Raw genomic sequence first — 44,563 nt, forward strand, 5'->3', positions numbered from 1 at the left:
CGCACCCTCCGCGAAGCCGGACTGGCGTGCGCCGAGGTCAGTATCGGCTCAACCCCCACGGCCCTCTCGGCCCTGAACCTGGACGGCGTCACCGAAGTACGGGCAGGCGTGTATGTGTTCTTTGACTTGGTGATGCGCAACATTGGCGTGTGTCAGGCCGACGAGTTGGCACTCAGCGTACTGACCACGGTGATCGGCCATCAGCCGGACAAAGGCTGGATCATCACCGACGCCGGCTGGATGGCCATGAGCCGTGACCGTGGCACACAGCGCCAGCGCCAGGACTTCGGTTATGGCCAAGTGTGTACCGAAGCCGGCGACTGGATCGACGGTGCATTGGTCACGGGCGCCAACCAGGAACATGGCATCGTCACCCTGGGCACCGCCGCCAGTGACGACCTTGTTGAGCGCTTCCCCATCGGCAGCCGGCTGCGCATCCTCCCCAACCACGCCTGCGCCACCGGCGCGCAGTTCCCGGACTATCACGCCGTGGACGCCAAAGGCGACGTACACACCTGGAGCCGCCTCCATGGCTGGTAATCAATCAGGTTCGAAAAGCCAGGTGCTGATTATCGGTGGCGGCATCATGGGCGCCTCGTCGGCGTTTTTCCTGCGGCGGCGTGGCTGCTCGGTCACGCTGCTGGAACGCGACCAGATCGGTCAGTACGCCAGCGGTGTGAACTTCGGCAACGTGCGCCGCCAGGGCCGCTATCTGGGGCAACTGGAGCTGGCCAATCGTTCTTGGGCGCTGTGGAAACGCCTGCCTGAGCTGATCGATGACGACCTGGAGTTCATCCCCAGTGGCCACCTGCGCGTGTGCTATCGCGAAGAGGAAATCGCTGAACTTGAGGCCTACGCCGCCGCGCCGGAAGCCGCGCAACTGGACCTGAAAATCTATCGCGGCGCCGAGCTGCACCGGCGCTTTGGTTTCCTCGGCCCGGAGGTGAAAGGCGGCTCCTATGCGCCTCACGATGGTCACGCCAACCCGCGCCTCGCAGCACCGGCGTTTGCCCGTGCAGCCCGGCGTCTCGGGGCACGAATCGAGGAAAAGACCGAAGTCGCCGACGTGGAAAAGGTCAATGGTTTATTCCAAGTCACCACCACCGACGGGCAGTTGTTCGTCGCCGAACAGCTGTTGATTACCGCCGGTGCCTGGGCTGCCCGCTTGTCCGAGCGCTTTGGTGAGCCGGTACCGCTGGAGCCCAACGGCCCGCAGATGTCGGTCACCGAACCGGTGCCCTACGCCTTGCCGACCGTGATCGGTGTGTTCACCAAAATCAAGGAAGAGGTGATCTACTTCCGCCAGATCCCGCGCGGCAACATCATCATCGGCGGCGGCAACCGCTGTACGCCGGACATGATCAACCGACGGGCGTTTTTCAAACCCGAAAGCCTGCTCAACCAGATGCGCCAAATGCGGCGACTGTTACCGGGGGCCGAGAAGCTGAACATCATCCGCGTGTGGAGCGGTATCGAGAGCTACACCCCGGACTCCCTGCCGGTGATGGGCCCGAGCGGCAGCGTGGACGGGTTGTTTTATGCCTTCGGCTTCTGTGGGCACGGCTTCCAGCTCGGCCCGGGGGTGGGGGATGTAATGGCCGAGCTGATCAGCACCGGCAGCACCAGCACCTTGATCAGCCCCTTCGATATCCGACGGTTTACCCAACCTTCTACGGTGCCTGCAAACGCCCCCACTACAGGAAAACTGATATGAGCCACCCCTACGTTTATCGCACAGTCACCGCCGCCGACATGCCCGCCGCCCACGCACTGTCCGTGCACCTGAAATGGCCTCACCGCGAGGAAGACTGGGCGATGGTGCAGCGCACGTCCGAAGGCTTTGTCGCCGAACATGAGGGTAGGCTGGTGGGCGTGGCGTTCGCCTGCCATCAGGGGGCTTATTCGTCCATCGGCCTGGTGATTGTGAGTGATCAACACCAAGGCAAAGGCATCGGGCGCCAGCTGATGAACCTGTGCCTGGACGCCACGGCCCCGCGTACGCCAATCCTCAACGCAACCGAGTCAGGGGCGCCGCTGTACACCAGCCTGGGCTTCGTCGACTTTGCGCACATTCAGCAACATCAGGGCGTACCGCACGCTCCGGCACCAATGCCGTTGACCCGGCATGCGCACTGTCGCGTATTGAGCCTGGCTGATTACCCCACGGTGATCGAACTGGCCAATGCCGGCAGCGGCCTGGACCGCACCCAGGTACTCAACGACCTGCTGCCCACGGCCGAGCACGTGGTCGGCATTGAGGTCGAAGGGCAACTCAATGGTTGCGCCCTGCTCCGCCGATTTGGTCGGGGCCATATCATTGGTCCCGTCGTTGCACACAATCAGGAACAGGCCCGACAGTTGATCACTCACCTGCTGCGGTTGATCCCGGGTCAGTTCGTGCGCTTCGACATTCCCACCGCCTGCGGGTTGGCCGACTGGCTGGAGAGCCTGGGGCTGCCATGCGTCGACAAAGCGCCGCGAATGGTACTCGGGCAGCCCCCGCAATCAAGCGGCGGCATCACCCAGTTTGCGCTGGTGACTCAAGCAATCGGCTAGGTCGCAAAGCCAGCCTGCCAGATTCAGCAGATTATCCCTTGCAGCGTTGAATAACGGCATCTTCGGGCTGAAACCTTTTGCTAGCTTAGCGAGACACCGGGCCTTGCTGTTCGCAGCGCCTATTGCCGCTCCAGGGAGCCAGTTGGATGACCATACACGCTTCGAACAAAACGTCTCAGCAGCTTTATATCGACGGCTGCTGGGTTTCCCCGACCATTGCCGCCAGTCTGCCGGTGATCAACCCGGCCAGTGAGGAGGTGGTTGCACAGGTCGCAAGCGGGTCTGCCGAGGATGTGGATCGTGCCGTTGCGGCAGCACGTGCGGCGTTTGCCGGTTGGTCTGCAACGCCCGCGGCATCCAGGGCGTTGGTGCTTGGGAAAATCCACGCGCTTATCCTTGAGCGCAAAGAGCAGCTCGCGCAGGCGCTCTCCCTGGAAATGGGCGCCGCCATCGGCTTCGCTCGGGCGATGCAAGTGCCGTTGGCGGCCGAACACGTTCGGGTCGCTCGTGACTTGCTGTCCAGCTATCGCTTCCAGACGGTGGAAGGCAGTACTGCCATCCAGCGCGAGCCTATAGGCGTCTGCGGTCTTATCACGCCGTGGAACTGGCCGCTGTATCAGATCACCGCCAAAGTCGCCCCGGCCATCGCCGCTGGCTGCACCGTGGTCTTGAAACCCAGCGAACTGTCGCCGCTGAGCGCCCTGCTGTTTGCACAACTGGTGCATGACGCTGGCCTGCCGCCCGGGGTGTTCAACCTGGTCAATGGAAGCGGTGCCCAGGTTGGCGCAGCCATGGCGGCACATCCGGATATCGACATGATCTCAATCACCGGCTCCAACCGCGCAGGCGCGCTGGTTGCCCAAGCGGCAGCGCCGACGGTGAAACGCGTCACCCAGGAACTGGGGGGCAAGTCGCCGAATGTGCTGCTGCCCGACGCCGACTTCGCCAAGGCTGTACCGCTGGGGGTGATGTCCGCGTTTCGCAACGTCGGGCAATCGTGCAGCGCGCCGACCCGCATGATCGTGCCAAAAAACTGCTTGGCCGAGGTCGAAGCCATGGCGGCGGCGACCGCAAATGCGCTGATCGTTGGCGACCCGCAATCGGAAGACACGCAACTGGGGCCCATCGCCAACGAAGCACAGTTCAACCGCGTCCAGACGATGATCCAGGCAGGCCTCGACGAGGGTGCGAAACTGGTGTGCGGTGGGCCTGGGCGTGTGCCGGGTTTTGACAAGGGTTTCTATACCCGCCCCACGGTTTTCTCCGACGTGAACAGCGCCATGCGCATTGCCCAGGAAGAAATCTTCGGCCCGGTGCTGTGCATCATTGCGTATGAGACGGTGGATGAAGCCGTCGCCATCGCCAACGACACGGTATACGGCCTGGGCGCCCACGTTCAGGGCCACGACTTGACGCAGGCACGTGCTGTGGCGTCGCGTATTCGTGCGGGGCAAGTGCACCTGAACTACCCCGCGTGGAATCCGATGGCGCCGTTTGGTGGCTACAAGCGCTCGGGGAATGGCCGGGAGTATGGCGTGCAGGGGTTTGAGGAGTATCTGGAAACCAAGGCTATTATTGGATTTGGTGAATGAGGCATGGGACTGTGGTGAGGGAGTAATTTTGCAGGCATGAAAAAGCCCAAGCGTTACCGCTTGGGCTAAGTCATTGAATTATATGGTCGGGACGGAGTGATTCGAACACTCGACCCCTAGCACCCCATGCTAGTGCGCTACCGGACTGCGCTACGCCCCGACTAGGCGTGTTACTGGGTTCGCTTCGCAACGAAGCGATCAGGAATATACCGCAAGCTTTTGAAATGTGGAAGTATTTTAAAAGCCGGAATTACTTCTTCAAAACCACCAGCACATCTTCGAGTTCGGAGATCATCTGGCGGATCATTTGCTTGTATTGGGTGGTGTCGTCTTTGGCTTCATCACCGGACATACGCTGGCGCGCGCCACTGATGGTGAACCCCTGGTCGTACAGCAATGCGCGGATCTGTCGGATCATCAGCACATCCTGGCGCTGATAATACCGACGGTTCCCGGTGCGTTTGACGGGGTTGAGTTGAGGAAACTCCTGCTCCCAATAGCGCAGCACGTGCGGTTTTACCGCACAGAGCTCGCTGACTTCACCAATGGTGAAGTAGCGTTTGCCTGGGATGACGGGCAGTTCGTCGTTATGACTTGGTTCCAGCATAAGCCTCAACTCGGGCCTTCAACTTCTGCCCTGGACGAAAGGTGACCACACGGCGAGCCGTGATCGGGATTTCTTCTCCCGTTTTTGGATTGCGGCCAGGCCGCTGGCGTTTGTCCCGCAGGTCAAAATTGCCGAAACCGGACAATTTGACCTGTTCGTTGTCTTCAAGAGCGTGCCTGATTTCTTCAAAAAACAGCTCGACCAATTCCTTGGCCTCGCGCTTGTTCAGGCCCAGCTCTTCATACAGACGTTCCGCCATCTCAGCTTTCGTCAAAGCCCCCATACGTCACTTCCTTAACGTGGCGTTCAACCTTTGTTCGAGCGAGGTGAGGATATTTTGCGTCGTCGTATTCACCTCATCGTCATTAAGAGTGCGCGATGGATGCTGCCAGGTCAAGCCAACTGCAAGGCTTTTTCTATGCGGATCAATGCCTTTACCCTGATAGACGTCAAATAGCCTGAGGTCTGTCAGCCATTCCCCTGCATTTTCACGGATTACGTCCAGAACAGCACTGGCCGCAACACCTTGATCGGCAATCAACGCCAGATCACGTCGTACTTCAGGGAAACGCGACAACTCGCTGAATTTAGGCATTTTGCCCGAGGCCACTTCAGCCAAGACTAGCTCAAAAACGAAGACTGGACGGTCCAGCCCCAAGGTTTTCGACAGTTCAGGGTGAATCGCGCCAACGAAGCCCACCAGGCGACCTTCACGTTCGATACGTGCAGTCTGGCCCGGGTGCAGCGCCGGGTGTTTGCCAGGGGTGAACGTGAAGGCGTCCAGCGCACCGGCAAAGCCCAGCACCGCTTCCACATCGGCCTTGACGTCAAAGAAGTCGACGGTGTCGCGGCCTTGTGCCCAGCCTTCCGGCAGTCGGCTGCCGCAGACGACGCCAGCCAGCATTGGCTCTTGCTTCAGGCCGTCCAACTGACCGACAAAACGCAGGCCGCTTTCGAACAGGCGCACACGGTCTTGTTGACGGTTCAGGTTGTGGGAAAGCGCTTTTACCAAACCAGGCCACAACGACGAGCGCATGGCAGCCATGTCGTTGGAGATCGGGTTAGCCAGCAACAGCGGCTCGACACCTGGGTTGAACAGTTCGAACTGCTTCGGATCGATGAAGCTGTAGGTCACCGCTTCCTGATAACCACGGGCAACCAGCAGGCGACGCAGTTCCGGCAGGTGTGCACGGGCTTCAGCTTTCGGCTGCGGGGCCAGGCGCGCTTGCGGGTAACGAACCGGCAGGCGGTTGTAGCCGTACAGGCGGGCCAACTCTTCGATCAGGTCGACTTCCAGGCTGATATCGAAGCGATGGCTTGGCACTTCTACGTGCCACTGCCCTGCTTCACCGGCCGAGATGCCGAGGCCGAGTGCCGACAGCAGGCGCTCGATTTCAACCGGGTCGATCACCAGGCCAAGCATTTGCTCAACGGCCTTGGCACGCAGGACGATCGGTGCAACCGACGGCAGGTGCTGCTCGCTGACGGTTTCGATGATCGGGCCGGCTTCGCCGCCGGTGATTTCCAGCAGCAGGCCAGTGGCGCGCTCCATGGCTTCACGGGCCAGTTGCCAGTCCACGCCACGCTCGTAGCGGTGCGAGGCGTCGGTGTGCAGGCCGTAGGAACGGGCCTTGCCAGCGATGGCGATCTGATCGAAGAAGGCACTTTCGAGAAAGATGTCGCGAGTGGTTGCGGACACGCCGCTGTGCTCGCCACCCATCACGCCGGCAATCGCCAGGGCGCGGGAGTGGTCAGCGATCACCAGGGTGTCGGCACGCAGGCTGACTTCCTGGCCGTCGAGCAGTACCAGCTTCTCGCCCTCTTCGGCCATGCGCACGCGGATGCCGCCATTGATTTCAGCGAGATCGAAAGCGTGCAGCGGTTGGCCCAGTTCCAGCATCACGTAGTTGGTGATGTCGACGGCAGCATCGATGCTGCGCACTTCCGAACGACGCAGGCGCTCAACCATCCACAGCGGGGTTGGCTTGGACAGGTCGACGTTGCGGATCACACGACCCAGGTAACGCGGGCAGGCGTTGGGAGCCAGCACTTCGACCGAACGCACTTCGTCGTGCACGGCAGGTACGGCGGCAACCACCGGACGGGTGACGGTCGCGGCGTACAGCGCGCCGACTTCACGGGCCAGGCCGGCCAGGGACAGGCAGTCGCCGCGGTTCGGGGTCAGGTCGACCTCGATGCTGGCGTCTTCCAGTTCCAGATAAACACGGATGTCCTGACCCACTGGCGCATCGGCCGGCAGTTCCATCAAGCCATCGTTGCCTTCACCGACCTGCAGCTCCGCCTGGGAGCACAGCATGCCGTTGGACTCAACGCCGCGCAGCTTGGCCTTCTTGATCTTGAAGTCGCCTGGCAGCTCGGCCCCGATCATGGCGAACGGGATTTTCAGGCCCGGGCGCACGTTTGGCGCTCCGCACACGACCTGGAAAGTCTCCGCGCCATTGCTGACCTGGCACACACGCAATTTGTCAGCATCCGGGTGTTGCTCGGTGCTCAGCACTTCGCCCACTACCACGCCACTGAAAACACCGGCGGCCGGCGTCACGCTATCGACCTCGAGGCCGGCCATCGACAGACGAGCAACCAGCTCGTCGCGACTTACCTGCGGGCTTACCCAGCCACGCAGCCATTGTTCACTGAATTTCATCCTGCTCTCCTAAAGATCCGTTACGACTAGCGAAATTGCGCGAGGAACCGCAAGTCGTTGTCGAAGAACAGACGCAAGTCGTTCACGCCGTAACGCAGCATGGCCAGACGCTCAACGCCCATGCCGAAGGCAAAGCCCGAGAATTCTTCCGGGTCGATCCCGGACATGCGCAGCACGTTGGGGTGAACCATGCCGCAACCCATCACTTCCAGCCACCCGGTCTGTTTGCAGACGCGGCAGCCTTTACCGCTGCACATCACGCATTCCATGTCGACTTCAGCGGATGGCTCGGTGAACGGGAAGAACGAGGGACGGAAACGCACCGCCAGCTCCTTCTCGAAGAACACCCGCAGGAACTCTTCGATGGTGCCTTTGAGGTCGGCGAAGTTGATGTCGCGATCAACCAGCAGGCCTTCGACCTGGTGGAACATCGGCGAGTGGGTGATATCGGAGTCGCTGCGGTACACACGGCCTGGGCAGACGATGCGGATCGGCGGCTTCTGCGATTCCATGGTGCGGACCTGTACCGGCGAGGTATGGGTGCGCAGCAGCATGTTCGCGTTGAAATAGAAGGTGTCATGCATCGACCGGGCCGGGTGGTGGCCTGGGATGTTGAGCGCCTCGAAGTTGTGATAGTCGTCTTCGACCTCAGGGCCTTCGGCAATGCCGTAGCCGATGTGGGTGAAGAACTGCTCGATACGTTCCAGAGTCCGGGTAATCGGATGCAGGCCGCCCGAGGTCTGGCCACGGCCAGGCAGGGTCACGTCAATGGATTCGGCGGCGAGCCTGGCCGCAAGATCGGCCTCCTCGAGCGACGCCTTGCGCGCATTGAGAACCTCTGTAACACGCTCCTTGGCCACGTTGATCAGCGCACCGACTTGCGGACGCTCTTCAGCCGGCAAATTCCCCAGGGTCTTCATCACCTGAGTCAATTCACCCTTTTTGCCAAGGTAGTGAACCCGGATTTGCTCCAGGGCATTGATATCTTCTGCGCTTTGCACAGCCTCTAGTGCTTGAGAGACCAGCGCATCCAGGTTTTCCATGTACAGACTCCAGATACAAAATAGGGGAAGAGCTTGAAGGCTCTTCCCCTATTTAAGACGTTTAACACCTTGGGCCGCGGAAGCGACCCAGGGTGACTGTCGGGGGTACTTAAGCCAAGGTGGCTTTAGCTTTCTCGACAATCGCAGCAAACGCCGCTTTTTCGTTCACTGCCAGATCAGCCAGAACCTTACGGTCGATCTCGATGGACGCTTTTTTCAGGCCAGCGATGAAACGGCTGTAGGACAGACCGTTAACACGTGCACCAGCATTGATACGAGCGATCCACAGAGCGCGGAACTGACGTTTTTTCTGACGACGGTCACGGTAGGCGTATTGGCCAGCCTTGATAACCGCTTGCTTGGCAACACGGAATACGCGTGAACGCGCGCCGTAGTAGCCTTTAGCAAGTTTCAGAATTTTCTTGTGGCGCTTACGCGCCATGACGCCACGCTTTACACGAGCCATGAGTTACTTCCTCTATTCTTGACTAAAATTAACGAAGGCGCAGCATGCGCTCGACTTTTGCAACGTCAGACGGATGCAGCAAGCTGCTACCGCGCAGTTGACGCTTACGCTTGGTCGACATTTTAGTCAGGATGTGGCTCTTGAAAGCGTGCTTGTGCTTGATACCGTTAGCAGTTTTCAGAAACCGCTTAGCAGCACCACTTTTAGTTTTCATCTTTGGCATGTTCGGTACTCCGCATTCAGTTGATAAACATAATCAGAAGGCCTGCCGTGCCCTATTGATTACTTCTTCTTTTTCGGGGCGATGACCATAATAAGCTGGCGTCCTTCCATCTTAGGATGCTGTTCGACCGAACCGTACTCGAGCAGGTCAGCTTCAACCCGCTTGAGGAGTTCCATCCCCAGCTCCTGGTGGGCCATCTCACGGCCGCGGAATCGCAAGGATACCTTGGCCCTGTCCCCATCACTCAGGAAACGTACCAGGTTGCGCAGTTTTACCTGGTAATCCCCTTCCTCCGTCCCTGGACGAAACTTGATTTCTTTTACTTGAATCTGCTTCTGGTTCTTCTTCGCCGCGGCAATCTGCTTCTTCTTCTCGAAGATCGACTTGCCGTAGTCCATCACCCGGCAAACGGGTGGGATTGCATCGGCGGAGATTTCCACCAGGTCCAATTTGGACTCTTCAGCAATACGAAGCGCTTCATCAATCGAGACGATGCCAATCTGCTCGCCGTCAGCGCCAATTAACCGAACCTCGCGTGCCGAGATATTCTCGTTGATCGGGGCTTTCGGTGCAGCTCGTTTATCTTGTCTCATTTCACGCTTAATAATAATTACTCCGAATCTGGGCGACCACGCCGGGAAACCGCTTGCGCGAGGAACTCAGCGAACTGGGCGACGGGCATCGAGCCCAGGTCAGCACCTTCACGAGTACGCACAGCGACAGTCTGCATCTCGACTTCCCGATCTCCGATAACCAAAAGATAGGGAACCTTGAGCAAAGTATGCTCGCGGATTTTAAAGCCGATCTTTTCATTTCTCAAGTCGGACTTGGCACGAAATCCGCTTTCATTGAGAGTTTTTTCAACTTCAGCGGCAAAATCTGCCTGTTTATCAGTGATATTCATGATCACTGCCTGGGTCGGAGCCAGCCACGCAGGGAACGCACCCTCGTAGTGCTCGATCAGGATCCCGACGAACCGTTCGAACGAGCCGAGGATCGCCCGGTGCAGCATAACCGGGTGTTTACGGCTGTTGTCTTCGGAGACGTATTCGGCTCCCAGACGGATCGGCAGGTTAAAATCGAGCTGCAGGGTACCACACTGCCAGACACGACCAAGGCAATCTTTCAGCGAGAACTCGATCTTCGGACCGTAGAACGCACCCTCGCCCGGCTGCAGGTCATACGCAAGCCCCGCACTGTCCAGTGCTGCGGCCAGTGCAGCTTCGGCGCGATCCCACAGCTCGTCGGAACCCACGCGTTTTTCCGGACGAGTGGACAGCTTCATTTCGACTTCGGTAAAGCCGAAATCGCGATACACGTCCATGGTCAGCTTGATGAACGCGGCGGATTCGGCCTGCATCTGCTCTTCGGTGCAGAAGATGTGGGCGTCATCCTGAGTGAAGCCACGTACACGCATGATGCCGTGCAGTGCACCCGATGGCTCGTTACGGTGGCAGGCACCGAACTCGGCCAGGCGCATCGGCAACTCGCGGTAGCTCTTCAGGCCCTGGTTGAACACCTGTACGTGGCACGGGCAGTTCATCGGCTTGATGGCGTAGTCGCGGTTTTCCGACTGAGTGGTGAACATGTTGTCGGCGTAGTTGGCCCAGTGCCCGGATTTCTCCCACAGGCTGCGGTCAACGACTTGCGGCGTCTTGATTTCAAGGTAGCCGTTGTCGCGCTGAACCTTGCGCATGTACTGCTCAAGCACCTGGTACAGGGTCCAGCCGTTCGGGTGCCAGAACACCATGCCCGGCGCTTCTTCCTGGAGGTGGAACAGGTTCAGGCGCTTGCCGATCTTGCGATGGTCGCGTTTCTCGGCTTCTTCGATGCGCTGAATGTAGGCCGCCAACTGCTTCTTGTCAGCCCAGGCAGTGCCGTAGATCCGCTGCAATTGTTCGTTCTTCGCGTCACCGCGCCAGTAGGCACCGGACAGCTTGGTCAGCTTGAACGACTTGAGGAAGCGCGTGTTCGGCACGTGCGGGCCACGGCACATGTCGACGTATTCTTCGTGGTAATACAGGCCCATGGCCTGCTCGTCCGGCATGTCTTCCACCAGACGCAGCTTGTAGTCTTCGCCGCGGGCGGTGAACACGTCGATCACTTCGGCGCGCGGAGTGACTTTCTTGATGACGTCGTAATCTTTTTCGATCAGCGCGTGCATGCGCTGCTCGATGGCCGCCAGGTCGTCCGGAGTGAAAGGACGCTCGTAGGCGATGTCGTAATAGAAGCCTTCGTCGATGACCGGGCCGATGACCATCTTCGCGGTTGGGTACAGCTGCTTGACCGCATGGCCAATCAGGTGCGCACAAGAGTGGCGAATGATCTCCAGCCCCTCTTGATCCTTGGGCGTAATGATTTGCAGGCTGGCATCGCCGGTGATCAGGTCGCTGGCGTCAACCAGCTTGCCGTCGACCTTGCCGGCCACGGTGGCCTTGGCCAGGCCAGCACCAATGGATGCGGCGACCTCGGCTACGGAAACCGAATGATCGAATGAACGTTGACTGCCGTCGGGAAGAGTAATAGTTGGCATGGCGCCTCCTCTCCTAGTGGTGACCCCTACCAAAGGTCACGTGGGTTGGGATGAGCCAGTACAAGATCCAACACCAGGCCGTTCAATGATGAACGCCTGCCTTACAGCGGCAGGAGCCTTTCGGCCAACCGGTAATCGAACCAGAGTGACTGGAGTTAAACAAAAAAGACCTTGGCAAGGCGGCATAGGCGCGCCGGAAAATAGCCAAGCGAAAGATGCTAGCACAGATGAACGATCATGGCGCCGGCGCCGCTTAACGAAACGCAAATTCCCGGCTTTTAGGGGCAAAAGTGAACTTGAACTGTACGGCGAGCCTCAAACACACCGAGAATCACCGTTCGTCCATGACTCCAGGAGCATTTCATTATGCGCTTTACCTCGACTTTCGCCCTTGCTGCATCCCTGACCCTCATGTCCCTGGGTGCGCACGCCGCAGCCCCGTCGAACTGGCCTGCCGGTGCACGGGACAGCTTCATCAAGGATTGCAGTGCAGCCGCCCAGCAAAGCGTTGATGCCAAAACCGCCAAAGACCATTGCGAATGTGGCGCGGACAAGATCAATGCCGAATTGAGCAGTGCCGAGATCAAGGAACTCATGACCAACCAGAACGCAGATCCCGCGATGAAAAACAAAGCTGTCGCGGCTATTTCGTCCTGCAAGGTCGTGAAGAAAAAGTAATTTTTACACCCTGCCAGACCGGCTAAAGGACCAAAAATCGCCCTGAAAACTGCCATTTCTCACAAATTACGCAGCTTTTACGGCTTTTTTTGCTAGCTGATATTTCGCTTAAAAGCCCCGTAGATCGGGGCTCTCAGCCAACCAAGGCATGAAACGCAACGCGATTGAATAGCAAACAATGCCTTGGGGGGGCTCCCAAGCCGAACATTTCGACTATGATAGCTCGGTGTGCCCAGTTGGCCTGAGCAGCACAGCACTACTGAAAATATATGTTTCTTGGAGATACACCATGTCTAATCGCCAAACCGGCACCGTTAAATGGTTCAACGATGAAAAAGGCTTCGGCTTCATCACTCCTCAAGGTGGCGGTGACGACCTGTTCGTACACTTCAAAGCTATCGAAAGCGACGGTTTCAAAAGCCTGAAAGAAGGCCAAACCGTTTCCTTCGTGGCTGAGAAAGGCCAAAAGGGTATGCAAGCTGCACAGGTTCGCCCAGAGTAATTCTGCGCCGAACTAAAAAAACCCCGTCCATGTGACGGGGTTTTTTATGGCCTGGAGAAAAGCGCTGAAGCCATCAGCCGCAATTGACGCGATTGATCACCAGGTTGTCATCGGTATTGAGGTTCAGGCGATCGGAGCGGTATTCCAGCGTGACCATGTCGTCTGGCTTGAGAATACGGGCGTTCTGCGCACCGGCGCGGCTACGGGCCTGTTCCAGCAGTTGTGGCGAAGCTTTCTGGCCGATTGCGAACTCGGCAGCCTTCGCCTCACAGCGGCTATGACCAGCATCGGTCACGGCAGTGTCTTTGGCTGGCTCAGAGGTACCCGGGGTGCTGCAACCCGTCAAGACAAGCGCAGCCAACAAAGTACCGAATGATGCGAGCTTCCAAGGCATGAAGCCTCCTTTGAGAAAAAATAGACAGAGATCGTGCGACCGTGGTTTGGCCGATTGGTTTCAGAATTGTCACAATTGGCTGCAGGCCAGTCTGCCTGAGTCGGCGCCTGGCGCTGGCGAATCAATCGTCACCAAATATGAACGCACTCAATAGATGTCGATGTAATCAAACGGCGGTTTTGGCCAGTTCTGCTTGAGCGCGTTGAAAATCTGCATCACCCACACTTCATCGCTGGCCGCGACGTTACCGACATAACCGGAACCCGCCGCCCAGGTCTCCAGGCGAAACAGCAGCCCGTCAATATCAACGCCGCCCACCACTCCCGAAGAGATGTAGGCAATGCCGGCCTTGGTGACGCGCAATTGGGTGTGAACGTTGTCACTGGCGCTGGCAAGTAACTGCCTCACCGCGTCCAGCGTCAGGTTCTCGGGGTTGTTCAAATCGATCTGCACGCGGTTTTCCCTGGCCATTAAACGGGCAGACAGTGTCGCACAGCCCTCACCTCATGCCTAAGTAGCAGTGCCAAACGCTGCGCAAAATGGTTAACTCCATACGCCAGATAACGCACCAACCGCCTTTCAGCCTCGCGAGACACCCATGACCATCGTCACGATCCACGCCGACATCAAAGCCAAGTGGCCCCACGGGCAAAGCTCCTACAGCCCGGGCAGCCCGGAGGAGTTGGCAATCATCGGTATCGACCTGCTGGTGAAGGAACTGGGGACTCAGGCTGCGCAGGCATTTATCGGCCAGGTATTCGAGAAATACCCGGCCGATCACATGGGGGCACCAGACCCCGAGCGCGAATAAGACCCGGCCAACGAACGTCGGCCGGTAAAGCGCTTACTTCAGACGACCAAGGCGTTCGGTCAGCAGATCGAAGAAGCCCTGGGCATCGCCGTTTTCAACCCAGAATGCGTTCTTCGGTTGTTTCAGGCCGTCGTACCAGTCGACGATGGTCTGGCCGAAGGTCGGGCCTTCACGGCTGTCCACCACCACATTGACCTCACGGCCGCTGAACAGCGAAGGCTTGAGCAGGTAGGCAATGACGGTAGCGTCATGCACCGGGCCACCCGGGATGCCGTAGTGCTCCATGTCGCCTTTGACGTATTCATTGAGAATATCGCCCACCACCTTGCTCGCGTTGTTGTTCAGCGCAGCGATTTGCTTCAGGCGTGCGTCACTGGTCAGGACCTTGTGGGTCACGTCCAACGGCAGGTAAGTCAGCTTGACGCCACTTTTGAGCACGATCTCGGCCGCGATCGGATCCGCGAACAGGTTGAACTCGGCCACCGGCGTGATATTGCCGCCGTTGAAGTGCGCGCCACCCATCACTACCACTTCCTTGATGCCTTGCGTGATCTCCGGTGCCTGGGTCAATGCCAGCGCCAGGTTGGTCTGTGGACCGAGCATGGCAATGGTGATGCTGTGGGGCTTGGCGGTGCTCAGGGTCTTGATCAGATAATCAACGGCATTGCCTTCGGCCAGGCCTTTTTTCGGCTCATGCACAGTGACACCGGAGATGCCTTCCTTGCCGTGGATGTTTTCGGCGTAGATCGGCGTGCGCAGCATCGGTTTCGGTGCACCGGCGTATACCGGGATGTCCTCGCGCCCTGCCCACTCACGAGCCAGGCGCGCATTGCGGGAGGTCTTGTCCAGGCGCACGTTACCGGCAACGGTAGTCAGCGCGCGGATGCTCAGTTCATCGGGCGAAGCCATGGCGAACAGCAAGGCCACCACATCGTCCGCGCCGGGGTCGGTATCGATGATCAGGTCGATTTTTTCCGCCCCGTGGGCGCTTGCAGCAGTCAGGAAGGACAAAAGCAGCACACTCCGGAAAAGGTGTCGCAGGGTTTGGGTACCACGTTGCATGACGCACTCCTTGTCGTTGGGAATTCTAGAACGATACGCCGGAGACCAGCGCGATATTGCAGTAAGGCTGGCACTCACCGGTGCGCACCACCGCCCTCGCCTTGCGGCTGAGCTGCTTGAACTCTTCATGGCTGAGCAGGCGGCGCTCGCCGAGGGCGGCCTGTTCGGTCAGGGTATTGAGATCCGCCAGGGCCGGCGGTTGCTTGAGCAGGATTTCTTCCGCGAGCACGTGGCTTTCCACCTGCATTTCGCTGAGAACAATGCGCAAGGTGCTGACAAAATCCGGGATACCTTTGGTCAGCGCCAGGTCGATCAGCTCAACACCCGGCGGCACCGGCAGGCCGGCATCACCGATCACCAGAATGTCGCCGTGGCCAAGGGACGCAATCACCCGCGACAGCGCGATATTAAGCAAGGGAGTCTTTTTCATGAGGGCACAAAACCTTGGACGTCATGCAATGTAGGAATGGAGGGCTGCGCACCCGCACGGGTGACCGACAGCGCAGCAGCCACCTGGCCAAAACGAATGGCCTCGGCCTCGCTTTTACCGCTGGCCAGTGCTGCCGCAAAACCACCGACGAAGGTGTCACCGGCAGCCGTGGTATCGACCGCCTTGACCTTGGGCGCCACCAGGTGTTCAAAGCCCTGGCCATCGGCAAACAATGCGCCCTCGGAGCCGAGGGTAATGATGACTTTGCCGGCACCGGCCTTGATCAGGCGCGTGGCGGCGACCTTGGCGCTGTCCAGTGAATCCACCACCACGCCGCTCAAGGCCGACGCTTCGCTTTCGTTGGGAATCAGGTAATCGATGGCGGCGTACCAATCTTCAGGCAGCGGGCCGCTGGCCGGTGCCGGGTTGAGGATCACCGTCTTGCCCAGTTCGCGACCGCGCTTGAGGGCATGGCCGACAGTGTCCATCGGCGTCTCAAGCTGGCAGACAATCACGTCGGCAGCCTGCAGTACGCTGTCGAAGGTCTGTAATTTGGCCGGGGTCAACTCGCCATTGCTACCGGCGACGATAACGATCGCATTCTGGCTGCTGTCGTCCACCACGATCAGCGCCACACCGCTGGAACCGTCGACGGTGCTGACGGCCTGGCAATCGATGCCTTCCACCAACAATGCGTCGCGTAATTGCGCGCCATAGGCATCGGTACCCACGCAGCCGACCATCGCGACTTCGGCCCCAAGACGCGCCGAAGCGACCGCCTGGTTTGCGCCCTTGCCGCCGGGGACGGTGGAAAACGATTGGCCGATCAGGGTTTCACCGGCGCGGGGCAGCCGGCTGGCCCGGGTGACCAGGTCCATGTTCAGGCTGCCTATTACCACTACTTTTGCTGGCATACATCAGTACTCATCAATTCGGTTCAGCGGTATTGGGCGAACACACCGGCCAGTGGCGCCGTTGACTCGCGCAGGACAATACTCGGCGTCACGATGCGTTGATCGATCGGCAATTGGGGTGTCGCAATTCGTCGCAGTAAAAGCTCGGCCGCCATCTCTCCCAGTTGCAGGATCGACTGGCCCACCGTGGTCAGCGCCGGGTACACGTACTGGCTCATTTGAATATCATCGAACCCGATCACCGACAGCTCGCCGGGCACGCGGATATTACGTTCGGCAGCCGCGCGCAATACGCCGAAGCCGATCATGTCGTTGCCGGCAAAAATCGCGCTGGGGGGATTATCCGCCAGCAATTGCGCTGCCGCCGCGTAACCACCGGTGCTGGTGAAGTCACTCTCCAGCACACGGCCGGCCGGCACTTCAAGCCCGGCCTCGGCCAGGGCGCGGTAATAACCCGCCATACGCATCTGCGCCACGCGGGTATGGCTCGGGCCACCAATGCAGGCAATGTCGCGGTGCCCCAAATCCAACAGGTGACGGGTCGCCAGGTAGGCGCCCTGTTCGTGGTCGATGCGCACCAGGTCCACATCGATCCCGTCCAGCGCGCGGTCGACGATGACTATCGGCGTACGCACCGCTTTCAGGCCCGTTGCCAGGCCGCTGTCGTCACCGCCCACGGAGGTCACGATCAGACCGTCAATGCGTTTCTCCAGCAGCACCCTCAGGTAGCTGCGCTGCTTTTCGGCATTATCGTCGGAGTTGCAGAGAATCACGCAATAGCCATTACGCTCGCAGTAATCCTCGATGCCTCGGGCCAGCTCCGCAAAATACGGGTTGAGGCTGTTGGGCACCAGCAGGCCGATGGTCGCGGTGGTCTTGGCTTTCAGCGACCGCGCGACCGCACTGGGCACGTAGTCGAGCTGCTTGATAGCCGCTTCGACCTTGATCCGTACCGGCTCGCTGACCGGGCGCGTCTTGTTCACCACATGGGACACCGTGGTGTAGGAAATCCCCGCAAGCGCCGCCACATCCTTGATCGTTGCCATGGCTCAGGCTCGCCGACTGGCGCGCTGGCTGCGGTAAGTATCCAGCACCACCGCGATCACGATCACGGCACCGGTGATGATACGTTTGGTCGGCTCGGTGGCGCCAATCTGCGCCAGCCCCGCCGCGAGTACCGAGATGATCAGCACGCCGAAGAAGGTACTGATCACCGAACCACGCCCGCCCATCAGGCTGGTGCCGCCGATGACTACAGCAGCGATCACTTGCAGCTCCAGGCCGGAACCGGCGTTTGGATCCGCCGCTTCCAGGCGCGAAATCTGGAACAGTGCCGCCACGCCGGCCAGCAGGCCCATCAGGCTGAACACCAGGATCTTGTAGGGTTTTGGATTGATGCCCGCCAGACGCACGGCCTCTTCGTTGGTGCCGATGCCGATCAGGTAGCGACCGAACACGGTACGCGTCAGCACAAGCTGCGCGGCGATGATCACCAGCAACGCGATGATGAACGAAGGCGAAATCCCGAAGGCCACCGGGTCCGACAGCCAGGCAAACGAATCACCAATGTATGCGGTGCGCGAGCCGGTCATCTGGTACGCCACGCCGCGGGCCATTTCCAGCACGCCCAGGGACACGATGAACGACGGGATGCGCCACGCCACGGTGATGGAGCCGGTAATGGTGCCGGCCAACGCGGCGCAGCCCATGCCCAGTATGGCTGCCGGCAACACGCTCCAGCCCCAGCCGAGAATCGCCACGCTGACGGCCGAGGCGGCCAGGGCCAACACCGACCCCACCGACAGGTCGATGCCGCCGATGATCAGCACGAAAGTCATGCCCACCGCCAATACCATCAGGTCGGGAATCTGGTTGGCCAGGGTGCTGAAGGTGTCGTACGAGAGGAAGTGATCGCTCAGGAACGAGAACAACGCGATCATCGCCAGCAAAGCACCGGCCAAGCCCAGGTAAGTGCCCAGGCCGTAGAAGTTGCCGCCATGTTTTGCGGGGGAAGAAGTGGTTTTCATGGGGTATTCCTAGGCGCTGCGTCGTTGAGCAGCGCATCACGTTTCTGATAGCCGGCAAAAGCAGCGGCAAGCAATTCGTCCTGGGTCCAGCTGTCGCGCTCGAAGGTCTCGATCAGGCGGCCGGCGGAAAGCACGCCGATGCGGTCGCAGATCAGCATCAACTCACGCAGGTCGCTGGACACCACCACCAGCGCCTTGCCCTGGCGGGTCAGGTCGCCGAGCAACGCATAAATATCGAATTTGGCGCCAACGTCGATGCCCCGGGTCGGCTCATCGAACAGCATCACCGCGCAGTCGCGCTCCAGCCAGCGGCCAATCACCACCTTCTGCTGGTTACCGCCCGAAAGCTCCGACACCAACTGCGCCGGGCTGGAACTGCGGATGCGCATGGCGTCGACCTGGCGCTTGGCCAGGGCCGTTTCGTCACGACTGTTCATCAGGCCAGCGCTGGAGACCTTCGGCATGTTGCCCAAGGCAATATTGGCGCCGATGGATTGAGTCAGCAGCAGGCCTTCGCCTTTACGGTCCTCGGTGATCAGGGCGATGCCATGACCCACCGCGTCGGCAGGCGAACGAATGCTGACGACTTGCGCGGGGGTGCCCAGGGCCACGGTGCCGCTGTCAGCGATATCGGCACCGAAGATCAGGCGCAGCAATTCTGTACGGCCAGCACCGATCAGGCCGGAGATGCCGTAGATTTCACCGGCGCGCACTTCAAAGGACACGTCGCGGACCTTGTCCGAGCGGGTCAGGCCTGTGACCGTCAACAGCGGCTGGCCGATGGTGCGCGGACCCAGGTCGATTTTCTCCCCCAGTTCACGGCCCACCATCAGGGTGACCAGTTGCTCACTGTTGTAGTTGGCCATCGGCTCGACACACACCAGCTTGCCGTCACGCAGTACCGCAATGCGCTGGGCGACACGGGCAAGCTCTTCGAGCCGGTGGGAAATATAGATAATCGCCACGCCCCGGGCCTGCAGGCGGGTGATTTGTTCAAACAGCATCTCGACTTCACGGGCGGTCAACATCGCCGTGGGTTCGTCGAGGATCAAGACGTGGCAATCGCCGATCAGGTTGCGGGCAATTTCGACCATCTGTTGGTGGCCGATGCCGAGGCTGCCGACCAGGGTGTCCGGGTCGATGGCGTCCAGGCCAACCTGGGCCATGGCTTCAATCGCGGCCTTGCGCAGTTGCTTGCGGCTGATCCAGCCACCGTGGCTGGGCAGGTTATCGAGGAACAGGTTTTCGGCGACGGTCAGGGTCGGCAGCAGGTTGAGCTCCTGCATGACCATGCGGATACCCTGCTCTTCAGCCTGGGTTCGGCTGCCCGGCGTGTAGGCCTGGCCATTGAACTGCATCTGGCCGTCGGTCGGCGTGACCAGCCCGCCGATGATTTTCGACAGGGTGCTTTTCCCCGCGCCATTTTCACCAGTAAGCGCCAACACCTCCCCACGATTGAGCGTCAGGGTGATGTCGGACAGAACCGGTTGGGCATAGGTCTTGCCGATACCGCTGACCGAGAGGACAGCGTTCGGTGCGGAAGATGACATAGGAACGTCTCCAGGCGTCCGCTCGAGTGAGCGGACGCTGTTTGGTGCTGCCGGGGAATTACTTCTTGAGGACGAGTTCGACCGGGGTTTCGATTACGCCGTCTTTGGCGTCGACTTTTTCACCCTTGACCAGCTTGAGCGCGTTCTGGATACCGAACACCGCTTGCTGGGCAGCGGCCTGGTCGGCGGTCGCCAATACGCGGCCGTCCTGCAGCATGGGTTTAATGGCTTCGATGTTGTCGTAGCCCACGACCAACACCTTGCCGGCCTTGCCTGCCGCACGTACGGCAGAGACAGCGCCCAGCGCCATGTTGTCGTTACCGGCCAACAGCGCCTTGAGGTCCGGGTATTCGCTCAGCATGGCGGATGCGACTTTCTGACCCTGGTCAATTTCCCAGTTACCCGACTGGGTGGAGACGATCTTCATGCCGGCGGCGTCCATCGCATCTTTGTAGCCTGCGGTACGCTGTTGGGCGTTGGTGGTGGTCGGCACACCTTCAATGATGCCGACCTTGTCACCCGCAGCCAACTGCTTGGCCAGATAGTCGCCCACCAGTTTGGCACCTTTGCGGTTATCCGGGCCTACAAACGGGATATCGAGTTTTTTGCTTTTGAGCACTTGCGGATCAAGGCGGTTGTCGATGTTGACGACCTTGATGCCTGCATCGGAGGCTTTCTTCAGCACAGTGACCAACGCCTTGGAATCCGCAGGCGCGATCACGATGGCGTTTACTTTGGCGAGGATCATCTGGTTGACGATATCGATCTGCGCACTGGTATCGGTTTCGTTCTTGATCCCGTTGGTGATCATGTCGAAATCGGCGGCGTGTTCTTTCTGGTAGGACTTGGCGCCGTCCTGCATGGTGACGAAGAATTCGTTGGCGAGGGATTTCATGACCAGGCCGACCTTGGGTTTGGCGGCGGTCTCGGCAGCAAATGCAGAGGAAAGAGGCAGGGCAGCGGATGCGGCAGCAAGCACAGCGACAGCAAGAAGACGTCCAGCGAATGGCAGCTTCATGGGTTCACTCCGATCTTATGATTATTGTGAGCAACGCTTGCACCGAAGTACGCTTCGGCAGCCATCCCACCCGGGCGACTGATACGAGCTTTCACGACACGCCAAGAGCAGCCCGTGAAACATCTCGCAAACGTTTGCGTTAGATCAAACTATGAGAAGCTTGTCGGGATTTGTCAACGGGAGAAAACAGCCTTTTGATGAATCCGCTCTACGCCCTGCCCTCGCAGCCATTGGCTGTCCTCCCTAAACATCGGTGCCCCCTGATCGTTCTCTGAAACGACAGGTCGCGATGTGCCTTCTGCGTTTAAAACCAAACTTTTCCGTCATCCTTTTCGGACAACCGAACATTCGCACGCCGTTTTGTTCGGAAAGCCGGACAAAAGACGAAGTCCCTTGCTTAAAAAGCAAATAAATATAGATATAAATCAATAGGTTAAATTCTATTACCAAACAAAATACCGCTGGTACAAATCCTGCTCTTACTCAGCACCTCGTGGCGCTCAGAACCGCCCGGGTGTTTCTAGATGAACCTGCATCAGCACTCATCAAAAACTAGAGAGAAGAATAATGAAATCTGCGTTGAAAACTTTCGTCCCGGGCGCGTTAGCCCTCCTGCTGTTGTTCCCTGTTGCCGCTCAGGCAAAAGAAGCTGAAACCCAGCAAAAACTGTCCAACGTGGTGATCCTTGCCACCGGCGGCACCATCGCCGGCGCTGGCGCCAGCGCGGCCAATAGCGCGACCTACCAGGCCGCCAAAGTCGGCATCGAACAACTGATCGCCGGTGTTCCTGAGCTTAGTCAGATCGCCAATGTACGCGGCGAGCAAGTGTTGCAAATTGCCTCCGAAAGCATCACCAACGAAAACCTCCTGCAACTGGGTCGCCGCGTCGCCGAGCTGGCCGACAGCAAGGACGTCGACGGCATCGTGATCACCCACGGTACCGACACCCTGGAAGAGACTGCCTACTTCCTCAACCTGGTGGAAAAAACCGACAAGCCAATCGTCGTGGTCGGCTCGATGCGCCCAGGCACCGCCATGTCGGCTGACGGCATGCTCAACCTGTACAACGCCGTTGCCGTAGCCGGCAGTAAAGACGCCCGCGGCAAAGGCGTGCTGGTCACCATGAACGACGAGATCCAGTCGGGTCGCGACGTCAGCAAAATGATCAACATCAAGACTGAAGCGTTCAAGAGCCCATGGGGCCCGCTGGGCATGGTAGTGGAAGGCAAATCCTACTGGTTCCGCTTGCCGGCCAAGCGCCACACCATGAACTCGGAATTCGACATCAAGACCATCAAAAGTCTGCCGGACGTCGAAATCGCCTATTCCTATGGCAACGTAAGCGATACCGCCTACAAAGCCCTGGCCCAGGCCGGCGCGAAAGCCATCATCCACGCCGGTACCGGCAATGGCTCGGTATCGTCCAAGGTGGTGCCAGCCCTGCAGGAACTGCGCAAGCAAGGCGTGCAGATCATTCGTTCTTCCCACGTGAATGCCGGCGGTTTCGTTCTGCGTAACGCCGAACAGCCTGACGACAAATACGACTGGGTAGTTGCCCATGATCTGAACCCGCAGAAAGCCCGCATCCTGGCCATGGTCGCCCTGACCAAGACCCAGGACAGCAAGGAACTGCAACGGATGTTCTGGGAATATTGATCGCTCCCAGGCCCGGCCGGTAACGGTTGGGCCATCCCGCTCGTGGCGCACCGCGAGCGGGCCCAAATTCCCCCGCTCTACCCCCGCGCAATAAACCCTTGAAAAACAAAGCCCTCCTACACCAAATCGGCAAAACCACTGTCAGAAGAACTTCTTGGATTTTAAGCAGTTGCGAAATTGCCCACAGTTAAATACTGTATGCACGTACAGCCTAATAAGGAATACTCCGTGGCAAATCCCTCTTCCGCAGCACCCGCAGCGCCTGACGCCTACCAACGCCTGGCCGTTCGCGTGCAAAAAATCATCAATTCCACCAACGCTCAAAAGAACAAGGCGGCGTTGATTTTTCGTTTACCCGAGGAACCGGAAGACGAATGGGCACGACTACTGGAGGAAATCGCAGAAAACGACAACGTCACCCTCGCTTATCGCGATGACGGTGGCGTGCAGATTTTCTGGGTTGTGCCAAAGGAAGATTGAGTCAATGAGTGTCCGTTTTATCAGTCTGTTGTTTGTGTTTTTTGCTGTCACCGCTCACGCCCAAGCGCCCAAGACGTTCAGCGAAGCCAAGAAAATCGCCTGGAAGCTGTATGAACCGCAATCCACGGAATTTTATTGCGGCTGCAAATACAACGGTAACCGGGTGGACCTGAAAGCCTGCGGCTATGTCCCGCGCAAGAACGCGAACCGGGCAGCACGCATTGAATGGGAACACATTGTTCCAGCCTGGCAGATCGGCCATCAGCGCCAGTGCTGGCAGGATGGCGGGCGCAAAAATTGCACCCGCAAGGATGCGGTGTACAAGCGCGCTGAGGCCGACCTGCACAACCTGGTGCCGAGTATCGGCGAGGTCAATGGCGACCGGAACAATTTCAGTTTTGGCTGGCTGCCGGTGCAAAGCGGGCAATATGGATCATGCCTGACCCAGGTGGATTTCAAGGCCAAGAAGGTCATGCCCCGCCCTTCTATTCGCGGGATGATCGCCCGTACGTACTTCTACATGAGCAAGCAGTATGGCCTGCGCCTGTCGAAGCAGGACCGCCAACTCTACGAAGCCTGGAACAAGACCTACCCGGTACAACCCTGGGAACGCCAGCGCAATCAAACCGTGGCGTGCGTGATGGGGCGCGGCAATGAGTTTGTCGGCCCGGTGAACTTGAAAGCCTGCGGCTGAACGTAAAAAGCGGGAGCGCCATGGACTCCCGCTTGCCGATCCTTTACTGCGCAACCTTGTGTTCGATGACCTCGGACACGGTGTCATTTTTCTTTGCAGTGGCGAGCTTCTCGGTCAACTGCACCTGCTTGGCCTCCGCCTCGGCCTTGGTGCTGAACGGCCCCAGCAATACCTGATCCTTACCGTCTTCCTTTGTCAGATAGAAACTGAAACCGTGTTCCAGCAACCACGCGGTCAAATCAGTTATCGCTTGCAGCTTGTGATCCGGCGGCCCCACCCATACATCCCACTCTTGAGCGGCAATTGCACCGACCGCTGGTTGGGCCTGGGCAGGCGCCTCGGCAACGGCGGGCCTGGCCTTGGGGGCATCGACACTTTTACCTTCACCGCAACCGGCCAATGCCAACACCGCAATTGCCATCGCTACTTTACGCACTACCCTGCTCCTTAGAGGATCAAAGAGGCGACTTTATCATTCACTGTCTATTCTGGCCGTCATAAACGTTGGCTTAAACAATGCGAATCATGTATCGCAGACCTGTATGATGGCGCCATGGGAATTAATGCCGCCTCTATGCGTCCTAAAAGAGGCAGCCACAGGGAAGCGCTTCGCAGTAAGCTACACACATCCGACATCTGCCCTGTCTGAAACATGTGTCCTTCAAAGCAATCAAGGAGAAGTCCATGCTGATACTCACCCGCAAAGTAGGTGAAAGCATAAACATCGGTGATGACATTACGATCACCATTCTGGGCGTTAGCGGCCAGCAAGTAAGAATCGGCATCAATGCTCCAAAGGACGTTGCCGTGCATCGCGAGGAGATCTACCAACGTATCCAGGCGGGCCTGACGGCTCCGGATAAAAACCAGACACCTTGAAGCGCCTCCAGTAGCCAGCCCTTTCGTTCACTGTAACGGCTGGCGAAAACCTCCTTTAGCCTGCTCGCGGCTTCCCGTGGCCAGCGCGCCCTATTCCCTCATTCCAGCGCCAGGCCACTGTTACCCCAGGCCTACGCCGCGTGCCATTCCCGTCGCCGCAATCATCATCAGCACCACCAGCAACGCCTGCAGGTGGCTGATGCGCGCAAAAAGACCTGCCTGGTGCAGATCGAGGTGCGTACCGCGCGCCAAGGCGATGCGCCACTTGATAAAGCGGATCATCGGCGCGAGTTCCAGTAACAGAATTAATACCAGCAGCGTCATCTTCACGTGAAACAACGGCTGGTGCAGGTAATAATCACTGCCTTTTTCATAGCCGCCAAAGGCCCGCAGGCCACCGGTTGCCAGCAACACCAAGGCGCTGATTCCCCAGATGTTGTCCGTGATCAATACGCGACGCACGGTGGAGGGTTCACTCTCCACCAGGCTGCGCAAAGCCTTGCCACGGGCCAGCACGGCCGACAACGCCATGGCAAATGCCAGTAAATGGACGGCGGCAAGAAACCACTGAACGAACATAAGGCGTACTCCCTTTGCATGACGGACGGCAGGAACCCTTCACAGTAATAGCCGCTGGGTGCCCTTTACGCATGAAACAGCTTGCATACAAATGGAACTTGTTGAATTTTCCAGAGCCGAATCTCGTGACAAATCTTTTACAGTCTGCAGCACGCCAAGGAGCATGTTGATGAGGCGTCCTGATAAACAGCCTTCTTTATCCAAGTCCTGGACGATCGCCGGGCTGATCGCCTTGGTCTTTTTCGGGCTGGAGTATGCCGTGCGGTACGAAATGGAGGGCATCTCCGATAATGCCTACTCCTGGCTGGACCTGACGCTGTTCCTGGGCGCGTACTTGTTTGTCTTCTGCCTCCAGCCCCTCCAGGCTGCCATTCATCGAAAATTGTGTCGGCGCCCCCCTCGCGGCGACCGCCGGAAAGCCTCGTCCTGAGCGTCTGTAAACCGTCCGCTTACAAAGAAGGCCGATCCGGTTAACCGGGATCGGCCTTTTTCACATCAGGCGTTGAAGGTGCAACAGCCCGGCCTCATCTTGCTGGACCAGCAGATGCTCATAGCCGGCAATCGAGGGGTGTTCCGTGACCATGGGCGCAAGGTGTGTCGCCGTCACCACCATCACATCGGCCCCCGCCGCCTCGCCGGCACGAATCCCGACGCTGGCATCTTCAAACACCAGGCAGTCCTGCACCGGTACTCCCAACCGTTGGGCACCCAGCACATAACAGGCCGGATCCGGCTTGCCGCTGGCGACATCCTCCGCGGTGACCAACACCGCCGGTGGGTTGATTCCGGCCGCCTGCATGCGGCGCAGCGCCAGTGCCTTGGGTGCGGACGTGACCAGCGCCCATTGATCGCCGGGCAGTGTGTTGAGAAATTCCACCGCGCCGGCAATCGCCACCACCCCTTCTACATCCTCGAGTTCAGCCTCGGTGATCCATTGCGCCTCCACCTGCGCGTCAACCCCGGGCAATGCCTGACGGGTGATGGTATCGATAGCCCGGGCGCCATGAATGGTCTTCAGAAAGGCCGCGACATCCAGCCCATGGCGTTCAGCCCAGGTCGCCCATACCCGTTCGGCGGCGGCAATGGAGTTCAGGAGCGTGCCATCCATATCGAACAGGAAGGCGCGGTAACGGTTGGCGAATACAGCTGAATCGCGGGTGGACACTGCTCGGCTTCCTCATGTTTTCGTCACCCGGTCTTGGGTGCTGACGAACCACTTGCCCGATGCAATCTACGGATCGCCCCAAACGCTGTAAACCTTCCCGTGGTTTGTATCGGACTGTATGGGAACCCTGCCTGGATACGCGAACCCGCATTTCGCCACGCCTGGGCACACATGGCAGATACACCCCGGCGATTCACTACGACCACCAGCCAATCCGGCTGACTCACGCGTAGGAGCCTCATCATGTTCAATCTCTTGAAAGCATCATCCCTGGTATTCGGCCTCGCTGTCGTCGCGGGCCTCGGGCTGTCATCCATGGCGTCGGCCAACACCCACGCCGCCACGGTCAAAGACCAGCCATCCCACCTGCTCGCCGAGGGTGGCGCCGATCGGCTGCACGAACGCGGCATGGCGGAAGGTGGCGCTGAACGCCTGCAGGCGGCCCGTACGGTCTGATGGGCCGCAGCCCAACAAGGGCAGCTCCCAGGCTGCCCATTGCATTACAAACTTGTCATTAAGCTGTCAGTGTTGCCAGCCCCCTCACTTCATACAGTGAAGTCGTCAGTCACCCACCGCGGGTGACCCAACTTCCCACTGATAAAGAAGCGAGCCCGCCCGATGAAACCTGCAAGCAAACTCTGCCTGATCGCCGCCAGCCTGTTGATGCTGGGTACCGGCGCTGCCGTCGCAGGCCCGATTGCACCAGTGAAAGCCAATAACGTAGTGCTGGTACACGGCTCCTGGGCTGACGGTTCCAGCTGGTCCGAAGTGATCACCCGCCTGCAGGCCGCCGGCTTGCACGTAACCGCCGTGCAAAACCCGCTGACCTCGGTGGCGGATGACGTCGCTGCCACCAACCGCATACTCGATCAGCAGGACGGTCCTACCGTGCTGGTCGGCCATTCCTACGCCGGTACCGTGGTCAGCGACGCCGGGGCCAACCCCAAGGTCAGCTCCCTGGTATACGTCGCCGCCCGCGCACCGGACGCCAACGAAGACTTCGTCGCCCTGTCCGCCAAGTACCCGAGCACACCCGTACGGGCCGGTGTGGTGGAGCACGACGGCTACCTGACCCTGAACCAGGACGCCTTCCTCAAGTACTTCGCCGCCGACGTACCCCGCGCCAAGGCCATGGAGTTGTACGCCGTACAACAACCCATCGCCAAGACCCTGTTCAGCGGCCGCACCGTCAACGCCGCGTGGCACACCAAGCCGTCCTGGTATGCGGTGTCCAGCAACGACCAGACCATCAACCCGGACCTGGAACGCTTTCTCGCCAAGCGCATGAACGCCACCACCATCGAAGTGCCATCGAGCCACTTGTCGCTGGTTTCCCACGCCAAGGAAATCACCGACCTGATCCTCGAAGCCTCCGGCCGCCAGCCCTGATCCCTTCATTACGATCTTGTCATCATCCTGTTGGTTGGCTGTTTGTGTCGCCTGGTTACTGTGAACTCACTGCCGGATACCGGCAGCCAACCCTTAAAGAGAGATACCGCCATGAAACTGTTTATCCTCGGCGTTGCTGCCCTCCTCGCCACCGGCTCGGCGTTTGCCGATACCACCCCGGTCATCCATGACACGCCTGGCTTCTTCATGCACATGGACGTGGCCAAAGTGCTGTCGAGCACCGACACCTACGGCCAGTGCGGCATCGTCCCCGCCCGCCTCGACTACCTCGACAGCCAGGGCCGCGAACACGTGCTGGACTATCAGGTACAGGGCATCGGCTGCCCCAATGACAATTGATCGGGCTACACTTGCGCCACGAAACACCGGCACATCACCAGGGCAACTCCCATGAACATCCTCGTAGTCGAAGACGAGCCCAAGGCGGGCAACTACCTGCTTAACGGCTTGCAGGAACAGGGTTACTCCGTGAGCCTCGCCCGCGATGGTGTGGACGGTTTGCACCAGGCCCTGGAAACCCCGTTCGACGTGATCGTGCTGGACGTGATGATGCCGAAGATGGACGGCTGGGAAGTGCTGCGCCGCCTGCGCAAGGAAGCCGATACGCCGGTGCTGTTCCTCACCGCCCGGGACGACATTGCCGACCGCATCAAGGGCCTGGAACTGGGCGCCGACGATTACCTGATCAAGCCGTTTTCCTTCGCCGAACTGGTGGCGCGCCTGCGCACCCTGACCCGGCGCGGGCCAAGCCGTGAAGAAGAACAACTGCAGATCGCCGACCTGCAGATCGACGTGCTCAAGCGCCGCGTCACCCGCGGCGGCGTGCGCATCACCCTGACCAACAAGGAGTTCGCCTTGTTGCACTTGTTCGCCACCCACCAGGACCAGGTACTGTCGCGCTCGCTGATCGCCTCGCGGGTGTGGGACATGAATTTCGACAGCGACACCAATGTGGTCGACGTGGCCGTGCGCCGCCTGCGCCTGAAAATCGACGACCCGTTCCAGCTCAAGCTGATCCACAGCGTGCGCGGCATCGGCTACCGCTTCGATACGCAGCCATGAGCAGACCTCGGCATTATTCCCTGACACTGCGCCTGGCGCTGATCTTTGCCTTGCTGGCGTTCGCCCTGCTGGCGACCCTCGGCGTGGCGCTGTACCGCGACCTTGAGCGCGAGCTGGTCCACCGGGACGATGCCGCGCTGATTTACCGCGTCGACCAACTGCGCAACCTGCTGAACGACAGCAACACCCTGGACCTGATCAAGACCAAGCCGGAGCTGTTCCAGAACATGCTCGGCAACCGCGAATCGGTGCTGAGCATTGCCGCGCCCGGGCAGAAGCCGCTGCTGGAGGTGAACCCCGGCAACATCGACATGCCCACCGTCAAACCGGTACCCAGGGACCACACCCTGGAATTCGCCGACGTGCAGCACTTGCCCGGGGTGAATGGCGTGCCCTTCTCCACCCTGGCCGCCACCATTGATTCGGGCGACCTGGGCAGCCTGCAAGTCACCACCGGGCGCCTGATGACCGAGCGCACCGCCGTGCTCGCCAGCTACCGACTGAGTGTCTATATCCTCGCCAGCATCGCCGCGTTGGTACTGGCGGTGGTCGGTTACCTGATGGTGCATCGCGGCTTGCTGCCGTTGCGGCGCCTGGCGGTGCATGCCCAGGGCATCGGCGTCGGCAACCTCGCCGCGCGCCTCGACAGCCAGGGCGCACCGAAAGAACTGCTGCCGATGATTGACTCGTTCAACACCATGCTCGAACGCCTGGCCAAGGGTTTTGTGCAACTGGGGCAGGTCTCCACCGACATGGCCCACGAACTGCGCACGCCCATCAACAACTTGCTGGGGGAAACCCAGGTAGCGTTGCAGCAACACCGCAGCGTCGAGGCCTATCAGCAACTGCTGGCCTCCAACGTCGAAGAGCTTGAACGCCTCGCGCGCATGCTCGACAACATGCTATTCCTGGCCCGTACCGACCCCGCCAGCGCCCTGCGCCAACGCCAGGAACTGGATGCGGCCGATGAAGTGGAACGCATGGCCGACTACTTCGAAGGCCTGGCGGGCGATGTCGACATCCGCATCCTTGCCCAGGGCGAAGGCGTGATCTGGGCCGAACCAATGCTGTTGCGCCGCGCCCTGGCCAACCTGTGCGCCAACGCCATCAAATATGGCGCGCCGAGTTCCGAGCTGTTGATCCAGGCCACACCCGGCGCCGAGGGCATCAGCCTGACGGTGACCAACCACGGGGCAACCATCCCGGCGGAGCACTTGCCCAGGTTGTTCGAGCGCTTTTATCGGGTGGATGAATCCCGGGAACGCTCGGCGCATTCCAATGGGCTGGGGCTGTCCATTGTCGCGACCATCATGCAGTTGCACAACGGACGCTACAGCGTCAGCAGCGAGGACGGCGTGACGTGCTTCGCGTTGTTTTTCCCGGGACGCGAAGCCGAAAACCTCAGCTGACTTGGCCACCCGCTTCAGTGATATCCACCGGGGTATTCCAGGCCGTCAGCAGCGCAATCCGCAACCCTTCAACCTGCATCGGCAATGCCATCGAGGGCGGCTCGGGTACGCGGCCCGCCACCTGTTCGGGCAGCCACGGCACATGGATGAAACCGCTGCGTACCCCTGATCCGACGAGCGCGTGCTGCAAGAGGTAGAACACCTGATTGCACACGAAAGTGCCGGCGGTTTGCGACACGCAGGCCCCAATGCCGGCTTCGCGCAGGGCCTTCACCATGGCCTTGCTCGGCAAGGTACCGAAGTAGGCCGCAGGGCCGCCGGGCACCACCGCCGTGTCGATTGGCTGCTGCCCCAGGTTGTCCGGGATCCGCGCGTCGTTGAGGTTGATCGCGACCCGCTCGATGGAAATATCACTGCGCCCGGGGCCCAGCCCGACAGCAATGACCATCTGCGGGCGATGCTCGGCCAGCAACTGAGCCAGACGCTCGCCCGCCGTTGCAAAGGCGCAGGGTAACTGCCGCGCGACAATCCGCACATCAGCGGCCAACTGCACACCCTCCAAGAGGCGTACCGCCTCCCAGGACGGGTTGATAAGGTCTTGGTCAAACGGTTCGAAACCCGTCAGCAATACAGTGCGCATTACAGCCTCACATCAGCAGGTAGAGCAGGACAATATTGACCACCAGCATCATCAACGCGGTCGGCATCTGCGCCTTGATCACCGCGTTTTTATCCGGCAGCTCCAGCAACGCCGCCGGGACAATATTGAAGTTGGCCGCCATGGGGGTCATCAACGTACCGCAGTAACCGGAGAACATGCCAATGGCAGCCATCACTGCTGGGTTACCGCCGTAGATACCCACCAGCACCGGCACACCCACGCCGCCGGTCATCACCGGGAAGGCGGCAAAGCCATTGCCCATGATCACGGTAAACAGCGCCATGCCCAACACATACACCATCACCGCTACCAGCTTGTAATCCAGGTTGATGTAGGTGGTGGTGATGTGCGCCACCGCCGTGCCCACGCCCGCTTCGTTGAACAACAGCCCGAGCATCGCCAGCATCTGCGGCAGCACCATCGCCCAGCCCAGTGCTTCGGTCAGGCGCCGGGATTCGCGAAGGGCTTGCACCGGGGTGTCCCGCGTCAGCCAGCACGCCAGCGCCAGTGCAATCAGGCAGCCGATGCCCAGGGAAACAAAGGTGGTGTTCTTCGGGTCCAGCAGCGGCACGCCGCCGATCTCGGTGTGCTTGAGCAGCACCGAGCCGATCACCGTGGTCAACGGAATGGCCAATGCCGGGATAAACAATTTATGCCCCAGGCGACCAGCGCTGGCCCGTGCGGCCTTGTCATGCAACTGAGCATGCGCGCCCCGGCCTACGCCGCCCAGGCCCGCGATGAGCGCCATCACCACCACGCCCACGCCGACCACCACCGAGGGCAGACGCTCCCCCACCAGGAACGGAATGGCAAACAGCAGCCAGAACAACGAACTCGACCAGCGCTTGGGGTGGGTGCGATCCATCAGGATCATCCCGGAGGTGATGACCAGCAGCACGCCGGCCAGCCAGTACAGGTACTCAATGGAAATGATCATTGCGCCGCCTCCGTTTGCTTGGCCGGTGACAGCTCTCGGGTCAGCATTCGGTCAAAACGGTGCAAGCGGATGGCGTGAATGATGAAGGCGCAGATCGCCGTCGGGATGCCCCAGACCGCAATGTGCAGAGGCTCGACATCAATCCCCGAACCCAGCAGGAAGGTGTGCATCAGCGCAATCGCACCAAAGGCGACGAAGATATCCTCGCCAAAAAACAGCCCTACGTTGTCGGTCGCGGCACACATGGCCAGGACCTTGTGGCGAAGCTTGTCGGGGAGTTTGCCATAGCGTTTTTCCGCCGCGCCTTCCGCCATCGGCGCCAGCAACGGGCGCACCATCTGCGGGTGCCCGCCCAGGCTCGTCAGGCCCATGGCCGCTGTGGATTCACGCACAAACAGATAGATGATCAGCAAGCGCCCGACCGTGGCCCGCTCAAAACGCGCGATCCAGTTTTGCGCATGCAGGCGCAAGCCATGACGCTCCAGCAAGCCGATGACGGCCAGGGGCAACAACAGTATCAATTGCAAGGCGCGGGTCTGGAGGAAGCCGTCGCCCATGGTGGCGAGGATCTTTTCCAGCGGGAAGTGGGCGGCAAACCCGGTGGCAATCGCTGCCGCCGTGACGACCAGCAGCGGATTGAAGCGCAACACAAAGCCGACCACGATGACGAGTACGCCAATCAGCGGCCATAGGTTCACAACAGTTTGCATGGTGGTGAGGTCCTTAAGTGCGCGCTGCGGCGCCAGTAAAGCAGGTAGTGAACAAAGGGTTCACTGCAAGAAAACGGCGTGCAGCCCGGCTCGATTTTTTATTGTTGACCTGGAAGGTCGAGCGTCAGTGGCGGCATCTTTGCTGCTTGGGGAGGGAGGTGTCCAACAAGAAAAATTGTTGCTGCAATCCAATAAAGTTTGTGGGTGTTTGAAGTGTTAGAGGGCATTGGGCAGCCTTGGCGCCGAGGTAGAGCCTATCACCGTGAAATATCGCAGCGGCTGGGTCGTGCGCCTTACCGCCGATACCGACACAGCGCTTGGTGAGCTGGTTGCGCAGTTGCAGGCGCTCGATGTGCCCACCGTCCTCGATGAGCCGCCTCACGCCTTTGTCGGCCCGTTTGAAGAGAAGGCCCAGGCGCAGAAGGTGCTCAGGTACTTGAAGTCCGATAATGGCCTGGACGGCTTGGTGACCTGGCGGTCGGTGGCCCGCTAGCCCTCAGGTCAGGTGCTTCTGGAAAAAGTGGCGCGTGTGCCCTGGCGGGTACTCGGCAATATGCCCGAACTCGCTGAAACCCAGCTTCCGATAAAACCCGGGTGCCTGGAAGCTGAAGGTGTCCAGCCAGATCCCCGCACAGCCTTTCTCCCGTGCCAGCTCCTCAGCCGCGTGCATCAGCCGCGAGCCCATGCCTTGAGTGCGCATTGACTCTGGCACGCTCAACAGCTCAACGAACATCCAGCCATAGGAGATTTTCCCGTAGAGGCCGCCTACCACTTCCTGGCTGGCGGGATCGCGCAACAACAACCCGAAGGTTTCGAACGGGTTCTCGCCGCATTGGCTGATGTTGTATTCCCGCAGCGGCTGGAGAATGGCCTGGCGCTCTTGCTCGGTAACCTCGAAAGATAACTCTATCCTCGATTCCATCTCGTTGAACTCCTGACAGTTTGAAGACGGCTATGGTTGAAGACGTGCACGGACTGGATGACTTGATAAGTCACACCAACGGCAGGGATAAAACTGACCAGGTTTGCGCAACTGCGAAGAGCGTTGGCGCCCTCCTTGTTGGCACCACCGCTGCTCATGACATTCACGTAGATCCAATTACACATCACCGCACACTGGTCGCCTGACGATACTGGCGCGGCGTAAACCCGGTCAACGCCTTGAACTGCCGGGTAAACGCACTGTGGTCGGTATACCCACACTGCAACGCCACCTCAGTGATCGGCAGCTCGGTATGCAGCAGCCGATGCGCATGCTCAAGGCGCACCTTCTGGATCATCTGACGCGGCGTCAGGTGGAACACGCGCTTGCAGTAGCGCTCCAGTTGCGCCACTGAAATCCCGGCAATCCGCGTCAACTCACCCAACGTGACACGCCGATTGAAATGCGCCCGGATGTGCTCGTCCACCGCCGCCAGCCGTTGATAAGCCGGGTGGGTTTCGCTGGCGGTTTGCAGGTCGACCGAGATGCCCGCCAGGCCGATGATTGCTCCGTCGCGGCTGTACAGCGGCCATTTGTGGGTCAGGCACCAACCCGGCTCGCGGGTGCCGTAGAGGTGCAGTTCCAACTGGTCTTCCAGGACAAATCCCTGCTCCAGCACCCGTCGATCCTGTTCGGTATAGCCGGGCCCCAACTGCGCGGGAAAAACCTCGGCGCTGGTTTTCCCCAGCAGCGGTTGCAAGTGCTTCAACCCGCACCGTTGCACCAGGGTGCGGTTGGCCAATACGTAGCGCGCCTGCACGTCCTTGATAAAAATCGCAGCATTGGGAATCACGTCCAGCATCGGCAACAACAGCCCCACGCCGGCCAGTAATTCTTCGATGGTGTGCGGGCGGTTGGTCTCGCTCCCTTGGCAAAGGGTCGCGAACGCGCTCTGCATCATGACGCTTTCTCCTGCATTCAGCGGACAGGCCAGGCGCCCGGCGGGCGGTGCCTGGCGAGCAGATTGCCCCATGGGCGCCGGCATGTCGAGCGCTCGAAACTGTGCTGATTTCGTCATATCAGCCTGCGCAAAACATCAATCGCGGCGCCGGTGATGGGTTCACTGTAGGGCCACTGCATGCCTATCCAATAACCCACAAGAAGGCGCCGCCATGTCAGCCCAAGGCAAGTTCAAGAAACAGCTTTCATTGATCGACCTCACCTTTATCGGACTGGGAGCGATCTTCGGTTCGGGCTGGCTGTTCGCCGCCAGTCACGTCTCTGCCATCGCCGGGCCGGCGGGGATTTTTTCCTGGTTGCTGGGCGGGTTCGCCGTGTTGCTGCTGGGCATTGTGTACTGCGAACTGGGGGCGGCCTTGCCCCGCGCCGGTGGTGTGGTGCGCTACCCGGTTTACTCCCACGGCCCGCTGCTGGGCTACCTGATGGGCTTTATCACGCTGATCGCGTTTTCGAGCCTGGTAGCGATTGAAGTGGTCGCCTCGCGCCAATACGCCGCGGCCTGGTTTCCCGAGTTGACGCAGGCGGGTTCCAGCAACCCCACCGTCCTCGGCTGGTTCGTGCAATTTGCGCTGCTCTCACTGTTTTTCGCCCTCAACTACCGCAGCGTGAAGACCTTCGCCATGGCCAATAACCTGGTCAGCGTGTTCAAGTTCATCGTGCCGTTGCTGGTGATCGGCGTGCTGTTCACCTTCTTCAAGCCAGAGAATTTCCATACCCAAGGCTTTGCGCCGTTCGGCCTGTCGGGCATTGAAATGGCGGTGTCCGCTGGCGGGGTGATTTTCGCGTACCTGGGCCTGACGCCGATCATCTCGGTGGCCAGCGAAGTGAAGAACCCGCAACGCACCATTCCGATTGCACTGATCCTGTCAGTGCTGCTTTCCACCGCGATCTACGTGCTGTTGCAGACCGCATTCCTCGGCGGCATTCCCACCGAAATGCTCGCCAACGGCTGGGCCGGCGTCGCCAAGGAACTGGCCCTGCCGTACCGTGATATCGCCCTCGCCCTGGGCGTGGGCTGGCTGGCGTATCTGGTGGTGGCCGACGCGGTGATCTCCCCCAGCGGTTGCGGCAACATCTACATGAACGCCACGCCACGGGTGATCTACGGCTGGGCGCAAACCGGGACCTTCTTCAAAATCTTCACGCGCATCGACGAAAAGTCCGGTATCCCGCGCCCGGCGCTGTGGCTGACCTTTGGCCTGTCGGTGTTCTGGACCCTGCCCTTCCCATCGTGGGAAGCGCTGATCAACGTGGTGTCCGCTGCACTGGTGCTGAGCTACGCCGTGGCGCCCGTGTCCGTGGCTGCGCTGCGCCGCAATGCGCCAGACCTGCCGCGCCCGTTCCGGGTCAAGTGGATGGGTGTGCTCGGCCCACTGTCGTTCATCATCGCCGCGCTGATCGTCTACTGGTCGGGCTGGAGCACCGTGTCGTGGCTGCTCGGCCTGCAGATCCTGATGTTCGTGGTGTACCTGCTGTGCGGCCGTTTTGTGCCGACCCTGCACCTGAGCCTCGGCCGCCAGGTTCGCTCCTCTGCCTGGCTGATCGGCTTCTACGCCGTGACCATCATCCTGTCGAAGCTCGGCAGCTTTGGTGGCCTGGGCATCCTCAGCCATCCGTTCGACACCCTGGTCGTCGCCGCTTGCGCGCTGGGTATTTATTACTGGGGCGCGGCCACCGGCGTACCGGCGCATCTGGTTCGCCTGGAAACCGAAGATGACGAAAGTGAAGCCCCTGAGCCCGACATCGGCCGCGTGCAGCTGGCTTCCTGAGCCTCAGCCAACCCCTGAATGGACACTGTTATGAAACGAGTTCACATCATCGATTCCCACACCGGCGGCGAACCCACGCGCCTGGTGATGACAGGTTTTCCCGAGTTGGCCGGCGAGACCATTGCCGACAAGCTCGACAACCTGCGCACTCAGCATGACCAATGGCGCAGGGCGTGCCTGCTGGAGCCCCGTGGCAACGATGTACTGGTGGGCGCGCTGTATTGCGCGCCGGTCTCGGCCGATGCCACCTGCGGCGTGATTTTCTTCAACAACGCCGGCTACCTCGGCATGTGTGGCCACGGCACCATCGGCCTGGTTGCCTCGCTGCATCACTTGGGGCAGATCGCGCCGGGGGTGCACAAGATCGACACGCCGGTCGGCCCGGTCAGCGCCACGTTGCACGCCGACGGCGCGGTGACGTTGCGCAATGTGCCCGCCTACCGCTATCGCCAGCAGGTGCCAGTGGACGTACCCGGGCATGGTCGGGTTTACGGCGATATCGCCTGGGGCGGCAACTGGTTCTTCCTGGTTTCCGATCATGGGCAAGCGCTGCAAATGGACAACGTCGAAGCCCTGACCGATTACACCTGGGCGATGCTCAAGGCCCTCGAAGCCCAGGGCATCCACGGTGAAGACGGCGCGCTGATCGACCATATCGAACTGTTCGCCGACGACGCCCAGGCCGACAGCCGCAACTTCGTCATGTGCCCGGGCAAAGCCTACGACCGCTCGCCCTGCGGCACCGGCACCAGCGCCAAGCTCGCGTGCCTGGCGGCCGATGGCAAACTCGCCGCCGGTGAACCGTGGATACAAGCCAGCATCACCGGCAGCCAATTCGAAGGCAGCTATGAATGGGAGGGCGAACGTGTGCGCCCTTCCATCACCGGCCGCGCCTACATGACCGCCGACAGCACCTTACTCATCGACGAACAGGATCCCTTCGCGTGGGGCATCTAAGCCGCCCCCGCCCCTTCAATCAAACTGGAGCTGAAACCATGAACACCAACATCTTCACCGGCTGCATCCCCGCCCTGATGACCCCGTGCACTGCCGAGCGCAAACCGGACTTTGACGCACTGGTCGCCAAGGGCCGCGAATTGATCGATATCGGCATGAGCGCAGTGGTGTACTGCGGTTCCATGGGCGACTGGCCGTTGCTGACGGAAGCCGAGCGCCAGGAGGGCGTGGCGCGCCTGGTGGCCGCCGGGGTACCGACCATCGTCGGCACCGGCGCGGTCAACAGCCGTGAAGCGGTGGCCCACGCAGCGCATGCGGCGAAGGTCGGCGCCCATGGCTTGATGGTCATCCCGCGCGTGCTGTCCCGTGGCGCCTCGGCGACGGCGCAGAAGGATCACTTTGCGGCCATCCTCAAGGCCGCGCCGAACCTGCCGGCGGTGATCTACAACAGCCCTTACTACGGCTTCGCCACCCGCGCCGACCTGTTCTTTGAGCTGCGTCGCGAGTACCCGAACCTGATCGGCTTCAAGGAATTCGGCGGCGCGGCAGACCTGCGTTACGCGGCCGAACACATCACCTCCAAGGACGATGACGTGACCTTGATGGTCGGCGTGGATACCCAGGTGGTCCACGGTTTCGTCAACTGTAACGCCACCGGAGCGATCACCGGCATCGGCAACGCGCTGCCACGGGAAGTCCTGCAATTGGTGGCCCTGAGCAAGAAAGCCGCCAAGGGCGACGCCACCGCACGTCGCCAGGCGCGGGAGTTGGAGTCGGCGCTGGCGGTGTTGTCGTCCTTCGACGAAGGCTGCGACCTGGTGCTGTTCTACAAACATCTGATGGTGCTCAACGGCGACAAGGCATACACCCTGCACTTCAACGAGACCGATGCCCTGAGCGATGCCCAGCGTCGTTATGCCGAGAACCAGTACGGGCTGTTCCGCCAGTGGTATGCCAACTGGTCGGCGGAGCAGAACGTCGCTTAACAATACTCAAGGCAGCAAAGATCAAATGTGGGAGCTGTCGAGCCCCAGCGAGGCTGCGATGGGATCACCGCGCTGTACCTGCCAGACCACAGCGCCTGCATCGCAGCCTCACTCGGGCTCGACAGCTCCCACAGTAAATTCTCTTTGCCAAGCCCATCTTTACTTTCAGGACTACGCCATGACTCTGACGGGCACTATGCTGATTGGTCAGCACTCCATTCCAGGCAGCCGCGAGGCAATTCGGGCGATCAATCCTGCCACCAACCTTGCGCTGGAACCCGCCTACGCCGGCGGCACTGCCGAGCAGGTAGACCAAGCCTGCGCCCTGGCCTGGAGCGCCTTCGATACCTACCGCGAAACGCCATTGGCCGCTCGCGCCGAATTCCTTGAAACCATCGCCAACGAAATCGAAGCCCTGGGCGATGAGCTGATTGAACGGGCGATGGCCGAAACCGGCCTGCCCCGCCCACGTATCCAAGGTGAACGCGGCCGCACCTGTCACCAACTGCGCACCTTTGCCCGCACGGTGCGCGCGGGTGAATGGCTGGATGTGCGGGTTGATTCGGCTCAGCCGGATCGCCAGTCCCTGCCCCGGTCGGACCTGCGCCAACGCCAAGTGCCGCTGGGGCCGGTGGCGGTGTTCGGCGCGAGTAATTTTCCGCTGGCATTCTCGGTGGCCGGCGGTGATACCGCCTCGGCACTGGCAGCCGGTTGCCCGGTGATCGTGAAGGCTCACGGAGCGCATCCTGGCACCAGCGAACTGGTGGGTCGCGCGGTGGCCAAGGCCGTTCAGCAATGCGGCCTGCCTGATGGTGTGTTTTCGTTGTTGTGCGGCTCGGGCCGCGAAGTCGGGATCGCACTGGTGTGCGATCCACGCATCAAGGCCGTGGGTTTCACCGGATCGCGCAGCGGTGGCATCGCGCTGTGCCAGGCAGCCCAGGCACGTCCCGAGCCGATTCCGGTGTACGCAGAGATGAGTTCGATCAATCCGGTCTACCTGTTTCCCGCCGCGTTGAGCGCGCGCGGTGAAGCATTGGCCCAGGGGTTTGTCGCGTCCCTGACCCAGGGTGCGGGCCAATTCTGCACCAACCCCGGCCTGGTGATTGCCGTTGCGGGGCAGGCGCTGGACCACTTCATCGGCAACGCTGCCAATCTGCTCCGGCACAGCGCTGCCCAGACGATGCTCACACCGGGAATCTTCAAGGCTTATGAAGACGGCATCAGCGTGCTGGCGAAGCAGGCTCATGTCGCGGGCAAAGGGTTGGCGGCGCAAGGCCCGAACCAAGGCCAGGCCCACCTGTTTGTGACCCACGCAAAAGATTTTCTCGCCAACCACAGCTTGCAGGCCGAGATATTCGGCGCCGCCTCCTTGATCGTGCAATGTGCCAACGCCGATGAAGTCCGCCAGGTCAGCGAACACCTGGAAGGCCAGTTGACCGCCACCCTGCATCTGGATGACAACGATCTGGACGCCGCCCGCGCATTGCTGCCGACCCTGGAACGCAAGGCCGGTCGCTTGCTCGTCAACGGCTGGCCGACCGGCGTGGAAGTCTGTGATGCGATGGTGCATGGCGGGCCTTTCCCGGCAACGTCAGACTCGCGCACCACCTCGGTGGGCACCGCCGCCATCCTGCGATTCCTGCGGCCAGTGTGCTACCAGGATTTCCCGGACGGCTTGCTGCCGACGGCACTGCAACATGGCAATCCATTGTTGTTGCGGCGCTTGCTCGACGGTCAGAGAGAAGCCTAGGCCATGAGCGATAACGTCATTCCAGACATCGCCGTGGTCGGGGCCGGCATTATCGGTGTTGCCTGCGCGCTGCAACTGGCACGCCAGGGGCTGAGCGTGGTGCTCATCGACCAACAGCCACCCGGCCACGGCGCCTCGTTCGGCAACGCCGGGCACCTGGCAACCGAGCAAGTGTTTCCCATCGCGGATGCGTCGATCCTTACGCGCTTGCCGGCCATGCTCATGGACCCGATGGGCCCGCTGCGCCTGGACTGGAAATACCTGCCACGTGCGCTGCCGTGGTTTACCCGACTGCTGTTGAACCTGCGCCCGACGGCCTTCCAGCGCACCGTCGCCGGGATCCGCGCCCTCAACGAAAGCAGCCTGGGCGCCTGGCAGCGGCTGCTGGGCAGTATCGACCGTAACGAACTGATGCGCGAAGACGGTTCATTGCTGATCTTCGAGCGCCCCGACTCACGCCAGGCCATCGATACCTTGCAGGCACGCATGCGCCAGCAAGCAGTGCCGGTGGATTACTGGCAGGCCAGTGCGATACAGGAAGTAGCGCCGCAACTCAGTGAAGGGATTCAGGGCGGGTTGTTCTTTCCGCGCACCGGGCATTTTCTCGATCCTTACCGGGTGGTGTGCGAACTGGTGGACGCGGCCAAAGCCTGTGGGGTGCAATTTCTCAAGCAACCGGTTTTGGGTGGGCAGTTGGGCGAGCACGGTGTTTCGTTAAGGACTGACCAAGGCGTGGTCGCGGCGCGCCGGGTGTTGATTGCCTGCGGTGCGCATTCAGCCAAATTGACCGCCGAACTGACCGGCAAAAAGGTCCCGCTGGATACAGAGCGCGGTTATCACTTGATGTTGCCCATTGAGCAAGGGCGGCTACCGTTCGCCGTCACGTCACTGGAGCGCAAGTTCATCATGACGCCCATGGATGGAGGATTGCGGCTGGCAGGCACCGTCGAGTTTGCCGGCCTCGATCGCCCGCCGAACATGGAGCGCGCGTGGCAGTTGCACCGGCTGAGTCAGGGGCTGTTTCGTCGTGATTTGAGTGCTGAGGGCGCGACGCCGTGGATGGGGTTTCGCCCTTCCCTGCCGGACTCGCTGCCGATCATCGACAAAGTGTGCGATGGCAAGGTCTTGCTTGCGTTTGGACACCAGCATCTGGGGCTGACGCAGGCGGCGGTCACGGCGGAGTTGATTGCACAGCTGGCAACGTCTGCGCCCAACGGGTTGCTGGCACTTGAGCCCTATCGGTTGGACCGTTTCTGAGGTCATAAGAAACGTCTTGCTACTGTTTCGCACTATCGGCGATACAAGGCAGGTCATTATCGTGCATGACCTTACGGTTACGCTCCGCTGAGAACCTGTCTTGAACAACAAACCTTATATGCAGCCCCGCAAAGCGCTCTGGAGTGTTGCTGGCGGCATCCTCGCCTTTTTGTTCTGCACGAGCGCCATCGCAGAACCGGGCATGCCGCTGGGCCAGAAATCATTCGAAGCCTACCGCCTCGATACCTTGCAGTGGCTGCGGGACCATCGCGACTTCCAGGGCACCGACAGGGAAGCCGAACTCAACTGGAACGCACCACAAGAATGGCGCCCCATAGGCGCCCCCAAGCGCGGGATCATTCTCGTGCACGGCCTGGGCGACTCTCCGTGGTCGTTCCACGATATCGGCAGCGCACTGGCCGCCCGAGGCTTTCTCGTGAGGACCGTGCTGCTGCCCGGCCACGGCACACAACCGGCGGACATGCTGCAAGTACGCATGGAAGACTGGCGCCAGGTGGTGGACGAACAGGCCGCGATCCTCCGCGCGCAGGTGGGTGAGATTTACCTCGGTGGTTTTTCCACCGGCGCCAACCTGGTCCTCGACTACGCCTACCAACACGACGACGTCGCCGGGCTGCTGCTGTTCTCCCCCGCCTTCCAGTCCAGCATGACCTACGACTGGCTGACGCCGCTGATCAGTTGGGCACGCCCGTGGCTGCTGGCGCCAGACGCAAGCCGGCCACAACAGAGCCTGGTGCGCTACATGACCGTCCCCACCAATGGCTTCGCCCAGTTCTACCGCAGCAGCCGAGTGGCCCGCCAGGACCTGGAGCGGCGCCCCTATGACAAACCGGTGTTCATTGCCGTCGCAGCCCACGACTCAGTGCTCGATACGAACTATGTGCTGGAGACCTTCCAGCAGCGCTTCAGTAATCCCCACAGCCGCTTGGCGTGGTACGGAACACTGCCGGAGAGCGCCTGGGACACACAGCGGATAAAAGCGCGCACCGACTACGTGCCGGAACTGCGGATCAGCCAGTTCTCACACATGGGCTTGTTGTTCTCACCCGACAACGCGCTCTACGGCGAACACGGCAGCCTGCGCTTTTGCTGGAACGGCCAGACCGAAGACGCCACCCGTGCCTGCGAACAGGGGTCAGAGGTGTGGTATTCGGACTGGGGTTATCGCGAGCCGGGCAAGATGCACGCGCGGTTGACGTTCAATCCGTACTTCAACTGGCAGCTTGGGCTGATTGATGAGGTGCTGGGTAACCTGGCTCTGGCGGGTGAGAACGCTGGGCGCTGAAATCCTTTCACATTCCTTTCACAGATGAACCCCTATGGTTTACCTGCTCCTGGTGAAACCCTCAAGCCCGCGCCCCCATCGCGGGCTTTTCTTTGCCTGTGATTTTAGTCAGGCAACAAAAAAGGGCCCACCTTTCGGTGAGCCCTTCTAGACCGCCCAGCAGAGCGGATTTTGTTTGGTAGGCGCGATTGGACTCGAACCAACGACCCCCACCATGTCAAGGTGGTGCTCTAACCAACTGAGCTACGTGCCTGCTGTGAGGCGGCATTCTACGGAATTCCCGAGGGGTGTCAACACCTTTTTTGCAGCTAAGCCTATGAATATGCGAATTTTTTATTTGTGCGCGGCACGACGGTATTTTTCCGGTGGCTGGCAGCGGATTTTCAACTCAGGTAGGATCGGCGCACTCGTAAAAAATATAAAACAGAGGTTCCAGGATGGCGAACACCCCCTACCCCCAGTCGTATTACGCCGCGTCTGCGAATGCGGCCCCTCCTCGCCCTGAGCTGCAAGGTGAAGTCGAAACCGATGTGTGCGTGATTGGTGCCGGCTATACCGGGCTTTCCAGCGCGCTGTTCCTGCTGGAGAACGGTTTTCGCGTAACAGTGCTGGAAGCCGCCAAGGTGGGGTTTGGCGCGTCGGGCCGCAACGGCGGGCAGATCGTCAACAGTTACAGCCGTGATATCGATGTGATCGAGCGCAGTGTCGGCCCCAAGCAGGCGCAGTTGCTGGGCGCGATGGCGTTTGAGGGCGGCAAGATCATTCGGGAGCGTGTGGCCAAGTATCAGATCCAGTGCGACTTGAAGGACGGCGGCGTGTTCGCCGCCCTGAACAGCAAGCACATGGGCCACCTGGAGTCGCAGAAGCGCCTGTGGGAGCGCTACGGTCACACTCAGCTGGAGTTGCTGGACGAGCGCCGCATTCGCGAAGTGGTCGCCTGTGACAACTATGTAGGCGGCCTGCTGGACATGAGCGGCGGGCACATTCACCCGCTGAACCTGGCGCTGGGCGAAGCGGCGGCGGTTGAGTCCCTCGGCGGCACGATCTACGAGCAGTCGGCGGCGATTCGCATTGAACGCGGCGCCAATCCGGTGGTGCACACAGCCCACGGCAAGGTCAGGGCCAAGTTCATTATTGTCGCGGGCAATGCGTATCTCGGGAACCTGGTGCCGGAGCTGGCAGCCAAGTCGATGCCGTGCGGTACGCAGGTGATTACCACTGCGCCACTGGGTGACGAACTGGCGAAGACGCTGTTGCCGCAGGATTACTGCGTCGAGGACTGCAACTATTTGCTGGATTACTACCGACTGACCAGCGACAAGCGCCTGATCTTCGGCGGCGGCGTGGTGTATGGCGCGCGGGACCCGGCGAATATCGAAGCGATTATCCGGCCTAAGATGCTCAAGGCGTTCCCGCAGCTCAAGGACGTGAAGATCGACTACGCCTGGACCGGCAATTTCCTGCTGACCCTGTCGCGTCTGCCGCAGGTCGGTCGCCTGGGGGATAACATCTATTACTCCCAGGGCTGCAGCGGCCATGGCGTGACGTACACCCACTTGGCGGGCAAGGTGCTGGCCGAAGCACTGAGAGGCCAGGCTGAGCGTTTTGATGCATTTGCCGACCTGCCGCACTACCCGTTCCCGGGCGGACAACTGTTGCGCACGCCGTTTGCAGCACTGGGGGCCTGGTATTACGGGCTGCGGGACAAGCTGGGGTTCTGATCCCGGATCGCGGGGCTGGCTTGCCGGCCCCTGCACATCAAGCACCGAGCCAAATCGCAGACACAAAAAACCCCGGTCTTTCGACCAGGGTCTTTGCTATCGATCCAACCAAGCCAGCGGCTTGCTTTGGCGTCTCAGGGCGTTCAGTGGGCCCTGTAACAG

The 44,563-nt window shown here is 60.4% G+C and carries 50 protein-coding genes and 2 tRNA genes (1 of these 52 running past the window's edge); 25 read left to right on the plus strand and 27 right to left on the minus strand.

Annotated features, from left to right (window positions below; all coding sequences use genetic code 11):
• The 4 genes from LIY45_RS22660 to LIY45_RS22675 form a co-directional block, all read left to right on the plus strand.
• Positions 1 to 540 carry the 3' portion of a DSD1 family PLP-dependent enzyme gene (locus LIY45_RS22660; RefSeq protein WP_226477668.1) on the plus strand. It extends 597 nt beyond the left edge of the window, so only the last 540 of its 1,137 coding nucleotides appear in the window; its start codon lies off the left edge, out of view; its stop codon occupies positions 538 to 540.
• Complete coding sequence (locus LIY45_RS22665; protein ID WP_226477669.1) at positions 530 to 1,714, plus strand: FAD-binding oxidoreductase; 1,185 nt, start codon at positions 530 to 532, stop codon at positions 1,712 to 1,714. The genes LIY45_RS22660 and LIY45_RS22665 overlap by 11 nt, the downstream gene beginning before the upstream one ends.
• Positions 1,711 to 2,556, plus strand: a complete 846-nt coding sequence (locus LIY45_RS22670; RefSeq protein WP_226477670.1) for a GNAT family N-acetyltransferase — start codon at positions 1,711 to 1,713, stop codon at positions 2,554 to 2,556. Before LIY45_RS22665 ends, LIY45_RS22670 begins: the two co-directional genes overlap by 4 nt.
• Before the next feature lie 146 nt (positions 2,557 to 2,702).
• The gene (locus LIY45_RS22675) at positions 2,703 to 4,148 is read left to right on the plus strand and encodes an aldehyde dehydrogenase family protein (protein WP_226477671.1); all 1,446 of its coding nucleotides are present in this window, start codon (positions 2,703 to 2,705) and stop codon (positions 4,146 to 4,148) included.
• An 83-nt stretch (positions 4,149 to 4,231) separates the two neighbouring features.
• On the opposite strand, the gene LIY45_RS22680 is transcribed toward LIY45_RS22675, so the two are convergent.
• The 9 genes from LIY45_RS22680 to thrS form a co-directional block, all read right to left on the minus strand.
• Positions 4,232 to 4,308 (minus strand) — tRNA-Pro (locus LIY45_RS22680).
• A gap of 90 nt (positions 4,309 to 4,398) precedes the next feature.
• Positions 4,399 to 4,755, minus strand: coding sequence for a MerR family transcriptional regulator (locus tag LIY45_RS22685; RefSeq protein ID WP_003219935.1), 357 nt, complete (start codon positions 4,753 to 4,755; stop codon positions 4,399 to 4,401).
• Positions 4,736 to 5,038 carry an integration host factor subunit alpha gene (ihfA, locus tag LIY45_RS22690; protein WP_002553164.1) on the minus strand — a complete coding sequence of 101 codons (303 nt, stop codon included), beginning with the start codon at positions 5,036 to 5,038 and terminating at the stop codon, positions 4,736 to 4,738. The genes LIY45_RS22685 and ihfA overlap by 20 nt, the downstream gene beginning before the upstream one ends.
• Before the next feature lie 3 nt (positions 5,039 to 5,041).
• Positions 5,042 to 7,420 (minus strand): phenylalanine--tRNA ligase subunit beta, encoded by a 2,379-nt coding sequence (gene pheT / locus LIY45_RS22695; protein WP_226477672.1) that lies wholly within the window; start codon positions 7,418 to 7,420, stop codon positions 5,042 to 5,044.
• Between the two features lie 26 nt (positions 7,421 to 7,446).
• On the minus strand, positions 7,447 to 8,463 hold the full coding sequence (gene pheS / locus LIY45_RS22700; RefSeq protein ID WP_017478847.1) for a phenylalanine--tRNA ligase subunit alpha: 1,017 nt from the start codon (positions 8,461 to 8,463) through the stop codon (positions 7,447 to 7,449).
• Positions 8,464 to 8,572: 109 nt separating this feature from the next.
• Positions 8,573 to 8,929 (minus strand): 50S ribosomal protein L20, encoded by a 357-nt coding sequence (gene rplT, locus LIY45_RS22705; protein WP_003219940.1) that lies wholly within the window; start codon positions 8,927 to 8,929, stop codon positions 8,573 to 8,575.
• A gap of 28 nt (positions 8,930 to 8,957) precedes the next feature.
• A complete protein-coding gene (rpmI, locus tag LIY45_RS22710) occupies positions 8,958 to 9,152 on the minus strand; it encodes a 50S ribosomal protein L35 (protein ID WP_002553160.1) in 195 nt (64 codons plus the stop codon).
• A 59-nt stretch (positions 9,153 to 9,211) separates the two neighbouring features.
• Complete coding sequence (infC, locus tag LIY45_RS22715; protein ID WP_169875357.1) at positions 9,212 to 9,763, minus strand: translation initiation factor IF-3; 552 nt, start codon at positions 9,761 to 9,763, stop codon at positions 9,212 to 9,214.
• A complete protein-coding gene (gene thrS / locus LIY45_RS22720) occupies positions 9,763 to 11,685 on the minus strand; it encodes a threonine--tRNA ligase (RefSeq protein ID WP_003219944.1) in 1,923 nt (640 codons plus the stop codon). Before thrS ends, infC begins: the two co-directional genes overlap by 1 nt.
• Before the next feature lie 363 nt (positions 11,686 to 12,048).
• Here thrS and LIY45_RS22725 point away from each other — a divergent pair, with 363 nt between their 5' ends.
• Complete coding sequence (locus tag LIY45_RS22725; RefSeq protein ID WP_226477699.1) at positions 12,049 to 12,363, plus strand: major capsid protein; 315 nt, start codon at positions 12,049 to 12,051, stop codon at positions 12,361 to 12,363.
• 289 nt (positions 12,364 to 12,652) lie between these two features.
• Positions 12,653 to 12,865: a cold-shock protein gene (locus LIY45_RS22730; RefSeq protein WP_003179963.1), complete on the plus strand. Its 213-nt coding sequence runs from the start codon at positions 12,653 to 12,655 to the stop codon at positions 12,863 to 12,865.
• A 73-nt stretch (positions 12,866 to 12,938) separates the two neighbouring features.
• Here LIY45_RS22730 and LIY45_RS22735 read toward each other — a convergent pair whose 3' ends face one another.
• Together LIY45_RS22735 and LIY45_RS22740 are read right to left on the minus strand one after the other, a co-directional pair.
• A complete protein-coding gene (locus LIY45_RS22735) occupies positions 12,939 to 13,259 on the minus strand; it encodes an I78 family peptidase inhibitor (protein WP_017478844.1) in 321 nt (106 codons plus the stop codon).
• A gap of 147 nt (positions 13,260 to 13,406) precedes the next feature.
• Positions 13,407 to 13,712, minus strand: a complete 306-nt coding sequence (locus LIY45_RS22740) for a hypothetical protein (RefSeq protein ID WP_226477673.1) — start codon at positions 13,710 to 13,712, stop codon at positions 13,407 to 13,409.
• Between the two features lie 145 nt (positions 13,713 to 13,857).
• Between LIY45_RS22740 and LIY45_RS22745 the strand changes: the two genes are divergently transcribed.
• Positions 13,858 to 14,070 carry a hypothetical protein gene (locus LIY45_RS22745; RefSeq protein WP_003219951.1) on the plus strand — a complete coding sequence of 71 codons (213 nt, stop codon included), beginning with the start codon at positions 13,858 to 13,860 and terminating at the stop codon, positions 14,068 to 14,070.
• 33 nt (positions 14,071 to 14,103) lie between these two features.
• Here LIY45_RS22745 and LIY45_RS22750 read toward each other — a convergent pair whose 3' ends face one another.
• From LIY45_RS22750 to LIY45_RS22780, 7 genes are read right to left on the minus strand one after another with little or no spacing between them, the layout of a single operon-like run.
• Positions 14,104 to 15,132, minus strand: coding sequence for a nucleoside hydrolase (locus LIY45_RS22750; protein WP_226477674.1), 1,029 nt, complete (start codon positions 15,130 to 15,132; stop codon positions 14,104 to 14,106).
• 25 nt (positions 15,133 to 15,157) lie between these two features.
• Positions 15,158 to 15,562 carry a D-ribose pyranase gene (gene rbsD / locus LIY45_RS22755; protein WP_226477675.1) on the minus strand — a complete coding sequence of 135 codons (405 nt, stop codon included), beginning with the start codon at positions 15,560 to 15,562 and terminating at the stop codon, positions 15,158 to 15,160.
• Positions 15,559 to 16,476, minus strand: a complete 918-nt coding sequence (gene rbsK, locus LIY45_RS22760) for a ribokinase (protein ID WP_226477676.1) — start codon at positions 16,474 to 16,476, stop codon at positions 15,559 to 15,561. The genes rbsD and rbsK overlap by 4 nt, the downstream gene beginning before the upstream one ends.
• Positions 16,477 to 16,499: 23 nt before the next feature.
• The gene (locus LIY45_RS22765; protein ID WP_226477677.1) at positions 16,500 to 17,522 is read right to left on the minus strand and encodes a LacI family DNA-binding transcriptional regulator; all 1,023 of its coding nucleotides are present in this window, start codon (positions 17,520 to 17,522) and stop codon (positions 16,500 to 16,502) included.
• Positions 17,523 to 17,525: 3 nt separating this feature from the next.
• Positions 17,526 to 18,503, minus strand: a complete 978-nt coding sequence (locus tag LIY45_RS22770) for an ABC transporter permease (RefSeq protein ID WP_226477678.1) — start codon at positions 18,501 to 18,503, stop codon at positions 17,526 to 17,528.
• Entirely contained in the window at positions 18,500 to 20,053 is a 1,554-nt protein-coding gene (locus tag LIY45_RS22775) for a sugar ABC transporter ATP-binding protein (RefSeq protein ID WP_226477679.1), read from the minus strand. Before LIY45_RS22775 ends, LIY45_RS22770 begins: the two co-directional genes overlap by 4 nt.
• A gap of 58 nt (positions 20,054 to 20,111) precedes the next feature.
• A complete protein-coding gene (locus LIY45_RS22780; protein WP_226477680.1) occupies positions 20,112 to 21,071 on the minus strand; it encodes a sugar ABC transporter substrate-binding protein in 960 nt (319 codons plus the stop codon).
• 567 nt (positions 21,072 to 21,638) lie between these two features.
• On the opposite strand from LIY45_RS22780, the gene LIY45_RS22785 reads away from it, so the two are divergent.
• The 3 genes from LIY45_RS22785 (at position 21,639) to LIY45_RS22795 (ending at position 23,901) form a co-directional block, all read left to right on the plus strand.
• Complete coding sequence (locus tag LIY45_RS22785) at positions 21,639 to 22,727, plus strand: asparaginase (protein ID WP_003219965.1); 1,089 nt, start codon at positions 21,639 to 21,641, stop codon at positions 22,725 to 22,727.
• Positions 22,728 to 22,955: 228 nt separating this feature from the next.
• Positions 22,956 to 23,207 carry a DUF1654 domain-containing protein gene (locus LIY45_RS22790; RefSeq protein WP_017478835.1) on the plus strand — a complete coding sequence of 84 codons (252 nt, stop codon included), beginning with the start codon at positions 22,956 to 22,958 and terminating at the stop codon, positions 23,205 to 23,207.
• Between the two features lie 4 nt (positions 23,208 to 23,211).
• Complete coding sequence (locus tag LIY45_RS22795) at positions 23,212 to 23,901, plus strand: endonuclease I family protein (protein ID WP_017478834.1); 690 nt, start codon at positions 23,212 to 23,214, stop codon at positions 23,899 to 23,901.
• Positions 23,902 to 23,944: 43 nt separating this feature from the next.
• Here LIY45_RS22795 and LIY45_RS22800 read toward each other — a convergent pair whose 3' ends face one another.
• Positions 23,945 to 24,322 carry an SPOR domain-containing protein gene (locus tag LIY45_RS22800; protein ID WP_226477700.1) on the minus strand — a complete coding sequence of 126 codons (378 nt, stop codon included), beginning with the start codon at positions 24,320 to 24,322 and terminating at the stop codon, positions 23,945 to 23,947.
• A gap of 263 nt (positions 24,323 to 24,585) precedes the next feature.
• On the opposite strand from LIY45_RS22800, the gene csrA reads away from it, so the two are divergent.
• Positions 24,586 to 24,780 carry a carbon storage regulator CsrA gene (csrA, locus tag LIY45_RS22805; RefSeq protein WP_003192511.1) on the plus strand — a complete coding sequence of 65 codons (195 nt, stop codon included), beginning with the start codon at positions 24,586 to 24,588 and terminating at the stop codon, positions 24,778 to 24,780.
• Positions 24,781 to 24,900: 120 nt separating this feature from the next.
• Here csrA and LIY45_RS22810 read toward each other — a convergent pair whose 3' ends face one another.
• Positions 24,901 to 25,359, minus strand: coding sequence for a DUF2214 family protein (locus LIY45_RS22810; protein WP_226477681.1), 459 nt, complete (start codon positions 25,357 to 25,359; stop codon positions 24,901 to 24,903).
• 169 nt (positions 25,360 to 25,528) lie between these two features.
• Here LIY45_RS22810 and LIY45_RS22815 point away from each other — a divergent pair, with 169 nt between their 5' ends.
• On the plus strand, positions 25,529 to 25,789 hold the full coding sequence (locus LIY45_RS22815) for a hypothetical protein (RefSeq protein ID WP_226477682.1): 261 nt from the start codon (positions 25,529 to 25,531) through the stop codon (positions 25,787 to 25,789).
• Positions 25,790 to 25,849: 60 nt separating this feature from the next.
• Here LIY45_RS22815 and LIY45_RS22820 read toward each other — a convergent pair whose 3' ends face one another.
• The gene (locus LIY45_RS22820; protein WP_226477683.1) at positions 25,850 to 26,524 is read right to left on the minus strand and encodes an HAD-IA family hydrolase; all 675 of its coding nucleotides are present in this window, start codon (positions 26,522 to 26,524) and stop codon (positions 25,850 to 25,852) included.
• Between the two features lie 243 nt (positions 26,525 to 26,767).
• Between LIY45_RS22820 and LIY45_RS22825 the strand changes: the two genes are divergently transcribed.
• From LIY45_RS22825 to LIY45_RS22845, 5 genes are all read left to right on the plus strand, one after another.
• Positions 26,768 to 26,980 (plus strand): phage infection protein, encoded by a 213-nt coding sequence (locus tag LIY45_RS22825; RefSeq protein ID WP_226477684.1) that lies wholly within the window; start codon positions 26,768 to 26,770, stop codon positions 26,978 to 26,980.
• A 162-nt stretch (positions 26,981 to 27,142) separates the two neighbouring features.
• Positions 27,143 to 27,913, plus strand: coding sequence for an alpha/beta hydrolase (locus LIY45_RS22830; protein ID WP_226477685.1), 771 nt, complete (start codon positions 27,143 to 27,145; stop codon positions 27,911 to 27,913).
• A 111-nt stretch (positions 27,914 to 28,024) separates the two neighbouring features.
• On the plus strand, positions 28,025 to 28,273 hold the full coding sequence (locus tag LIY45_RS22835) for a DUF2790 domain-containing protein (protein ID WP_226477686.1): 249 nt from the start codon (positions 28,025 to 28,027) through the stop codon (positions 28,271 to 28,273).
• Positions 28,274 to 28,324: 51 nt separating this feature from the next.
• Entirely contained in the window at positions 28,325 to 28,996 is a 672-nt protein-coding gene (locus LIY45_RS22840; RefSeq protein WP_017478826.1) for a heavy metal response regulator transcription factor, read from the plus strand.
• Entirely contained in the window at positions 28,993 to 30,405 is a 1,413-nt protein-coding gene (locus LIY45_RS22845) for a heavy metal sensor histidine kinase (protein ID WP_226477687.1), read from the plus strand. Before LIY45_RS22840 ends, LIY45_RS22845 begins: the two co-directional genes overlap by 4 nt.
• Here LIY45_RS22845 and pcp read toward each other — a convergent pair.
• Genes pcp through LIY45_RS22860 form a run of 3 tightly spaced genes read right to left on the minus strand, consistent with a single transcriptional unit; the run spans position 30,398 to position 32,713 of the window.
• Complete coding sequence (gene pcp, locus LIY45_RS22850) at positions 30,398 to 31,045, minus strand: pyroglutamyl-peptidase I (protein WP_226477688.1); 648 nt, start codon at positions 31,043 to 31,045, stop codon at positions 30,398 to 30,400. The genes LIY45_RS22845 and pcp overlap by 8 nt on opposite strands.
• 7 nt (positions 31,046 to 31,052) lie before the next feature.
• Positions 31,053 to 32,003, minus strand: coding sequence for a DUF979 domain-containing protein (locus tag LIY45_RS22855; protein ID WP_017478823.1), 951 nt, complete (start codon positions 32,001 to 32,003; stop codon positions 31,053 to 31,055).
• Positions 32,000 to 32,713: a DUF969 domain-containing protein gene (locus LIY45_RS22860; protein WP_226477689.1), complete on the minus strand. Its 714-nt coding sequence runs from the start codon at positions 32,711 to 32,713 to the stop codon at positions 32,000 to 32,002. Before LIY45_RS22860 ends, LIY45_RS22855 begins: the two co-directional genes overlap by 4 nt.
• A gap of 262 nt (positions 32,714 to 32,975) precedes the next feature.
• Here LIY45_RS22860 and LIY45_RS22865 point away from each other — a divergent pair, with 262 nt between their 5' ends.
• A complete protein-coding gene (locus LIY45_RS22865; protein ID WP_226477690.1) occupies positions 32,976 to 33,206 on the plus strand; it encodes a hypothetical protein in 231 nt (76 codons plus the stop codon).
• Positions 33,207 to 33,209: 3 nt separating this feature from the next.
• On the opposite strand, the gene LIY45_RS22870 is transcribed toward LIY45_RS22865, so the two are convergent.
• Positions 33,210 to 33,635: a GNAT family N-acetyltransferase gene (locus LIY45_RS22870; RefSeq protein ID WP_226477691.1), complete on the minus strand. Its 426-nt coding sequence runs from the start codon at positions 33,633 to 33,635 to the stop codon at positions 33,210 to 33,212.
• Between the two features lie 184 nt (positions 33,636 to 33,819).
• A complete protein-coding gene (locus LIY45_RS22875; RefSeq protein ID WP_226477692.1) occupies positions 33,820 to 34,596 on the minus strand; it encodes an AraC family transcriptional regulator in 777 nt (258 codons plus the stop codon).
• Between the two features lie 211 nt (positions 34,597 to 34,807).
• Between LIY45_RS22875 and LIY45_RS22880 the strand changes: the two genes are divergently transcribed.
• From LIY45_RS22880 to LIY45_RS22905, 6 genes are all read left to right on the plus strand, one after another.
• Positions 34,808 to 36,424, plus strand: coding sequence for an APC family permease (locus LIY45_RS22880; protein ID WP_201142506.1), 1,617 nt, complete (start codon positions 34,808 to 34,810; stop codon positions 36,422 to 36,424).
• Between the two features lie 30 nt (positions 36,425 to 36,454).
• On the plus strand, positions 36,455 to 37,381 hold the full coding sequence (locus LIY45_RS22885; protein ID WP_226477693.1) for a 4-hydroxyproline epimerase: 927 nt from the start codon (positions 36,455 to 36,457) through the stop codon (positions 37,379 to 37,381).
• A 38-nt stretch (positions 37,382 to 37,419) separates the two neighbouring features.
• Complete coding sequence (locus LIY45_RS22890; RefSeq protein WP_226477694.1) at positions 37,420 to 38,367, plus strand: dihydrodipicolinate synthase family protein; 948 nt, start codon at positions 37,420 to 37,422, stop codon at positions 38,365 to 38,367.
• A 178-nt stretch (positions 38,368 to 38,545) separates the two neighbouring features.
• On the plus strand, positions 38,546 to 40,117 hold the full coding sequence (locus LIY45_RS22895) for an aldehyde dehydrogenase (NADP(+)) (RefSeq protein ID WP_226477695.1): 1,572 nt from the start codon (positions 38,546 to 38,548) through the stop codon (positions 40,115 to 40,117).
• A gap of 3 nt (positions 40,118 to 40,120) precedes the next feature.
• On the plus strand, positions 40,121 to 41,374 hold the full coding sequence (locus tag LIY45_RS22900; RefSeq protein WP_226477696.1) for an FAD-dependent oxidoreductase: 1,254 nt from the start codon (positions 40,121 to 40,123) through the stop codon (positions 41,372 to 41,374).
• A 202-nt stretch (positions 41,375 to 41,576) separates the two neighbouring features.
• On the plus strand, positions 41,577 to 42,680 hold the full coding sequence (locus LIY45_RS22905) for an alpha/beta fold hydrolase (protein ID WP_346269020.1): 1,104 nt from the start codon (positions 41,577 to 41,579) through the stop codon (positions 42,678 to 42,680).
• A gap of 176 nt (positions 42,681 to 42,856) precedes the next feature.
• Here LIY45_RS22905 and LIY45_RS22910 read toward each other — a convergent pair.
• Positions 42,857 to 42,933: transfer RNA gene (locus LIY45_RS22910), tRNA-Val, on the minus strand.
• Positions 42,934 to 43,117: 184 nt separating this feature from the next.
• Here LIY45_RS22910 and LIY45_RS22915 point away from each other — a divergent pair.
• A complete protein-coding gene (locus LIY45_RS22915) occupies positions 43,118 to 44,401 on the plus strand; it encodes an FAD-binding oxidoreductase (RefSeq protein WP_226477697.1) in 1,284 nt (427 codons plus the stop codon).
• Positions 44,402 to 44,563: the final 162 nt, after the last annotated feature.

It is taken from the genome of Pseudomonas sp. MWU16-30323, from assembly GCF_020515595.1.
In the GTDB taxonomy this organism is placed as follows: domain Bacteria; phylum Pseudomonadota; class Gammaproteobacteria; order Pseudomonadales; family Pseudomonadaceae; genus Aquipseudomonas; species Aquipseudomonas yamanorum.

Excerpts from the sequence above, each read along its gene's own strand:
- rpmI (WP_002553160.1), bottom strand. The coding sequence starts at position 9,152 with ATGCCAAAGATGAAAACTAAAAGTGGTGCTGCTAAGCGGTTTCTGAAA.
- LIY45_RS22830 (WP_226477685.1), top strand. The coding sequence starts at position 27,143 with ATGAAACCTGCAAGCAAACTCTGCCTGATCGCCGCCAGCCTGTTGATG.
- LIY45_RS22735 (WP_017478844.1), bottom strand. The coding sequence starts at position 13,259 with ATGCCTTGGAAGCTCGCATCATTCGGTACTTTGTTGGCTGCGCTTGTC.
- LIY45_RS22900 (WP_226477696.1), top strand. The coding sequence starts at position 40,121 with ATGAGCGATAACGTCATTCCAGACATCGCCGTGGTCGGGGCCGGCATT.
- LIY45_RS22770 (WP_226477678.1), bottom strand. The coding sequence starts at position 18,503 with ATGAAAACCACTTCTTCCCCCGCAAAACATGGCGGCAACTTCTACGGC.
- LIY45_RS22685 (WP_003219935.1), bottom strand. The coding sequence starts at position 4,755 with ATGCTGGAACCAAGTCATAACGACGAACTGCCCGTCATCCCAGGCAAA.
- LIY45_RS22745 (WP_003219951.1), top strand. The coding sequence starts at position 13,858 with ATGACCATCGTCACGATCCACGCCGACATCAAAGCCAAGTGGCCCCAC.
- LIY45_RS22825 (WP_226477684.1), top strand. The coding sequence starts at position 26,768 with ATGTTCAATCTCTTGAAAGCATCATCCCTGGTATTCGGCCTCGCTGTC.
- LIY45_RS22750 (WP_226477674.1), bottom strand. The coding sequence starts at position 15,132 with ATGCAACGTGGTACCCAAACCCTGCGACACCTTTTCCGGAGTGTGCTG.
- LIY45_RS22870 (WP_226477691.1), bottom strand. The coding sequence starts at position 33,635 with ATGGAATCGAGGATAGAGTTATCTTTCGAGGTTACCGAGCAAGAGCGC.
- LIY45_RS22845 (WP_226477687.1), top strand. The coding sequence starts at position 28,993 with ATGAGCAGACCTCGGCATTATTCCCTGACACTGCGCCTGGCGCTGATC.
- LIY45_RS22785 (WP_003219965.1), top strand. The coding sequence starts at position 21,639 with ATGAAATCTGCGTTGAAAACTTTCGTCCCGGGCGCGTTAGCCCTCCTG.
- LIY45_RS22795 (WP_017478834.1), top strand. The coding sequence starts at position 23,212 with ATGAGTGTCCGTTTTATCAGTCTGTTGTTTGTGTTTTTTGCTGTCACC.
- LIY45_RS22915 (WP_226477697.1), top strand. The coding sequence starts at position 43,118 with ATGGCGAACACCCCCTACCCCCAGTCGTATTACGCCGCGTCTGCGAAT.
- csrA (WP_003192511.1), top strand. The coding sequence starts at position 24,586 with ATGCTGATACTCACCCGCAAAGTAGGTGAAAGCATAAACATCGGTGAT.
- LIY45_RS22765 (WP_226477677.1), bottom strand. The coding sequence starts at position 17,522 with ATGGCAACGATCAAGGATGTGGCGGCGCTTGCGGGGATTTCCTACACC.
- LIY45_RS22810 (WP_226477681.1), bottom strand. The coding sequence starts at position 25,359 with ATGTTCGTTCAGTGGTTTCTTGCCGCCGTCCATTTACTGGCATTTGCC.
- pheS (WP_017478847.1), bottom strand. The coding sequence starts at position 8,463 with ATGGAAAACCTGGATGCGCTGGTCTCTCAAGCACTAGAGGCTGTGCAA.
- thrS (WP_003219944.1), bottom strand. The coding sequence starts at position 11,685 with ATGCCAACTATTACTCTTCCCGACGGCAGTCAACGTTCATTCGATCAT.
- LIY45_RS22835 (WP_226477686.1), top strand. The coding sequence starts at position 28,025 with ATGAAACTGTTTATCCTCGGCGTTGCTGCCCTCCTCGCCACCGGCTCG.
- LIY45_RS22780 (WP_226477680.1), bottom strand. The coding sequence starts at position 21,071 with ATGAAGCTGCCATTCGCTGGACGTCTTCTTGCTGTCGCTGTGCTTGCT.
- LIY45_RS22855 (WP_017478823.1), bottom strand. The coding sequence starts at position 32,003 with ATGATCATTTCCATTGAGTACCTGTACTGGCTGGCCGGCGTGCTGCTG.
- pcp (WP_226477688.1), bottom strand. The coding sequence starts at position 31,045 with ATGCGCACTGTATTGCTGACGGGTTTCGAACCGTTTGACCAAGACCTT.
- LIY45_RS22815 (WP_226477682.1), top strand. The coding sequence starts at position 25,529 with ATGAGGCGTCCTGATAAACAGCCTTCTTTATCCAAGTCCTGGACGATC.
- rbsK (WP_226477676.1), bottom strand. The coding sequence starts at position 16,476 with ATGCCAGCAAAAGTAGTGGTAATAGGCAGCCTGAACATGGACCTGGTC.
- LIY45_RS22905 (WP_346269020.1), top strand. The coding sequence starts at position 41,577 with ATGCCGCTGGGCCAGAAATCATTCGAAGCCTACCGCCTCGATACCTTG.
- LIY45_RS22675 (WP_226477671.1), top strand. The coding sequence starts at position 2,703 with ATGACCATACACGCTTCGAACAAAACGTCTCAGCAGCTTTATATCGAC.
- LIY45_RS22885 (WP_226477693.1), top strand. The coding sequence starts at position 36,455 with ATGAAACGAGTTCACATCATCGATTCCCACACCGGCGGCGAACCCACG.
- pheT (WP_226477672.1), bottom strand. The coding sequence starts at position 7,420 with ATGAAATTCAGTGAACAATGGCTGCGTGGCTGGGTAAGCCCGCAGGTA.
- LIY45_RS22730 (WP_003179963.1), top strand. The coding sequence starts at position 12,653 with ATGTCTAATCGCCAAACCGGCACCGTTAAATGGTTCAACGATGAAAAA.
- LIY45_RS22890 (WP_226477694.1), top strand. The coding sequence starts at position 37,420 with ATGAACACCAACATCTTCACCGGCTGCATCCCCGCCCTGATGACCCCG.
- LIY45_RS22775 (WP_226477679.1), bottom strand. The coding sequence starts at position 20,053 with ATGTCATCTTCCGCACCGAACGCTGTCCTCTCGGTCAGCGGTATCGGC.
- LIY45_RS22670 (WP_226477670.1), top strand. The coding sequence starts at position 1,711 with ATGAGCCACCCCTACGTTTATCGCACAGTCACCGCCGCCGACATGCCC.
- LIY45_RS22895 (WP_226477695.1), top strand. The coding sequence starts at position 38,546 with ATGACTCTGACGGGCACTATGCTGATTGGTCAGCACTCCATTCCAGGC.
- LIY45_RS22800 (WP_226477700.1), bottom strand. The coding sequence starts at position 24,322 with ATGGCAATTGCGGTGTTGGCATTGGCCGGTTGCGGTGAAGGTAAAAGT.
- rbsD (WP_226477675.1), bottom strand. The coding sequence starts at position 15,562 with ATGAAAAAGACTCCCTTGCTTAATATCGCGCTGTCGCGGGTGATTGCG.
- ihfA (WP_002553164.1), bottom strand. The coding sequence starts at position 5,038 with ATGGGGGCTTTGACGAAAGCTGAGATGGCGGAACGTCTGTATGAAGAG.
- LIY45_RS22840 (WP_017478826.1), top strand. The coding sequence starts at position 28,325 with ATGAACATCCTCGTAGTCGAAGACGAGCCCAAGGCGGGCAACTACCTG.
- rplT (WP_003219940.1), bottom strand. The coding sequence starts at position 8,929 with ATGGCTCGTGTAAAGCGTGGCGTCATGGCGCGTAAGCGCCACAAGAAA.
- LIY45_RS22875 (WP_226477692.1), bottom strand. The coding sequence starts at position 34,596 with ATGATGCAGAGCGCGTTCGCGACCCTTTGCCAAGGGAGCGAGACCAAC.
- LIY45_RS22860 (WP_226477689.1), bottom strand. The coding sequence starts at position 32,713 with ATGCAAACTGTTGTGAACCTATGGCCGCTGATTGGCGTACTCGTCATC.
- LIY45_RS22880 (WP_201142506.1), top strand. The coding sequence starts at position 34,808 with ATGTCAGCCCAAGGCAAGTTCAAGAAACAGCTTTCATTGATCGACCTC.
- LIY45_RS22665 (WP_226477669.1), top strand. The coding sequence starts at position 530 with ATGGCTGGTAATCAATCAGGTTCGAAAAGCCAGGTGCTGATTATCGGT.